The sequence below is a fragment of the Pseudomonas abyssi genome (assembly GCF_003444685.1).
GTDB lineage: Bacteria > Pseudomonadota > Gammaproteobacteria > Pseudomonadales > Pseudomonadaceae > Halopseudomonas > Halopseudomonas abyssi.
Window position 1 is genome coordinate 346,795 of the sequence record NZ_LMAZ01000001.1, and the last position, 57,671, is coordinate 404,465.

50 protein-coding genes, 1 other RNA gene and 1 pseudogene (2 of these 52 only partly in view) are annotated in these 57,671 nt (G+C 62.5%); 34 read left to right on the forward strand and 18 right to left on the reverse strand.

Annotation, left to right across the window (positions count from 1 at the left end; all coding sequences use genetic code 11):
- A protein-coding gene (locus tag ASB58_RS01680; RefSeq protein WP_118129132.1) for a sigma-70 family RNA polymerase sigma factor crosses the window boundary here: on the reverse strand, nt 1–347 show its 5' portion. The gene continues 151 nt to the left of window position 1, outside the view; only the first 347 of its 498 coding nucleotides appear in the window; its start codon is at nt 345–347; its stop codon lies beyond the left edge, outside the window.
- A gap of 134 nt (nt 348–481) precedes the next feature.
- On the opposite strand from ASB58_RS01680, the gene ASB58_RS01685 reads away from it, so the two are divergent.
- From ASB58_RS01685 to ASB58_RS01735, 10 genes are all read left to right on the forward strand, one after another.
- Nucleotides 482–1,003, forward strand: coding sequence for an RNA polymerase sigma factor (locus ASB58_RS01685; RefSeq protein WP_096004044.1), 522 nt, complete (start codon nt 482–484; stop codon nt 1,001–1,003).
- Nucleotides 1,004–1,035: 32 nt separating this feature from the next.
- Entirely contained in the window at nt 1,036–2,010 is a 975-nt protein-coding gene (locus tag ASB58_RS01690) for a FecR family protein (protein WP_328587537.1), read from the forward strand.
- A gap of 186 nt (nt 2,011–2,196) precedes the next feature.
- On the forward strand, nt 2,197–4,797 hold the full coding sequence (locus ASB58_RS01695; protein WP_118129133.1) for a TonB-dependent receptor: 2,601 nt from the start codon (nt 2,197–2,199) through the stop codon (nt 4,795–4,797).
- Nucleotides 4,798–5,063: 266 nt separating this feature from the next.
- Nucleotides 5,064–5,360, forward strand: a complete 297-nt coding sequence (locus ASB58_RS01705; protein WP_202974577.1) for a hypothetical protein — start codon at nt 5,064–5,066, stop codon at nt 5,358–5,360.
- A gap of 10 nt (nt 5,361–5,370) precedes the next feature.
- On the forward strand, nt 5,371–7,053 hold the full coding sequence (locus ASB58_RS01710) for a PepSY-associated TM helix domain-containing protein (RefSeq protein WP_118129135.1): 1,683 nt from the start codon (nt 5,371–5,373) through the stop codon (nt 7,051–7,053).
- The gene (locus tag ASB58_RS01715; protein ID WP_096003974.1) at nt 7,046–7,363 is read left to right on the forward strand and encodes a DUF3325 family protein; all 318 of its coding nucleotides are present in this window, start codon (nt 7,046–7,048) and stop codon (nt 7,361–7,363) included. Before ASB58_RS01710 ends, ASB58_RS01715 begins: the two co-directional genes overlap by 8 nt.
- A gap of 170 nt (nt 7,364–7,533) precedes the next feature.
- On the forward strand, nt 7,534–8,772 hold the full coding sequence (locus ASB58_RS01720) for an efflux RND transporter periplasmic adaptor subunit (protein WP_118129136.1): 1,239 nt from the start codon (nt 7,534–7,536) through the stop codon (nt 8,770–8,772).
- Nucleotides 8,773–8,782: 10 nt separating this feature from the next.
- A complete protein-coding gene (locus ASB58_RS01725) occupies nt 8,783–11,863 on the forward strand; it encodes a multidrug efflux RND transporter permease subunit (protein WP_118129137.1) in 3,081 nt (1,026 codons plus the stop codon).
- Entirely contained in the window at nt 11,860–14,940 is a 3,081-nt protein-coding gene (locus ASB58_RS01730) for an efflux RND transporter permease subunit (protein ID WP_407920647.1), read from the forward strand. Before ASB58_RS01725 ends, ASB58_RS01730 begins: the two co-directional genes overlap by 4 nt.
- Nucleotides 14,941–14,956: 16 nt before the next feature.
- On the forward strand, nt 14,957–16,378 hold the full coding sequence (locus ASB58_RS01735; RefSeq protein WP_118129139.1) for an efflux transporter outer membrane subunit: 1,422 nt from the start codon (nt 14,957–14,959) through the stop codon (nt 16,376–16,378).
- Between the two features lie 48 nt (nt 16,379–16,426).
- Here ASB58_RS01735 and ASB58_RS20410 read toward each other — a convergent pair whose 3' ends face one another.
- From ASB58_RS20410 to ASB58_RS01785, 11 genes and pseudogenes are all read right to left on the reverse strand, one after another.
- Nucleotides 16,427–16,825, reverse strand: coding sequence for a CZB domain-containing protein (locus tag ASB58_RS20410; protein ID WP_407920665.1), 399 nt, complete (start codon nt 16,823–16,825; stop codon nt 16,427–16,429).
- Nucleotides 16,826–16,906: 81 nt separating this feature from the next.
- A pseudogene (locus tag ASB58_RS01740) lies at nt 16,907–17,926 on the reverse strand (methyl-accepting chemotaxis protein); the annotation flags it as partial.
- Entirely contained in the window at nt 17,926–18,462 is a 537-nt protein-coding gene (locus ASB58_RS01745; protein ID WP_118129141.1) for a PAS domain-containing protein, read from the reverse strand. The pseudogene ASB58_RS01740 and the gene ASB58_RS01745, both read right to left, overlap by 1 nt.
- A gap of 270 nt (nt 18,463–18,732) precedes the next feature.
- Entirely contained in the window at nt 18,733–20,112 is a 1,380-nt protein-coding gene (locus ASB58_RS01750) for a class II fumarate hydratase (protein ID WP_118129142.1), read from the reverse strand.
- Nucleotides 20,113–20,262: 150 nt separating this feature from the next.
- Nucleotides 20,263–22,554 (reverse strand): 5-methyltetrahydropteroyltriglutamate--homocysteine S-methyltransferase, encoded by a 2,292-nt coding sequence (gene metE / locus ASB58_RS01755; RefSeq protein WP_118129143.1) that lies wholly within the window; start codon nt 22,552–22,554, stop codon nt 20,263–20,265.
- A 151-nt stretch (nt 22,555–22,705) separates the two neighbouring features.
- Entirely contained in the window at nt 22,706–24,940 is a 2,235-nt protein-coding gene (locus ASB58_RS01760) for a TonB-dependent siderophore receptor (RefSeq protein WP_118129144.1), read from the reverse strand.
- A 221-nt stretch (nt 24,941–25,161) separates the two neighbouring features.
- Nucleotides 25,162–25,785 carry an ABC-type transport auxiliary lipoprotein family protein gene (locus ASB58_RS01765; protein WP_118129145.1) on the reverse strand — a complete coding sequence of 208 codons (624 nt, stop codon included), beginning with the start codon at nt 25,783–25,785 and terminating at the stop codon, nt 25,162–25,164.
- Nucleotides 25,782–26,720 (reverse strand): MlaD family protein, encoded by a 939-nt coding sequence (locus ASB58_RS01770; RefSeq protein WP_118129146.1) that lies wholly within the window; start codon nt 26,718–26,720, stop codon nt 25,782–25,784. Before ASB58_RS01770 ends, ASB58_RS01765 begins: the two co-directional genes overlap by 4 nt.
- A gap of 8 nt (nt 26,721–26,728) precedes the next feature.
- Nucleotides 26,729–27,526, reverse strand: coding sequence for an ABC transporter ATP-binding protein (locus ASB58_RS01775; RefSeq protein ID WP_118129147.1), 798 nt, complete (start codon nt 27,524–27,526; stop codon nt 26,729–26,731).
- Nucleotides 27,523–28,659, reverse strand: coding sequence for an ABC transporter permease (locus ASB58_RS01780; RefSeq protein ID WP_118129148.1), 1,137 nt, complete (start codon nt 28,657–28,659; stop codon nt 27,523–27,525). Before ASB58_RS01780 ends, ASB58_RS01775 begins: the two co-directional genes overlap by 4 nt.
- A 39-nt stretch (nt 28,660–28,698) precedes the next feature.
- Nucleotides 28,699–29,157: a Z-ring associated ZapG family protein gene (locus ASB58_RS01785; RefSeq protein WP_096003988.1), complete on the reverse strand. Its 459-nt coding sequence runs from the start codon at nt 29,155–29,157 to the stop codon at nt 28,699–28,701.
- A 310-nt stretch (nt 29,158–29,467) separates the two neighbouring features.
- Here ASB58_RS01785 and ASB58_RS01790 point away from each other — a divergent pair, with 310 nt between their 5' ends.
- Nucleotides 29,468–30,100, forward strand: coding sequence for an alpha/beta hydrolase (locus ASB58_RS01790; RefSeq protein ID WP_118129149.1), 633 nt, complete (start codon nt 29,468–29,470; stop codon nt 30,098–30,100).
- A 64-nt stretch (nt 30,101–30,164) separates the two neighbouring features.
- Complete coding sequence (gene zapE / locus ASB58_RS01795; RefSeq protein ID WP_096003990.1) at nt 30,165–31,256, forward strand: cell division protein ZapE; 1,092 nt, start codon at nt 30,165–30,167, stop codon at nt 31,254–31,256.
- 9 nt (nt 31,257–31,265) lie between these two features.
- Here the strand turns inward: zapE and ASB58_RS01800 are convergent, their stop codons facing one another.
- Both ASB58_RS01800 and ASB58_RS01805 read right to left on the reverse strand, forming a co-directional pair.
- On the reverse strand, nt 31,266–32,273 hold the full coding sequence (locus ASB58_RS01800) for a GlxA family transcriptional regulator (RefSeq protein WP_118129150.1): 1,008 nt from the start codon (nt 32,271–32,273) through the stop codon (nt 31,266–31,268).
- A 127-nt stretch (nt 32,274–32,400) separates the two neighbouring features.
- Complete coding sequence (locus ASB58_RS01805; protein WP_118129151.1) at nt 32,401–33,441, reverse strand: NADP(H)-dependent aldo-keto reductase; 1,041 nt, start codon at nt 33,439–33,441, stop codon at nt 32,401–32,403.
- 378 nt (nt 33,442–33,819) lie between these two features.
- On the opposite strand from ASB58_RS01805, the gene rplM reads away from it, so the two are divergent.
- From rplM to ASB58_RS01840, 7 genes are all read left to right on the forward strand, one after another.
- On the forward strand, nt 33,820–34,248 hold the full coding sequence (rplM, locus tag ASB58_RS01810) for a 50S ribosomal protein L13 (protein WP_083729423.1): 429 nt from the start codon (nt 33,820–33,822) through the stop codon (nt 34,246–34,248).
- Nucleotides 34,249–34,258: 10 nt separating this feature from the next.
- Nucleotides 34,259–34,651: a 30S ribosomal protein S9 gene (gene rpsI, locus ASB58_RS01815; protein ID WP_083729421.1), complete on the forward strand. Its 393-nt coding sequence runs from the start codon at nt 34,259–34,261 to the stop codon at nt 34,649–34,651.
- A 264-nt stretch (nt 34,652–34,915) separates the two neighbouring features.
- Nucleotides 34,916–35,509 carry a ubiquinol-cytochrome c reductase iron-sulfur subunit gene (gene petA, locus ASB58_RS01820; protein ID WP_096003993.1) on the forward strand — a complete coding sequence of 198 codons (594 nt, stop codon included), beginning with the start codon at nt 34,916–34,918 and terminating at the stop codon, nt 35,507–35,509.
- Entirely contained in the window at nt 35,509–36,732 is a 1,224-nt protein-coding gene (locus ASB58_RS01825) for a cytochrome b (RefSeq protein ID WP_096003994.1), read from the forward strand. The genes petA and ASB58_RS01825 overlap by 1 nt, the downstream gene beginning before the upstream one ends.
- Nucleotides 36,732–37,520, forward strand: a complete 789-nt coding sequence (locus ASB58_RS01830) for a cytochrome c1 (protein ID WP_096003995.1) — start codon at nt 36,732–36,734, stop codon at nt 37,518–37,520. Before ASB58_RS01825 ends, ASB58_RS01830 begins: the two co-directional genes overlap by 1 nt.
- Before the next feature lie 159 nt (nt 37,521–37,679).
- On the forward strand, nt 37,680–38,309 hold the full coding sequence (locus ASB58_RS01835; protein ID WP_118129152.1) for a glutathione S-transferase N-terminal domain-containing protein: 630 nt from the start codon (nt 37,680–37,682) through the stop codon (nt 38,307–38,309).
- Between the two features lie 38 nt (nt 38,310–38,347).
- Nucleotides 38,348–38,749 carry a ClpXP protease specificity-enhancing factor gene (locus tag ASB58_RS01840; RefSeq protein WP_096004047.1) on the forward strand — a complete coding sequence of 134 codons (402 nt, stop codon included), beginning with the start codon at nt 38,348–38,350 and terminating at the stop codon, nt 38,747–38,749.
- Nucleotides 38,750–38,825: 76 nt separating this feature from the next.
- Here ASB58_RS01840 and ASB58_RS01845 read toward each other — a convergent pair whose 3' ends face one another.
- The 4 genes from ASB58_RS01845 to ASB58_RS01860 are packed head-to-tail and all read right to left on the reverse strand — an operon-like array spanning nt 38,826 to nt 42,191.
- Complete coding sequence (locus ASB58_RS01845; RefSeq protein WP_118129153.1) at nt 38,826–39,392, reverse strand: BON domain-containing protein; 567 nt, start codon at nt 39,390–39,392, stop codon at nt 38,826–38,828.
- The gene (locus ASB58_RS01850; protein ID WP_083728279.1) at nt 39,389–39,982 is read right to left on the reverse strand and encodes a phosphoheptose isomerase; all 594 of its coding nucleotides are present in this window, start codon (nt 39,980–39,982) and stop codon (nt 39,389–39,391) included. The genes ASB58_RS01845 and ASB58_RS01850 overlap by 4 nt, the downstream gene beginning before the upstream one ends.
- 11 nt (nt 39,983–39,993) lie before the next feature.
- Nucleotides 39,994–40,359, reverse strand: coding sequence for a YraN family protein (locus ASB58_RS01855; RefSeq protein ID WP_174704246.1), 366 nt, complete (start codon nt 40,357–40,359; stop codon nt 39,994–39,996).
- A gap of 8 nt (nt 40,360–40,367) precedes the next feature.
- Nucleotides 40,368–42,191: a penicillin-binding protein activator gene (locus ASB58_RS01860; RefSeq protein WP_118129154.1), complete on the reverse strand. Its 1,824-nt coding sequence runs from the start codon at nt 42,189–42,191 to the stop codon at nt 40,368–40,370.
- A gap of 141 nt (nt 42,192–42,332) precedes the next feature.
- On the opposite strand from ASB58_RS01860, the gene rsmI reads away from it, so the two are divergent.
- The 15 genes from rsmI to ASB58_RS01935 form a co-directional block, all read left to right on the forward strand.
- Nucleotides 42,333–43,190, forward strand: coding sequence for a 16S rRNA (cytidine(1402)-2'-O)-methyltransferase (gene rsmI, locus ASB58_RS01865; RefSeq protein WP_118129155.1), 858 nt, complete (start codon nt 42,333–42,335; stop codon nt 43,188–43,190).
- Nucleotides 43,191–43,223: 33 nt separating this feature from the next.
- Nucleotides 43,224–43,580, forward strand: an RNA gene (gene rnpB / locus ASB58_RS01870) — RNase P RNA component class A.
- 299 nt (nt 43,581–43,879) lie between these two features.
- Complete coding sequence (gene mraZ, locus ASB58_RS01875) at nt 43,880–44,335, forward strand: division/cell wall cluster transcriptional repressor MraZ (protein WP_096004001.1); 456 nt, start codon at nt 43,880–43,882, stop codon at nt 44,333–44,335.
- Entirely contained in the window at nt 44,332–45,270 is a 939-nt protein-coding gene (gene rsmH / locus ASB58_RS01880) for a 16S rRNA (cytosine(1402)-N(4))-methyltransferase RsmH (protein WP_096004002.1), read from the forward strand. The genes mraZ and rsmH overlap by 4 nt, the downstream gene beginning before the upstream one ends.
- Nucleotides 45,270–45,575: a cell division protein FtsL gene (gene ftsL / locus ASB58_RS01885; RefSeq protein WP_096004003.1), complete on the forward strand. Its 306-nt coding sequence runs from the start codon at nt 45,270–45,272 to the stop codon at nt 45,573–45,575. The genes rsmH and ftsL overlap by 1 nt, the downstream gene beginning before the upstream one ends.
- Nucleotides 45,572–47,317 carry a peptidoglycan D,D-transpeptidase FtsI family protein gene (locus tag ASB58_RS01890; protein ID WP_096004004.1) on the forward strand — a complete coding sequence of 582 codons (1,746 nt, stop codon included), beginning with the start codon at nt 45,572–45,574 and terminating at the stop codon, nt 47,315–47,317. The genes ftsL and ASB58_RS01890 overlap by 4 nt, the downstream gene beginning before the upstream one ends.
- The gene (locus ASB58_RS01895) at nt 47,314–48,765 is read left to right on the forward strand and encodes a UDP-N-acetylmuramoyl-L-alanyl-D-glutamate--2,6-diaminopimelate ligase (protein ID WP_118129156.1); all 1,452 of its coding nucleotides are present in this window, start codon (nt 47,314–47,316) and stop codon (nt 48,763–48,765) included. Before ASB58_RS01890 ends, ASB58_RS01895 begins: the two co-directional genes overlap by 4 nt.
- Nucleotides 48,758–50,146 (forward strand): UDP-N-acetylmuramoyl-tripeptide--D-alanyl-D-alanine ligase, encoded by a 1,389-nt coding sequence (locus tag ASB58_RS01900; RefSeq protein ID WP_118129157.1) that lies wholly within the window; start codon nt 48,758–48,760, stop codon nt 50,144–50,146. The genes ASB58_RS01895 and ASB58_RS01900 overlap by 8 nt, the downstream gene beginning before the upstream one ends.
- Nucleotide 50,147: 1 nt before the next feature.
- Entirely contained in the window at nt 50,148–51,230 is a 1,083-nt protein-coding gene (gene mraY, locus ASB58_RS01905; RefSeq protein WP_096004007.1) for a phospho-N-acetylmuramoyl-pentapeptide-transferase, read from the forward strand.
- Nucleotides 51,231–51,240: 10 nt separating this feature from the next.
- Nucleotides 51,241–52,590: a UDP-N-acetylmuramoyl-L-alanine--D-glutamate ligase gene (murD, locus tag ASB58_RS01910; RefSeq protein WP_118129158.1), complete on the forward strand. Its 1,350-nt coding sequence runs from the start codon at nt 51,241–51,243 to the stop codon at nt 52,588–52,590.
- Complete coding sequence (gene ftsW / locus ASB58_RS01915; RefSeq protein WP_096004009.1) at nt 52,587–53,765, forward strand: putative lipid II flippase FtsW; 1,179 nt, start codon at nt 52,587–52,589, stop codon at nt 53,763–53,765. Before murD ends, ftsW begins: the two co-directional genes overlap by 4 nt.
- Nucleotides 53,755–54,828 (forward strand): undecaprenyldiphospho-muramoylpentapeptide beta-N-acetylglucosaminyltransferase, encoded by a 1,074-nt coding sequence (gene murG, locus ASB58_RS01920; RefSeq protein WP_118129159.1) that lies wholly within the window; start codon nt 53,755–53,757, stop codon nt 54,826–54,828. The genes ftsW and murG overlap by 11 nt, the downstream gene beginning before the upstream one ends.
- Before the next feature lie 34 nt (nt 54,829–54,862).
- Entirely contained in the window at nt 54,863–56,269 is a 1,407-nt protein-coding gene (gene murC, locus ASB58_RS01925) for a UDP-N-acetylmuramate--L-alanine ligase (protein ID WP_235827247.1), read from the forward strand.
- Complete coding sequence (locus ASB58_RS01930) at nt 56,269–57,186, forward strand: D-alanine--D-alanine ligase (RefSeq protein ID WP_118129160.1); 918 nt, start codon at nt 56,269–56,271, stop codon at nt 57,184–57,186. Before murC ends, ASB58_RS01930 begins: the two co-directional genes overlap by 1 nt.
- Before the next feature lie 11 nt (nt 57,187–57,197).
- Nucleotides 57,198–57,671 carry the 5' portion of a cell division protein FtsQ/DivIB gene (locus tag ASB58_RS01935; protein ID WP_118129161.1) on the forward strand. It continues 387 nt past the right edge of the window, so the window shows 474 of its 861 coding nt (coding positions 1–474); the start codon lies at nt 57,198–57,200; the stop codon falls past the right edge of the window.

Here is a 57,671-nt window from a genome sequence, read left to right on the forward strand (position 1 = left end):
TGCAGCGCTGCATCGACGCGCTGCAGGGCGTCGAGAATAAGCCAGCGGGTTTCCGGGGAGGGCGCCAGCGCCTCTGGCAGGGTGGCCAGGGTCTCCAGGTAGGCCCGTTCGATCTGTTGGCGCCGCCAGTGATCGATCATCAGGCAGCGCGCAATGTGCGTCAGCAGCGCGCGCACATCGGAGCCGGCGCGTTGTGGCTGGCGCGGCTTCGTCAGCAGGCGCACGAAGGTATCCTGGGCAAGGTCGGCAGCGGTCTCACGGCAGCCGGTCTGGCGCTGCAGCCAGGCGCGCAACCAGCTGTGATGGCCGCGATAGACGCTGGAAAGGGGTTCGCTGGAATGGCTCATGCGCAGGGTACGGTGATTTCTTTTTGAGAATGAGTCGCAGTTTACGTATGTGCCGGTCAATCCTGCAAGCCTCTGGCTGTTCGTATTAAAAGCAATTATCATTTGCAAGTGAAGTCGGCAAATCGGGCTTGCCAGTGAACAGTTCCAATCTAGACAGCGTCTTTATCAGCCAGCGCACCTCGCTGCTGCGCACCTTGCTGAAAATCGTCAAGAACACCAGCATCGCCGAGGAGCTGGTGCAGGAGACGTATCTGCGGGTGGCGCGCACGGTGCGTGACAAGCCGATTGATCACCTTGAACCCTTTCTTTTTCAGACTGGCCGCAATCTGGCGTTGGACCACCTGCGCCGTGAACGCATGCAGTCGCGCACCATGCTCGACGACGTGCCCCATGAGGTGGTCGAGGCAGTGGCCGCGCCGGCTTCCTCCAGCGAAGATAGCCTGCACGCTGCGCGCCTGCTGCAGCATCTGGGCAGCGCGCTGGATCAACTGAGTGCCCGTCAGCAGCGGATATTTGTGCTCAGCCGCCTGCATGGCATGAGCGCAGGCGATATTGCCGCCGAGTTGGGGGTATCGCCCAGCACGGTGCAAAAGGAGCTGAAATTGATCATGGCGCTGTGCGTGACGCTGATCGAGCGACTCACGCCCACGCCATGAGCCGCTTTCGCTCGTTCACCGCATAAGTCAGAATGAACACCCGTGATGACGAGAGCCGGCCGATGACCGAGCCCACTACCCACCCTGCCGACGGCGAGTCGCTGCAGAGCCAGGCGCTGGACTGGCTGCTGGCGCTGGAAGACGCCGACGCCGAGTGTCTGGCGCGCTTTGATGCCTGGCTGGCCGAGTCGGCTGCGCACCGGGCGGCCTTTGAGCACGCCCGCGCCTGTTGGCAGTCGTCAGCCCTGGTGGATGCGGCGGCGCAGCTGGAGGCCCGCACCACGCCCGCGCCACGGCGACGCTGGGCTGGCGCGCTGGCGCTGGCCGCCTCGGTGCTGCTGGCGCTGGGTGTGCTGATGCAGAGCAACCTGCTGCTCGACTGGCGCGCCGATCACGTGACGGCAGTCGGTCAGCGGCAAAGCCTTGATCTGGCCGACGGCTCGCAGGTGGTGCTCAATACCGACAGCGCGTTTTCCAGCGCTATCGACGGGCGCAAGCGCACCGCGAACCTGCTGCGCGGCGAGGCCTATTTTGACGTAGCACGCGACAGCGCGCGGCCCTTTGAGGTCAACGCCGGGCCGGTGCAGATTTCAGTGCTGGGCACCGCCTTTGCCGTGCGCTACCTGGATGACGCCACCGAGGTCAGTGTTGCTCACGGGCAGGTCGAGGTGCATGCGCGCAACAGCGGTGCGCGTATTCATTTGAGCGCCGGCGACAGCATTCGCATTGATCAGCAGGGTGCCGGCAATCGTGTACGCGGCAACGCCGCCAGCCAGCTGGCCTGGGTGCAAGGCCGCCTGGTGTTTGATGACCAGCCGCTCGGCGAGGTGCTGGCCGAGCTGCGGCGCTACTATCCGGGCTGGATCATCAACGCCAGTGGTCCGTTGGACAGCATGCGGGTAACCGGTAACTATCGGCTCAGTGATCCGGTCAGCGTCATGCGTTCGCTGGCGCAGGTGACCTCGGCCAACCTGCATGAATACCCGGCGCTGCTGATTCTCAACTGATCCTGGCTGACCCCGAGGCGGCCGGGCGGAGCCCGAGATCGGTGGCTGCTGGCCGGCTGCGCGCCCCCTCTCGCCAGACACGCCAAATTATTTTTACGCAATCTCGGCAGGTCGTTCGTCTCGTCAGGAAGTAATGCAAACCATTCGCATTGTTTGCCGTTCCACGACCCTGCAAAGAGATTCTCGATGACCGCTCAACCTCGCCGCGTCCTGTCCCGAACCCGCTCGACCACCAGTCTGTCGCTCCTGGCCCTGGCCATCTCCTGCGCCGCTGTGCCGCAGGCGTTCGCCGCCGACGCGCCCGCCGCTAACCTGCAGCAAAGCCAGGCGCGCTACAGCTTTGAGATTCCGGCGCAGCCGCTGGTGGCAGCGCTCAATGCCTTCAGCGATATCAGTGGCTGGCAGGTTGGACTGCAGGCTGATCTGGCGGCAGACCTGCAGTCCGCACCGGTCAGTGGCCGGCTGTCTCCCGAACAGGCGCTGACCGAGCTGCTGCGTGGCACCGGCGTGGGCTACCGCAGTGCGGGCCAGCGTAGTGTCGTGCTGGTGTCTGGCGAGCGGGCGGTCAACCTGCAGGCCATTACCGTGACCGCGACGCGTAGCCAGCGCATGGTTGACGAGGTGCCGAGCACGGTCAGTTCACTGGGCCGCGAGCAACTGGACCGTGACCTGGTCAATACCACGCGCCAACTGGTGCGTGGCGAACCGGGCGTCTCGGTGGGCGGCACCGGGCAGCGCTCGGGCATCACCGGCTACAACATTCGTGGCATCGATGGTGATCGGGTGCTGACCCAGGTAGATGGCGTCGAGATTCCCAACAGCTTTTTCAACGGCCCCTACGCCAACACCCAGCGTAACTATGTTGATCCGGAAATCGTCAAGCGGGTGGAAATTCTGCGCGGCCCGGCCTCGGCTCTGTACGGTAGCAGCGCCATTGGTGGCGCGGTCAGCTACTTCACCCTAGACGCCGACGATATCATCAAGCCCGGCCGCGACACCGGCGCGCGCCTCAAGGCCGGCTACAGCTCGGCAGATGAAAGCTGGCTGACCTCGGGCACCGTGGCCGGTCGTACCGGCAATCTTGATGCCTTGCTGCACCTGTCCCAGCGCAACGGCCATGAGACCGAGTCTTATGGCACTACCGGCGGCATCGGCCTGGATCGCACGGCCGCCAACCCGGAAGACGTACAGACCACCAACGTGCTGGCCAAAGTGGGCTGGGACTACAGCGACAACGGCCGCCTGCAGCTGACCTACGAGAACTACGAAGACGACCGCGATACCAATCAGCTCAGCGCTGTGGGCGGGCCATACAACGCCGGCAGCGGCTTTGGTTACTACGAGTCGCGTGAGGGTAACGACACCATTACCCGCGAGCGCTACAGCCTGGCGCACATGCTGGCGCTCGACAGTCTGCTGGCTGACAACCTGAACTGGAGTCTGAATTACCAGCTGGCCAAAACCGACCAGAGCACGGTAGAGCACTACGTCCCCAAGAACTTTTTCACTGGTGCAGTCAGCCGTGACGTACAGCGCTACCGCGATACCACCTACAAGGATCGGCAGTGGATGCTGGATCTGCAGCTGGACAAGGCGTTCAGCCTGGGTAGCAGCGATCACTTGCTGACTTACGGCGCGACGCTGAAGCGTCAGCAGGTGACCGGACTGCGTACCGGTTATGGCGTCTGCCTGCAGGCGATCAGCGCCAGTTGTCCGACCGCCGGCGCGATCAGCAGTAACGCCTCTGACACCCTGACCCCGCAGAGTGATTTCCCCGATCCGACCATCAAGGTCTACAGCCTGTTTGTACAGGACGAGATTCGCTGGAATCAATGGTCCTTCCTGCCGGGCCTGCGTTATGACCACACCCGTCTGTCGCCCGAGCTGACCGATGAGTTTCTGGCGACTGTCAGCAGCAGTGACGTGACCGACTACAACGATGATGACCGCACCTGGCACCGGGTATCGCCCAAGCTCGGCGTGACCTACCAGTTTGATGACCGCTACACCTGGTTCGGGCAATATGCCGAAGGGTTCCGCACGCCAACCGCCAAGGCCCTGTACGGCCGCTTTGAGAACCTGGCCGGCGGCTACACGGTGGAACCCAACCCGGACCTGGAGCCGGAGAAGAGCCGCGGCCTGGAAACCGGCCTGCGTGGCTACTTTGAGGCCGGCAACTTTGATCTGGCGCTGTTCTACAACGAGTACCGCGACTTTATCGACGAGAACGCCATTACCCCCGGCTACACCAGTGATACCTTCCAGACCCGCAACATTGCTCACGCCAGCATCCGTGGCGTGGAAGCCAAGGGCCGTCTGAACCTGGAGCACTTCGGCATGGCTCCTGGGCTGTATGCGCAGGGCTCGATTGCCTACGCCCGTGGCCGCAACGATGACAATGGCGCACCGCTGAACAGCGTAAACCCGCTGACCGGTGTGTTCAGCCTGGGGTATGAACAGGCCCTCTACGGCGGCGAGCTGGCCTGGACGCTGGTCAAACGCAAGACCCGCATCGACGAATCCAGCCTGAACATTCCCGATGGCACCACCAGCCAGTTCGCCAGCTCCGGCTTTGGCCTGCTGGACCTGACCGCCTACTACCAGGTGACGGACGATCTGGTGGTCAACGCCGGGCTGTTTAACCTGACCGATAAAAAGTACTGGCTCTGGGACGATGTACGCGGCTACGACAGCGTCGGCGAAGCGACCGTCACCAGCCCCGCCAACCTCGACCGCCTGACCCAGCCTGGCCGCAACGTTGCAGTCAATCTGGTGTGGGATATCTGATAGACCGGGCTGCACAGGCGGACAGAGCGACGCAGGTGCAGCCCATCGAACCGCTTCGGTTGTTGGCCTTGGCCGCCGCCCAGGAGCTGCCGTCGAGCCGCTTCTGCTTGCAAGCTGAAATGATAATTTCTATCATTCTCTGCTACGCACTCGACTCCGTCCGCTGGCGGGGCTGGTTGGTGCGTCTTTTCTTTCCATGACCGCCCCGGCTCGAGGGGCGGCCTGCAGGTGGGTGGCATGAAGGGTCCTTGGCTGGAGCAAAATCCATGATGGTCAGTGCGTCACGTGGCGCCATCATCTCGCGTATTCTGGCAGCGATTTTTGGTTGCTATGCCTTTGTCTGGGGTGTGGTTGCCCTGGGCGTCGCGGCGCTGCATGGCGCTGGGCTGGAGTACCACGCGGCCGAGCAGGCCATGATGATGCTGGCCTTTTTGCTTTACCTGGGGCTGTTTCTGTGGACCTTTGCCGCTGCCAGTGTGCGGCGAGTCTGGCTGGTGCTGGCTGTTGGCAGCGCGGTCATGCTGGCTGCCGCCTGGCAGCTGCAGCGCATGATCATCGGATAGGAGCACCGCCATGCTGAACAGTTTCCGCCAATCCATGGCCTGGGTGCATACCTGGTTCGGGCTGGTACTGGGGTTTGTGCTGATGGTCGCCTTCTTCTTTGGCGCGCTGTCCGTCTTCGACCGCGAGATCGACCGTTGGGCGATCCCGGAGACGCGTTTTGAGCCGCAGCCGATGCCGTCCTACGACAACCTGCTCAAACAGGTCTTTGCTGATCTCAAGCCTCACCCGCTGGATATGGCCGCGACCGCGGAACGGGTAATTGGCGATCTGCCGGCACCCGAAACCATGCCCATGGTCGGGCTATTTGCCTACACCACCCACCGTGACCCAGTGCTGCGTATTGGCGCCGAGTTCGCCATCCCCAACAAACCGATCGACCCCAAAGACGACCACCTGCACGTGCACGGTTGGGCCACCATCGACCCGCGTACCGGTGCGGCGCTGCCGGATGACCAGCTGAAAATCGGCAGCAACTGGTTCTATCCGATGCATTACAGCCTGCAGGTGCACTGGAAGAACATCGGCGTCTTTGTGGTGGGGCTGGCGGCGCTGGTCATGCTGGTAGCGCTGGTCACCGGCGTGATCATGCACCGCAAGCTGTTCAAGGAGTTCTTTACCTTTCGGCCGAAGAAGCGCACCCAGCGCAGCACCCTGGATCTGCACAATATGACCGGTGTGGTGGCGTTGCCCTTTCACTTCTTCTTCGCCTTCACCGGACTGGTGATCTTTGCCTCTTTCTACTATTTCCCGGTGTCCGGGACCCTGCTCAAACCGCTGCATGACCGGCACGAGGTCATTGAGGCCGAGCATACCGGGCTGCCGCATGACGAGGCGGGCGTGCCGGCCGAGCTGGCCTCGGTCGATGCCATGCTTGCCGAGGCCAAGCGTATCTGGGCCGAGCGTGACATGGCCGGTGAGGTGGGCCTGCTGATGATCGAGCATCTGGGCGACGCCAACGGTTATGTCAGCATCTATCGTGCCGGCAGTGACCGGGTGGCGCTGGTGGGTGAGGGTATCCACTTCAAGGCCAGCACCGGCGAGCTGCTGCGCGAAGAGCCACCGAGCGATCCGGTGGGCGCGGTCAATGAATTCCTGACCGGCCTGCATTTGCAGCATTTCGAACACTGGACCTTGCGCTGGCTTTACGTCGCTGGTGGCTTGCTGGGCTGTATCTGTATCGCCACCGGCTTTGTGTTTTTTGTCGAAAAGCGTAAGCAGGAACACGCCAAGCGCGGTCTGCAGGGCTGTCGACTGGTCGATGCCATGGCGGTGACCACGGTGACCGGCATGGTACTGGCGGCCGTGGCCATGCTGGTGGCCAACCGCTTGCTGCCCGACGCCATGCCCGGTCGTGGCGACTGGGAAAAGTGGACCTTCTGGGGCGTCTGGATGCTGAGTCTGCTGCACGCCCTCTGGCGCAGCGCTCCGGTGGCCCAGGCGCGCAGTAATCCGGCTTGGCGCGAGCAGTGCTGGGCGCTGGCGCTGGCCTGCGTGGCGGCGGTGCTGCTCAACTGGATCACCACCGGCGATCATCTGCTGAAAACCATGCTGCTGGAGCCCTACTGGGCGGTTGCCGGCGTTGACTTGAGTCTGCTGGCCTGCGCGTTGGTGTCGGTATTCACGGCGCGGCGCCTGGCACGCACCGTAGAGGTGAAGCAGGCCAGCCGGATTGGCGGGGTGGCGTATGAGTAACGCTGGACTATGGTTGCTGGCTGCGGCGGCCAGCATGTGGCTGGCCACCGGTTGGCTGGCCCTGTCGCTACCGGCACACTGGCGTCAGGTGTTCGTGGCCAATGAGGTGGCGCCGGGTTATCTGCGGCCCCTTGGCTGGCTGGCGTTAGGGGTGTCAGTGCTCTGTTGTTTCAAGGCAGACCACCCGTCAATGGCGGTGCTGGTCTGGTTTACCCTGTTGCCGGTTGCCGCTGTGGCCACGGCGATGACGCTAAGCTATCGACCGGCGCTGTTGCGTGTGGTTTGCCCAGTGTTTCTGCGCGCTCGCTAACGGCGCGCTTCCAGCGCCCGGAGAGGGCGTTCTGTCCGGGATGGAACCTTGGAAGGCGGCTTTGTCAGGTCGTCTTCGCATTAGGTAAAAGTGTGTAAATTCGCTAGGGCTGGCAAGGCTTATTGCCTAGAGTCCCTAGTGCTTAAAGCTATTCCCGGACTCTGACCTTTATGCCTTCTTCTGCTCTGTTCTCCCGTACGCGGGTCAAGTGGCTGCTGCTGCTTGCTGCCATCGTTGCTGCGCTGGTTTTCGCCTGGTATCAGTTTTCTGGTTCTGCCGCTCCGGCGCCCATGTCGCATCGCATGGCCTTTGGCGCGCCAGCGGTGGTGCGAGTGGAGCCTGCCCAGCGCAGCGAGCTGGACGTTCAGATCAAGTCTATTGGGACGGTAACGCCGCTCAATACCGTCATTGTCCAGAGCCGGGTCAATGGCGTGCTCGAGCGGGTGGTGTTCGAAGAAGGCGCCGCCGTTGAGCAGGGCGATCTGCTGGCCGAGGTGGACCCCTTGCCCTACAAGGCGCAGCTGGAGCAGGCTGAAGGCCAACTGCAGCAGAGCCGCGCCACGCTGGAAAACGCCCGTGCGGACCTGGCCCTGTATGAAACCCTGTGGGAGCAGGACTCCATCGCCCGTCAGCAATTGAGTGACCAGCGCGCCATGGTCAACGAACTGCTGGGCACCGTGCGAGCCAATCAGGCTGCCGTTGACGATGCCCGCCTGCAACTGTCCTGGACACGTATTACCGCACCGCTGGCCGGCCGCCTGGGGCTGCGCAAGATCGATCAGGGCAACCTGGTGACCGGCAGCGAGGCCGAGGGCATTGTCAGCATTACCCAAATGCAGCCGATTGCCGTCAACTTCACCGTACCAGAAGTAGACGTGCCGGCCTTGCGCAGCTCGTTCCGGGGTGAAGAGCCGCTCAAGGTCGAGGTACTGGACCGTAATGATCAACAGGTGATCGCCAGCGGCAACCTCACCACCCTGGACAACCAGATTGATACCGCGACGGGCACGCTGCGTGTCCGCGGCCAGTTTGCCAACGAGGATGAAGCGCTGTTCCCCAACCAGTTCGTCAATGTGCGTTTGCGCCTGAGTACCCTGCGCGATGTGGTCACCATTGCGTCGGATGCGGTGCAGTTCGGCAACAGCCGCACCTATGTCTACGTGGTAGAGGACAGCAAGGCCTATGTGCGTGAGGTCACGCTGGGCGCCAGCGCCGACGGCAGAATTGCCGTGACCAGCGGGTTGCAGGCCGGTGAGCTGGTGGTGCTGGAAGGGCTGGATCGCCTGCGCGACGGCAAGGAAGTCGTGATTCCTGACGTCGAGAATGAGGTCGCCACCGCCTCGCGGGCAACCGCGCCCGCGCAGCGTCCGGGCAACGGTGAGCGTCGCGGTCCGCGACCAGCCAATTGAGTACGCTGGCATGAAGAGCCTGTCTACGCCCTTTATTCTGCGCCCGGTAGCCACCTCGCTGCTGATGCTGGCCTTTATGGCCGCCGGCCTGCTGGCCTGGCGCCTGCTGCCGGTCGCTGCGTTGCCGCAGGTCGATTACCCGATTATTCAGGTCTTTACCTTCCAGCCGGGTGCCAGCCCGGAAATCACCGCGCGGACCATTACCGCGCCGCTGGAGCGTCACCTGGGGCAGATCCCGGGGCTTAAACAGATGTCATCGACCAGTTCCGGTGGCGCCTCGGTCATCACCCTGCAGTTTGATCTGGACGAAGACCTGGGCGTGGCCGAACAGGAAGTGCAGGCAGCGATGAACACCGCAGACAGCCTGCTGCCCAGCGACCTGCCGACACCGCCGATCTACCGCAAGGTCAACCCGGCGGACGCGCCCATTCTGACCTTGGCGATCACCTCTGACAGTCTGCCGCTGCCGGAGGTGCACGATCTGGTCGACACCCGCATGGCGCAGAAGCTGGCGCAGCTGTCCGGCGTCGGCATGGTGAGTCTGGCCGGTGGGCAGCGTCCGGCGCTGCGGGTGCTGATCAACCCGAATGCGCTCACGGCTTATGGCCTGAGTCTGGACAGCGTGCGCCAGAGCATCGCGGCGACCAACGTCAATCAGCCCAAGGGCAGCTTTGATGGCCCGACCCGTTCAACCATGCTCGATGCCAACGACCAGATTCGTTCGGTAGAGGACTACCGCAAGCTGATCATCACCTGGCAAGACGGCGCGCCGCTGCGGCTCGGCGATGTGGCGACCATTGTCGACGGCGCCGAGGATCGTTTTCTGGCCGCCTGGGCCAATAGCCAGCCGGCAGTGCTGCTGAACGTGCAGCGCCAGCCCGGGGCCAATGTGATCGATGTCACCGACAGTGTGCGTGCGTTGCTGCCGCAGCTGACCTCGACCCTGCCGGCGGCGGTCGATGTCGCGGTGCTGACCGACCGCACCCACAGCATTCGTGCCTCGGTCAGCGATACCCAGAAAGAACTGCTGTTTGCCATTGGCCTGGTGGTGCTGGTGACCTTCGCGTTTCTGCGCAGCCCCTCGGCCACCATTATCCCCAGCGTGGCGGTGCCGCTGTCACTGGTGGGCACCTTCGCCTTCATGTACCTGATGGACTTCTCGGTCAACAACCTGACCCTGATGGCGCTGACCATCGCCACCGGGTTTGTGGTGGATGATGCCATTGTCATGCTGGAGAACGTGGCCCGGCACCGGGAGATGGGCAAGTCGCCGATGCAGGCCGCGCTGGCGGGCGCTGGCGAGATCGGCTTTACCCTGATGTCGCTGACCTTCTCGCTGGTCGCGGTATTGATTCCGCTGCTGTTCATGCCGGATGTGGTGGGGCGGCTGTTCCACGAGTTCGCCATTACGCTGGCGGTGGCCATTGTCATCTCGCTGGTGGTCTCGCTGACGCTGACGCCCATGATGTGCGCGCGCATGCTGCATACCCCGCCGCAGGAGCACGCCGGTGGCTTTCTGCATGGCCTGATCGAACGCTATGGCCGCGCACTCGACTGGGTGCTGGAGCGCCAGCGCGCCACGTTGCTGGTGATGCTGGGCACCATCGCGTTGACCGGGCTGCTGTACCTGGCGGTGGACAAGGATTTCTTCCCGGTACAGGACAGCAACGTCATCCAGGTGATTACCGAGGCGCCGCAGGATATCTCGTTCAGCGCCATGGCCGAGCGTCAGCGCAATCTGGCCGTCGCCCTGCTGGAAGACCCGGCGATCGAGAACCTGTCGTCCTTCATCGGGGTCGATGGCAGTAACGTCACGCTCAATAGCGGTCGTTTGCTGATCAACCTGCCGCCGCACAGTGAACGCGACGAAAGTCTGTTTACCGTGATGGACCGGCTGCGCGAGCGCGCCGCCGAGGTGCCGGGCATTACTGCCTGGTTCCAGCCGGTGCAGGAGCTGACCATTGAAGACCGGGTCAGCCGCACCCAGTACCAGTTCAGTCTGACCAGCCTGGACAGTGACGAGCTGCGCGAGTGGGTGCCGCTGATGGTCGACGCGCTGAACGCGCGCCCGGAGCTGCAGGACGTTGCCTCTGACTTGCAGCAGCAGGGCCTGGAAGCCTATGTGGAGATTGACCGCGACGCCGCTGCGCGCCTGGGGCTGAGTGTCACCGACGTGGCCAACACGCTGTATAACGCCTTTGGTCAGCGCCAGATCGCGACCCTGTTTACCCAGGCCAACCAGTACCGCGTGATCATGGAAGTGGATCCGCAGTTTGCCGGCACGCCGGATAGCCTGCGCAACCTGCACGTTACCAGCGCCGCCGGCAGCTCCGTTCCGCTGGCCAGTGTCGCGCAGGTGCATCAGCGCAGCGCGGCGTTGCTGATCAACCACCAGGGGCAGTTCCCGGCGACGACCGTGTCCTTCAATCTGGCACCCGACGCTTCGCTCGGTGAGGCGGTCGAAGCGATTGAAAGCGTACAGCAGGAGCTGCAGCTGCCGGTCAGTGTGGAGTTGCGCTTCCAGGGCGCCGCCGAGGCCTTCCGCGCCTCCTTGAGCAATACCCTGTGGCTGATCCTGGCTGCAGTGTTGACCATGTATATCGTGCTCGGCGTGCTCTACGAGAGCACCATTCACCCGGTGACCATTCTCTCGACGCTGCCCTCGGCCACGGTCGGCGCCTTGCTGGCGCTGCTCTTGACCGGGCGCGCGCTGGACATGATCTCGGTAGTCGGCATCGTGCTGCTGATTGGTCTGGTGAAAAAGAACGGCATCATGATGGTCGACTTTGCCCTGGAGGCGCAGCGCAATCAGGGCATGAGCCCGCGCGAGGCGATTCACCGGGCAGCCCTGCTGCGTTTCCGACCGATTCTGATGACCACGCTGGCGGCGTTGTTTGGCGCGCTGCCGCTGATGCTGGCCAGCGGCTCGGGTGCCGAACTGCGCCAGCCGCTGGGGGTGGTGATGGTCGGCGGGCTGCTGGTTAGCCAGGTGCTGACGCTGTTCACCACGCCGGTGGTGTATCTGTTCTTTGATCGTCTGACCCGTCAGCGCACACCCGAGCCTGCGTCGACGCCCGAGCGCGCATTGTGAGCACCGAGACAGGCATGCTGCAGCGCCCGGTTGGCCTGTCGCTGCTGGCGCTGGCGCTGGTACTGGTCGGTCTGCTGTGCTGGCGTCTGCTGCCGGTGGCGCCCTTGCCTCAGGTCGAGGTGCCGATGATCGTGGTCACCGCCAGTCTGCCGGGCGCCAGTCCCGAGAGCATGGCAACGACTGTGGCGACGCCGCTGGAACGCGCGCTGGGGGCCATTTCCGGGGTCACCGAGATTTCCTCATCGTCCAGCCAGGGCTCGACCCAGGTGGCGCTCGCCTTTGAGCTGGACCGCGACCTTAACGAGGCGGCACGCGAGGTGCAGGCGGCAATCAACGCGGTACGCGGCGATCTGCCAGCGGGTATGCCCGGCAACCCCGAGTACCACAAGATCGACCCGTCGCAGGCGCCGATCATGGGGCTGGCGCTGAGTTCTCCCAACCTCTCACCCAGCGAACTGTACGACATTGGCTCGACCATTCTGGCGCAGAAGATCGCGCAGATTTCCGGCGTTGGTGAGGTGAGCGTGGGCGGTGCATCCCTGCCGGCGGTGCGGGTGCAACTGGATGCGGCTGCGCTGATGCATTACGGCATCTCGCTGGACGAGGTGCGCAGCGTGATCTCCAGCACTAACGCGCTGCGCCCGATGGGCGTGATCGAGCAGGGCAGTCACCGCTGGCAGGTGCAGACCAGCGAGGCGCTGCGCACGGCGGCAGCCTACCGCGAGCTGATCGTGCGCTATCAGGACGGCGCCGCCGTACGTCTTGGCGACGTGGCGCAGGTCACCGATTCGGTGGAAAACCGTTACAGCGCGGGCTTCCATAACGACCGCTCAGCGGTGATTCTCGATATCAGCCGCCAGAGCGGTGCCAACATTGTGGAAACCGTGGCCAATATCCACGAGCGCCTGCCGCAGCTGTACAACCTGATTCCGGCCGACGCCGAGCTGACGATCATCAGTGATCGCTCGCCGGTGATCCGCGCGACTCTGCGCGAGGCGCAAATATCGCTGCTGCTCGCTGCGTTGTTGGTGGTGATTGTGGTCTGGCTGTTCCTCGGTAACCTGCGAGCTGCGTTGATTCCTTCCACCGCCATTCCGGTATCGCTGATCGGCAGTTTTGTGGTCATGTACCTCTGTGGCTTCTCGCTCAACAACCTGTCGCTGATGGCGTTGATCGTTGGCGCCGGTCTGGTGGTGGATGACGCCATCGTGGTGCTGGAGAACGTCCAGCGGCATATGGCCAACGGGCTGTCTCCCCTGCAGGCGGCTGCCCGCAGCGCCCGCGAGCTGCGTTTTACCCTGATCGCCATGACCCTGGCGCTGGCGGTGGTGTTTGCTTCTATCCTGCTGCTCGGAGGTCTTATCCAGCAGCTGTTTCAGGAGTTCTCGATCACGCTGGTGGCGGCCATGCTGATTTCCCTGCTGGTGTCCCTGACCCTGACACCGGCACTCTGCGCGTTATGGCTCAAGCCTGGGCAGCACGCCGCGCCACAGGAGCAGGACAAGGAGTCGCTGTTTGCCAGTTTGCAGGACGGTTACGCACGCTCTCTGCGCTGGTTGCTACGCTTTCGTCCGGTTGCCATTGTGCTGCTGTTGGGCGCGATTGGCGCTAGCGCCTACTTGATGATCACTCTGCCGGAAGAGTCGCTGCCCCAGCAGGACAGCGGTCAGATCAACGGTTTTCTGCGCGGTGATGACGGCCTGTCCTTTCAGGTCATGCAGCCAAAGATTGAAGCCTACCGGCAGTACATCCTGCAGGACCCGGCGGTGGCGGACCTGACCGGCACCTCTGGTGGCGATCGGGGACTGACCAACACCCAGCTGTCGATCAAGCTCAAGCCACTGTCCGAGCGCGATGCGTCGGCGCAGGAAGTGGTCGACCGACTCCGGGCCAATGCGCCCAAGATTCCCGGCATCATGATGTTCCTGATGGTGCAGCAGGACCTGTTCTTCCGCCCGCCGTTTCGTAGCAGCGAGTACGAGGTGCTGCTGCGGTCGGACTCGCTGGAGGCCCTGAAACAGTGGTCGCGCACGGTGGCGCAGGCAATGGAACAGAGCCCGTTGCTGACCGACGTGGACTCCATGGACGGCGACGAGACTCGTCAGGTCGTGCTGGATATCGACCGTGAAGCGGCGCGGCGCCTGGGCGTGGATATGCAGACCATCGCCTCGGTGCTGAACAACTCCTTCTCCCAGCGCCAGGTCGCCACCCTGTACGACGAGCTCAACCAGTACCGGGTGGTGATGGAGCTGGCGCCACGCTATACCGAAAGTCCCGCCGTGCTGTCCCAGCTGGAGGCACTGACCAGCGATGGCCAGCGGGTGCCGTTCTCCACCTTTGCCACCTGGGATTACGGCATGGCCGAGGACCGGATCCGTCACGAAGGTCAGTTTGCCTCCCTCGGCATTGGCTATGCGCTGGCTGAGGGGGTGACGGACATTCAGGCGCGTGAAGCCATCGAGCAGATCCTCAACGACGTGATGCTGCCCAGCTCGGTGCACCAGGCGCCGCCCTCGGCCAATGACTTCGGCACCGCGCTGGACCCCTGGGTTTTTGTGGTGGTGCTGCTGGCTGTGTATCTGGTGTTGGGGGTGCTGTACGAGAGTACCCTGCACCCGCTGACCATTCTCTCTACGCTGCCGCCGGCCGGGCTGGGCGCGTTGCTGGCGCTGAAGTTTGGTGGCCAGAACCTCAGCCTGATTGCCATGCTGGGGCTGTTCCTGCTGATTGGCATTGTGATGAAAAACGCCATCATGATGATCGATTTTGCGCTGGAGCTGCAGCGTCGAGACGGCATGGCGCCGCGCCAGGCCATCGAACGTGCGGCGCTGGTGCGCCTGCGTCCGATTCTGATGACCAACCTGGCCGGTATGCTTGGCGCGGTGCCGCTGATTCTCGGTTTTGGTGAGGGCGCCGAGATGCGTCGTCCGCTGGGCATGACTATCTTTGGTGGTCTGGCCCTGAGTCAGTTGCTGACGCTGTACACCACACCTGCGGTGTACCTGTACCTGGAAAACCTCCGCCAGCGCGTGCTGCGTCGCCGCGCTGCGCCTGAACCCTCCGAATCCTCTGTCTGAACTCCGGTTGCTGCCCATGAAGCCTTCGCTGTTAACCTCCACTGTCCTGCTCGCCGCCGCCCTTGTCGGTGGCTGCACCATGGGGCCGGATTATCGCCAACCGCCCATCGCCCAGCCGCTGGTACTCAAATACGATCAGGGCTGGCAGCCGATGCCGGCTCAGCCCTGGGCACAGAGCGGCGCCTGGTGGGAGGCCTTTGCCGATGACGACCTCAGCGCGCTGGTGGTCGAAGCCAACGCCAACAACCTGACCCTGGCGCAGGCCGCCGCCCGCTATCGTGCCGCGTTGGCCCAGCGCCGGCTGAGCAGTGCAGACTATCTGCCTACCCTGAGTGCGGCGCTGGATGCCAGCCGCAGCGGTGGTAGCGACAGCGCCAATACCGACAGCAGCCGCGCCCAGCTGGGCATCAGCTGGGAGCTGGATCTGTGGGGGCGGGTGCGGCGGCAGGTGGAGTCTGATACCGCGGCACTGGATGCCAGCGCCGCGGATCTGGCGGCTGCGCGGCTGTCGATCCAGCTGGCGGTGGTCAACAGTTACGTCAATCTGCGCGCGCTGGATGTACAGCAGCGCATTCTGCAGCAGACCCTGGCGTCGTCGGTGCGCTCGACCCAGCTGACGCGCAACCAGTATGACGCCGGCATCGTTTCGCGCGCTGATGTCATTCAGGCCGAAACCCAGCTGCAGTCCCTGCGCAGCGACCTGTATGACCTGCAGGCCGAGCGCGCGGTTGAGGAGAACACGCTGGCCGCACTATTGGGGCGAGCGCCGTCTGCATTCGAGCAGGAGGTGGTCGATGCGCTGCCGGCGGTGCCGCCGATCCCCTCGCAATTGCCCAGCGAGCTGATCGCCCGCCGCCCGGATGTGGTGGCGGCCGAGCGCGCTGTGGCCGCCGCCAACGCCGACATTGGCGTTGCCATTACCGCCTGGCTGCCGACCATCAGTCTGGGCGCCAGTGGCGGCGTCAGCGGTGAGTCGATCAGTGACCTGTGGAATGCGCCGGTACGTTTCTGGTCGGTCGGCCCAAGCCTGGCGCAGACCCTGTTTGACGGCGGCGCTCGCGATGCTGCGCGTGACGCGGCCTACGCCCGCTACGACGAGCAGGTCGCCGGCTACCGGCAAACCGTGCTGGAGGGCCTGACTGAGGTGGAAAATGCCCTGGCCACCACCGCCATCCTGCGTGAGAAGGCGGTGCAGCAGGACAAGCTGGTCAGCCTGGCGGAAGAGAACGAGCGGGTGATCACCAACCGCTATCAGTCCGGTCTGGTGTCCTATCTGGAGGTGGCTATCGCCCAGAACACTACCCTTAACGCCAAGCGCGGCCAGGTCAGCGTGACCAGCGCGCAGCTGGCGGCTGCCGCGCAGCTGGCCGCCAGCATTGGCGGTGGCTGGGAGGTGGGTGATGATGTGGGCGATGCGGCGCAACGGCCGGCGCAGTAGCCCGATAGTGATCGCCGGGCCGCCCATTGGCGGCCCGACCGGCACGGCTCAGAGGCTGGCGTCGCGATGCTTCTCGCGTACCATCTGATCAAGATGCTGCTGGACACGGTTGCTTTCCTGCTCAGCATTGGCCATGGCCTGGTAGATCTGCTGCTTCAGCTTGGGGTTGTGATGCCAGGGCTGACTCGCCAGCGCCAGCGCCTGTTGTACGGAGGTATGCACCTTCGCGTGTGAGGCATCCAGCGCGCGAAAGGCAGCTGTATGGCCGAAGCTGTCCGGACCCTCGCCCTCGTGATACCAGCGGCCAAGCCGACACTGATGATGGGTGACGCTGACCGCCGCTCTTGCCGCGTCGTTCTTCTCATCATTCAGCGCGATGTAGCCATTTTGCTTGAAGATGATGTGATCAACCTTGATTAACGCACTGAGCGAGATGTCGCGCGCCACACCCAACTTGTTGAGAGTCTCCCGCGCGCCTTCGGAGAAGGTGTCGAACTGTCCCTTGAAATTGACGATCTGCGTGTTGATCTGCTGCGCCAGCGTATTGGATTGCTCGGTCTTGGCGATGGTGCTTTCAACGGCGCGCGAGAAGGAGGCAATGGTCTCCGATACTTCGATGGCAGCTTCCAGGGTTCGCCTCGACAGCGCTTTTACCTCGTCCGCCACCACGGCAAAGCCGCGGCCCTGCTCACCGGCGCGAGCGGCCTCAATGGCAGCGTTGAGTGCCAGCAGGTTGGTCTGATCGGCAATGTCGGTGATGATCGACAGGGACTTGGATACCTTCACACTGTCGGCGCCCAGTGCCGAGACGACCGCGCTGACATCCTGCATGGTGTGATTGATGTGCGAGAGCGAGTCGACCATCTGCGTTACCGCTACCTGACCTTCGCTGGCGGCCGAATCGGTGGCGCGGGCGATGTTCTCCACGTGCTGCATGCGATCGCCAATACCGGCGATATCACCCTGAGCATCCTTCAGGTTGATGATCAGGTTGTTGATGTTGGTTGAGTGCAGCGAGGAGTGCAGCTCGTTTATGGCGATCAGCCTTGCCGACCTTTTCATCGCTTCGATCGATTCGTTGATGTGGGTCAGCGAGGTTTTCAGAACGCCCGGCATGCCGCGATGCAGAGCTTTGCGCTGATAGTTGTTGTTGGCCACATTGCGAAAGCAGGAGTCCACCTCCTTGAAGTAGGATTCCACGATATCCAGCAGATCGTTTACCTCCCAGCCGATCTTGCCGATCTCGCCCATGGTTTTCAGGTTGGTAATGCGGCCGCTGAAGTTGCCCCGGGTTGCATCGCGCAGGGCGCGGTAGATGCGCCCGCAGGCCTGCAGGACCTTGAGAAAGACGCGGCCAATAAAGATGCTGTTGACGATGACCAGCAAGGGGGCGAGCAACAGCCAGTACCCGGTATAGCCGGTAGCGATAACCAGCCCCACAACCGCCAGGTTCATCAGCACCATGAGCAGCAGAAACCCAAACAGCAGTCGGTTCAAGAACAGAAAGCCGGAACTGGCTCCCGTGACCTGCCTTGCCAGAAGACTCATCAGCCCAGCTCCCCATTCTCGATTTTCATCATCATGTCCAGATAATCGGTGTCGTTGCGCGCCAGTTCATCGCGGAAGAACTGTAACGACGCTTCCACGGCGTTCTTGCCGCTGCTGCCCGCTTCTATAGCCAGCATCTCGCGGTAGATGGGAATGATGTGGTCCAGCGCCCTTGGGGTGGGCTTGCGGCGTACGGAGTAGTAACCAAGTGGCTTGTTATCGAGGCCATAGTCGATGGTGATGTTGGCAAACACCCAGTAGTGGCCGCCATCTTTGCAGCGATTTTTGACGTAGCCAAAGAACTCGTTGCCATCGCGCAGGGTGTCCCACATCAGCTTGAAAACGCCGCGGGGCATGTCCGGGTGACGGATGACGTTGTGTGGAAAACCCAGCAGCTCGGCCTCGGGGAAGCCGGAAATACGCATGAAAGTGCGATTGATATAGGTCAGTTTGCCCTTCAGGTCGGTCTTGCTGACGATGAATTCGTCGTCGCTCAGCGAGACTTCCTTCTGGGTGACCGATACGCGCTCAACCATAACTCAGCCTTTTTGTTGTTTGTGCAAACGGAAACGTGGTTGTGCCCTGAGCCCAGCGGCGATGCATCCGTGCAGCAAACTCCAAAGCGGCTGCCAAACTGGTATTGCGAAGGGGCTGACCTAGGGGGAAGCAGCCAGGCGCTCGCCAGCATCCCGAAACGCAGCCGCGAGTCGGTATGCTGACAAGGCTAAGAGAGGCGCGCAGTGGGCGTATTGACGCAGGTCAGGCTTGCTGCGCGGACAGCTCCGTTGCAGCGATCGGCTGGCTGTTTATTCGATACCGCCGTGGGTGAGTTTGGCGGGGTTGAGCAGGCGTTCCAGCTCGTCACGGCTGAGGTCAGTGTGCTCGGCGGCCACGTCGACAATCGGGCGGCCTTCCTTGTAGGCTAACTTGGCAATCTCGGCGGCTTTCAGGTAGCCGATCACCGGGTTCAGCGCCGTCACCAGAATCGGGTTGCGGGCCAATGCCTGGGTCAGTTGGTCCTCGCGGACGGTGAAGCTGGCGATGGCCTTGTCGGCCAGCAGGCGGCTGACGTTGCTCAGCAGGCTGATGCTTTCCAGTAGATTGCGCGCGATCAGCGGCAGCATGACGTTCAGCTCAAAGTTGCCTGACTGGCCGGCGATGGTAATGGTGGCATCGTTGCCGATCACCTGAGCGGCGACCATCGCGGCGGCTTCCGGAATCACCGGGTTGACCTTGCCGGGCATGATCGAGGAGCCCGGTTGCAGCGCCTGCAGCTCGATCTCGCCCAGGCCGGCCAGCGGGCCGGAGTTCATCCAGCGCAGGTCATTGGCGATCTTGGTCAGGCTGACCGCCGTGGTCTTCAGCTGGCCGGACAGCGCCACCGCGATATCTTGCGAACCGATATGCGTGAAGAAGTTCTTGGCGGGCGTAAAGGTCAGGCCGGTGTGGGTGCTCAGTGCCTGATTGAAGCGTTCTGCAAACTCGGGGTGGGCGTTGATACCGGTCCCCACTGCTGTGCCGCCCTGGGCCAGGCTCTGCAGGCTGGGTTGCAACTGACGCAGGTTGTGAATGTTCTGCTCGATCTGGTCTGCCCAGGTGTTCAGGCTTTGGCTCAGGCGCACGGGCATGGCGTCCATCAGATGCGTGCGGCCGGTCTTGACGTACTGGTCGACGCTGGCGGCCTTGCTGCGGGTGACACTGACCAGATGCTCCAGCGCCGGCAGCAGTTGCTCGGCCAGTTCCATGGCGGCGCTGATGTGGATGCTGGAAGGGATGATGTCGTTGCTGCTCTGGCCACAGTTGATGTGGTCATTGGCGCTGACCGGCTGGCCGTAACGGCGTGCGGCCAGGGTGGCGAGCACTTCGTTGGCATTCATGTTGGAGCTGGTGCCGGAGCCGGTCTGGAACACATCGACCGGAAAATGCGGCATGAAATCCTCGGTCAGCAGCTCATCTACGGCGCCGCAGATGGCCTCGGCCAGCTCTGTGGGGATCTGCTCCAGCTCGTTGTTGGCGGTGGCGGCGGCGCGCTTGGCCAGCAGCAGGGCGCGGATGAAGGGAGCCGGCATGGGCTGCCCGCTGACCGGAAAGTTGTCGACGGCACGCTGGGTCTGCGCGGCATAGAGCGCCTCTGCCGGTACCGCCAGTTCGCCCATGCTGTCTTTTTCTATTCGGGTATTGCTCATGATGCTGCGCTCCTGGGTCTGGGGGCTGCGTGGTGCAGAGAGTAGCAAGGTCGCCGCCCGGTCTGTGGTACCTGTGCGCCTTGACGTTAATGCAAGTCGTTATCATTATCAAGACTGGCCGGGACATTGCTGTCCCGACCCTGCTTGGACTCACAGTGTGGCGCGTAGTGCCCGAGCGGCAGCTACCATGTTTGCCAGCGCCGGCGTTACTTCAGCCCACTGGCGGGTTTTCAGGCCACAGTCCGGGTTCACCCAGAGGCGCTCCGCCGGCACGCGCTCGGCAGCCAGCTTCATGAGTTGGACCATGTACTCCTGCGTCGGAATGTTGGGCGAATGAATGTCGTATACGCCGGGGCCGATCTCGTTCGGGTACTCGAAGTGCTTGAAGGCATCCAGCAGCTCCATGTCCGAACGTGAGGTTTCGATGGTGATGACATCGGCATCCATGGCGGCGATCGACTGAATGATGTCGTTGAACTCCGAATAGCACATGTGGGTGTGAATCTGGGTGTCATCGGCGACGCCGTTGGCGCTGATACGGAATGACTCCACCGCCCAGTCCAGGTACGCCTGCCATTGTGCACGGCGCAGCGGCAGGCCTTCACGCAGGGCGGCTTCGTCGATCTGAATGATGCGCACGCCGGCCTTTTCCAGGTCCAGCACTTCCTGCCGAATCGCCAGCGCCAGTTGCAGGCAGCTGGCCGAACGCGGCTGATCGTCACGTACGAAGGACCAGTTCAGGATGGTCACCGGGCCAGTGAGCATGCCCTTCATCGGCTTGTCGGTCAGCGACTGGGCGTAGGTGGACCAGGCAACGGTCATCGGTCGCGGGCGGCTGATGTCACCAAACAGGATCGGCGGCTTGACGCAGCGCGAGCCGTAGGACTGTACCCAGCCGTACTGGCTGAAGGCATAACCATCGAGCTGTTCACCAAAGTACTCGACCATGTCGTTGCGCTCGGGTTCGCCGTGCACCAGTACGTCCAGCCCCAACGCCTCCTGCTCGCGCACGCAGTGGGCAATTTCGGCCTGCATGGCCTGGGTGTAGCTGGCCTCATCCAGTTCGCCGGACTTGAACTGTCGGCGTGCCTGGCGGATATCGGCGGTCTGCGGGAAGGAGCCAATGGTGGTGGTCGGAAACAGCGGCAGCTTGAGCAGCGCAGACTGCCTGGCCGCGCGCTCGGCGTAGGGGCTGTGGCGCTGGCCCAGGCTGCTATCGATGGCGGCAACAGCAGCCTGTACGGCCGGGTTGGTGACGCGCGGCGACTGACGCCGACTGTCGATGGCAGCCTGGTTGTCGGCCAGCTCGCTGGCCACGCTGTTGCGACCCTGATTCAGCGCGCTGCCGAGGATGCGCAGCTCATCCAGCTTTTGCAGGGCGAAGGCCAGCCAGCTGGCGATCTCGGTATCCAGTGCCTGCTCGCTGGCCAGGTCTACCGGCACATGCAGCAACGAGCAGGAGGGAGCGACCCACAGGCGCTCTCCCAGCGCGGTGGCGATGGGCGCAAGCCACTGCAGCGCGGCGTTCAGGTCGGTCTTCCAGATATTGCGGCCGTTGATCACGCCAAGTGACAGCACGCTGTGCTGCGGCAGTTGGGCGATCAGCGCGTCAATCTCATCGGCCGCGTTCACTGCGTCCAGATGCAGACCGGCGACCGGCAAGCGGGCGACGAGGGCCAGATTGTCCTGCAGGCGACCGAAATAGGTGGCCAGCAGCAGCTTGACCGGCGCAGCAGCCAGGGCGTGGTAGGCCTGTTCGAAAGCAGCATCCAGGCCGCTGGGCAATTCAGTGACCAGAATGGGCTCGTCGATTTGCACCCACTCCACGCCCTCGGCGGCCAGCGTGGTGAGCAGCTCAAGGTAAACCGGCAGCAGACGCTCCAGCAGATCAAAGCGATTGGAGTCGTCCTTTTCTTTGCCAATTGCCAGATAGGTGAGTGGGCCGATGATGACCGGTTTGGCAGCCACGTTCTGGGCCCTGGCCTCGCGTAGTTGCTCAATCAGCCGAGTGGCATTCAGGGTGAACGCGCTGTCGGTTGTGAACTCCGGGACGATGTAGTGGTAGTTGGTGTCGAACCACTTGGTCATCTCGCCGGCGGCAACGCCGCCGCAGCACCCGGCGTGCTCTTCGGCCGTTTGCGCAGAGCGGCCACGGGCGATGCGGAAGTAGTTATCCAGCTCATCACCGTGGAAGTCGCGTACCCGCTCGGGCAGGTTGCCCAGGGTGAAGCTCATGTCCAGCACCTGGTCATAGAAGGAAAAGTCGCCCACCGGCACCAGGTCCAGTTCGGCCTGCTGGGCCCAATGACGCTGACGTAGGGCGGCTGCAGTGGTCTTCAGCTCCTCGCGGGAAGACTGATCCTTCCAATAGGATTCAAGGGCGAACTTCAGTTCTCGGCGAGCGCCGATGCGGGGGAACCCCAGGTTGTGGATGCGTGCCATGTGCTGCCTCTGTCGGTGAGTGGGTACAGGGGCATGCTAGGGTGGTGGTTGGATTATTAAAATTGATGTTTATTCAGATGTTTATTAGTTCCGCTCATGTTTGGTGTGACCCCTGCCGCCCGTGATGGGCAGGCGACAGGGCCCAAAGGGCTCAGAAACGGTACTTGGCCGTTGCTGTCACGCTGCGCGGTGCGCCGTAAGTGAGGGCGCCGTACGCGTCGAAGATGTCGAAGTACTTTTCATCCGTGACGTTATTGGCGTTGATCTGCGCCGACAGGTTGTCGGTGATGTCGTAACGGGCCATCAGGTTGACCAGCGCGTAGGCGTCCTGCTCGATCTTCTCCTGCTCGTCGGACGGGTTGGTTGCGTAGGTGTAGATGCTGTCCTGCCAGTTCACACCGCCGCCAATAGTCAGGCGGCTCCAGTCGCCGGCAAAACGGTAGGTGGTAAAGGTGCGCAGCAGTTTGGTCGGGTACAGGGTGTTGGTGTCGTCGCCGTTGCCGTCTTCCACCTCAAACTGGGTGTAGCCGGCGCTCAGATTCCAGCCGGGCATGATCTCGCCGGATACTTCCAGCTCGAAGCCCTTGCTGACGGCCTCACTCTCGACGTAGGCAAAGCCCAGTGCCGGTTCCGCCGGGTCAATGCGAACGCCTGTGTTGGAGCCCAGATTGTCCTGCTTGATCTGGAAGATGGCGGCAGAGGCATTCAGCGCGCCGTCGTAGAACTCGCCCTTGAGACCCATTTCATAGCTTTCGCCAACGATCGGCTGCAACTGCTGATTGCTGGCATTCTTCTCTGACTGGGGCTGGAATACATCGGTATAGCTGGCATAGGCCGACAGGGTGTTGGTCAGGTCATAGATGATGCCGGCATAGGGGGTGACTTCGTCGTGTACGTCGAGCGTCGAGCGGGTGTTTCGGGTGTAATCGTACTCGGTCTTTTCATAGTCGCTGACCCGGGCACCGAGAATGACCTTGAGGTCATCGGTGAGGTTCAGGCGGGTGACCCCGTAGTAGCCCTTCTGTATGGTCTCGCCGGAGCCGTAAGGCGTCAGACCGGACCAGGTAGGTGCCGGGTGATGCCCGTCGTAGGCATCAAAGTTGGGTACGGTGGCCGAGCCGGCCAGCGCGGTGCGTGAGTCTGCGTCGAAGTCCTGCTTGCTGTAGATGTAGCCGAAAGCCACTTCATGGTCGCGGTTGAATAGGGAGACGGGACCGCTAAAGCGCCCGCTGTAATCGTCCTGAACGGTGTTTACGTTGTAGGACCCGGCCATGGCGTTCATTGGCGAGCTGCCGTTGCGGCCGGGGTTACCGTATAGATAGAGCAGGTAGGAGTCAGCCTCGCGCTCACCGCGGTTGTAGCTCAGGTTGAGCTGCCAGCCGCTGCCCAGTTCGTGATCCAGATTGACGAAGTAGGTGTCATAGCTGGTGTCCCACTTGCTCCAGTCGGCGGACGTGGTCTTGGAACGACTCCAGTCGGTGCGCGAGCCGTCGGCATACCAGATTGGCAGCGCGCCCCACATAGGCGAGTCGGAGGTGTTGTCCTGTCGGCTCAGGCCAAACCAGAACGTAGTGTTTTCGCTCAGATCGACATCCATGGTGCCGTACAGGGTCTCGGTCTGGTTGGCATGCATATCGATCCAGCTGTCGCCATCCTGATATTCCCCAACCAGGCGGCCACGTACCGTGCCGGCTTCGTTCAGAGCAAAGGAGACGTCGCCGAGGGTACTGTAGGTATCCCAGATGCCCGCACTCAATTCCACTGATCCGGTCAGATCACGATTGCTGGCGCGCTTGCGGGCCAGGTTGAGTGAGGCGGACGGGTCGCCTGACCCGGTCATCAGGCCGTTGGCCCCGCGCACGACTTCTATCCGATCGTACATCGCCAGACTGCTGAAGATTTCGCCGGAGCTCCAGGGTTGCTCCCAGATGGTGGGCACGCCGTCGATCATCAGTGCGTTGATGGCAAAGCCGCGGGCGTTGAACTGGGCGCGAGTGGTCTCGTAGCGGTTGACAGATACACCGGTGGCGTTGTTGACCACATCGAGAATGTTTTGCAGGTCCTGATCTTCAATGCGCTGCCGGGTGACCACGCTGACCGATTGCGGGGTTTCGCGCAGTGACAGACTCAGCGGCGTTGCGGTGCGGGCCGCTTCGGCGGTGTAGGACTCGCTGCCTTCGGTTGTGATGCGACGTTCACCCTGGCCGGTCACGGTCAGTGGTGCGAGCTCGGTAGCTTGGGTCGGGCTGGCCTGCTGTGCAAGCGTCGGCAGGCTGGTCAGCGCCGTGCCGGCGGCAAGCAGGTGGACGGTAATGGCAAGCGGGCGCAGGGCTTTGGATGGCCTGGCTTTGGGCGAGGCAGTACGAGCGAGGGGAAGTGCAGACATGGAGGAGGGTCCTGAATGTCGGGGGTTGGCAAAAACGAGTTAGTCTTAATGATAAGGATTTGCAATTCTATTTGTGTGAAAACAGTAAAGCAAACTGTCTCGCAAGCCGTTGCTTGCCAGAGGGTATAAGGCGGGTTGGCGGTGCGGCCTGCTCAGTGCTCAGGCCACAGGGAAGGGTGGGATAACCTGGATAGTCAGGCGCCGGTCTGGCGCCGTAGGGGTTACTGAATACGCAGCGGCTCGAAGTCGCCCAGCGCGCTGCGGCTCCAGGCAAGCAGCTCGCTGGCCAGTTGTTCGCTGGCCGTGCCGAAGTTGTTCACCACCGATTCAATGGCAGTGTCCTGCAGCGGCTGCCGGATGCTGAAGCGCTTGGCGGCGAGAACCTCGCGGGTGCTCGGGTCGATCAGCTTGGCGTCCAGTTCGATGATCACGCTGGCCTGCTCGCCCTGATAGCGGGTCTGGAATTGGCGCAGGTCGCTCATCAGATGCACGTCGGCCTGCAGCGATTGAGTCTCGGTGGTAACGGCGCTGAAACTGCCGTCCTGCTCAAACGCCTGGACCAGTTGCTCACGCAGCAGATTGGGGTTGGGGTCGGCCCAGCGCGCGCCCTGGTAGCTGCTCAGGGTGTTGCCGTCGGGCGATACCAGAATGCGGATGGTCTGCAGCGCGTTGCTGCTGGACGGCGTGATGATGCGCAGGGACAGCGGCAGGGGCTCGCCACTGTGCTGTGCCAGGTCAGGTGGCGGCAGTTGGTAGAAGGTCAGCGGCTCGCGGTCGGGCAGCACGGTGCAGGCTGATAGTGCGCTGGCTAGCAGCAGGCCGGCGGTCAGGTGGCGAATGATCATGGCTGGAACTCCTGTCGCTGGTCACGCCCCAGCAAGAAGCGCGCAGGGTCGTCCTGCAGGCGGCGAGTAAGGCTGCGCAGCTCGGCCAGGGTGTCGCGCAGCTCGTTGATTGCCGGGTCAAGCTGGCCGAGTCCCTGCATGCCGCTTTTCAGGGCGTAGCGGTTCTCGCTGAGTATCTGCTCCAGCTGAGCGCTGGTGTCGGCCACCGAGGCCATGGTCTCGCGGGCGCTCTGCAGGGTCTGAGCGCCTTCCTGATTGAGCAGCTGATCGGCATCGTCAATCAGCCGGCTGCTGTTCTCCAGCGTCTGGGTAGCGGCCTCGCTGGTGCTGCGCAGCTCGGCGATCAGCTGCTGCAGGTTGCCGTTGGGGTCAGCGATGCTCTGGGTGGCCTGGTTCAGACCTTCGAGGGTTTCGCTGAGGTGTCTGACGTTGTTCTCCGACAGCACGTCGCCGGCATTGACCACCAGTTTGTTGATGTTGGTCATCAGGTCTTCGCCGTTGCTCAGCAGGCTGGCCAGCGGCGAGGGCGTGGCGTAGATGACCGGGTCCTCGCCGCGCTTGGCGGTGAGCGGTGGGCTGTTCGGGTCGTTGTGAGTCAGCTCGATCACCGAGTTGCCGGTGATGCCGGTGAAGGACAGGCGCGCCTTGGTGTCCTGCTTGATCGGTACATCGGCGTCGATCAGGATGCGCGCGCGAACGATGCGCGGATCATCGTGGTCCAGGCTCAGTTCGGTGATCTCGCCAATGCGGATGCCGCTGAACTGCACTGCGCTGCCGCGCGACAGCCCGGTAACCGCCTGTTTGAATACCACGGTGTAGTAGTTCTGCTCGCTGCTGGTGCTGGCGCTGCTGAGCCAGATGGCGAAGACGATAGAGGCCAGCGCCGCGAGGACGGTGAACAGGCCGATCAGCACATGATTGGCTCGGGTTTCCATGGGCAGGCTTACTCCTTGGCCGGGGTGGGTTGCTGATAGGCGGCGGCGCGACCGCGCGGCCCGTGAAAATAGTCCTGAATCCAGGCGTCATCAGTCTCGGCGACGCGCTCCAGGGTATCGGCGATCAGCACACGCTTTTGTGACAGCACCGCTACGCGGTCGCAGATCGCATACAGGGTATCGAGATCGTGGGTCACCAGAAAGACGCTTAAGCCCAGTGCATCGCAGAGGGTGCGGATCAACTGGTCAAAGGCGGCGGCGCCAATCGGATCGAGGCCGGCGGTCGGCTCATCAAGAAACAGAATGTCCGGGTCCAACGCCAGGGCGCGGGCCAGGGCGGCGCGCTTGACCATGCCGCCGGAGAGCATCGCCGGGTATTTGTCCCCGGCGCCCGGGGGCAGCCCGGTCAGCGCGATTTTCATGCGCGCCAGGTGTTCGGCGTCTTCGCGGCTGAGGCCGGCATGCTCGATCAGCGGCAGGGCGATGTTCTCGACCACCGTCAGTGAGGAGAACAGCGCGCCGGACTGGAACAGCACGCCGAAGCGGCGCTCCTGTTCCGAGCGCGCCTGGGGCGGCAGCGTCTGCAGGTCTTTGCCGAACACCTTGACCGACCCTGCGTTGGGTCGACGCAGGCCGACGATCGAGCGCAGCAATACCGACTTGCCGGTACCCGAGCCGCCAACCACGCCCAGTACCTCGCGCGGCAGAATATCCAGATCCAGGTTGTCGTGTACGGTCTGGCTGCCAAAGCGGTTGACCAGCCCGCGCACCTCAACCACCGGGGCTAGGCCCGTGTCTTTGCTCACCAGCCCATCTCCATATAGAACAGGGCGGCCAGGGCATCGACCAGAATGACCACAAAAATGCACTGCACCACGCTGGAGGTGGTGTGTTCACCGACCGATTCGGCGCTGCCGGATACCTTGAAGCCTTCCATGCAGCCGATCACCGCGATCAGAAAGGCGAACACCGGCGCCTTGGCCAGACCCAGCAGGAAGTGCTGCACCTCCACGTTTTCCTGCAGCATGCTGATGAACATGGTCGGTGAAATATGCAGGCTGAAAGCGCAGACCATGGCGCCGCCCAGCAAGCCGGAAAGCATGGCGATAAACGTCAGGGCGGGCAGGGTGATCAGCAGCGCGATGACGCGCGGCAATACCAGCAGCTCCAGCGGGCTAAGACCCAGCGCGCGGATGGCGTCGATCTCTTCGTTGGCTTTCATGGAGCCGATCTGTGCGGTAAAGGCGCTGGCGGTGCGGCCGGCCATCAGGATCGCGGTCAGCAGTACGCCGAACTCGCGCAAAAACGAAAAGGCGACCAGGTCGACGGTGAAAATCGCCGCGCCAAAGGTCTGCAGCACGGTGGCGCCAAGAAAGGCGATCACGGCGCCGACCATGAAGGTCAGCAGGGCCACGATGGGGATAGCATCGATCCCGGTCTGTTCTATCTGCGCGGCGACCGCGGTCACACGCCAGCGCGACGGGCGCAGCAGGTTGCCGAGCAGGCCGCTGAGGGTCAGGCCGATAAAGCCGAATAGCTCGCGCAGGTCAGCGGCCAGTACTTGCATTTTGGCGCCGATACGCTCGAGCAGAATCAGCACCGGGTTAAGCTCGGGGCTAGCTGCCGGGTCGGGCTCGGGCTGAATGTCCGCCAGGCGCTGCAGCAGGGCGCGGCGCTCGCTGGAGAGCGATTGGTCCTGCTCGACCAGTTGTTGCAGGCGGCTGTGTCCGAGCAGGTCTGCCAGTAGCTGACCTCCGGCCGTGTCCATGCTGCTTATCGCGCTGATGTCGACACTGGCGGTGCGCTCAGGGGCGTGGGGCAGCTCTGTCAGTTGCGCACGCAGGGCGCTGTAGTTGGCCAACGTCCAATCGCCGGCAAGGCGTAGAGCGTTGCCGTTGTCGGTTGTCTGGATAAAAGAGGAGGTATCGGAGTGGGGCATGGTGTTGGCCCGCGTCGGATCAGGACACGGGCCGTTGCATCAGGATTTGCGCTTGATGCCGAAGTCCTCGGACAAGGTGCCCGGGCCGTTGGCTTCTTTGGGGGCGTAGTCGCGCGGCGGCTCCAGCGAGTCGAACGCAGGGTCCTTGCGGTTGCGATTCTCGCTGACGGTGCCGGCTTCCTGATCCAGGGCGGCCAGCAGGCGTTGCCGGGTCATATCGTCCGGGGCCAGCTCCATTGCACCGTGGGTCAGGTGCTCCTGAATATCCTGGTAGCTGCGGTTCAGGCGACTGGCTAGGGTGGCAGTCGTCTTGAAGTGCGTGGCCACTTCCTGTTGATACTCTTCAAAGCGCAGCTGCAGGCTCTCGAGCTGGGCCTGGGTGCTGCCGCTGGTGCCGCCGCTGACGCGACGTGACACCTGGGCCAGTACGATGCCGATAACAATTCCGACTGCCAGCGCGACGGCTGTTGCAATCCACAGGTTTTCGCTTGCTTCCACCTTGGGTCCCTCATCTATCGGTTGGTGCGTTCAGGTCAGTGCACCTTGCCTTGGCTTACGGTAAACAGTTTTAGCTGGCAAGGCCAGCAGGCCGTTGAAATTCTGCCTGGGTTGGTGCGTTGCAAAACCGGTCGGTAACGCTGGTTTGGCCCGGCAGGCGTGCCGCCTCGCTCAGCCTGAACAGCGGTATCACTGCCAGCTTGTCAGGGCAAAGACGCAAAGGCCAGAATACGGGTTTGGAGTGTTGCGCCTTCGGCAGGTTCCGCTGGTGCGACGCCCGGTCACGCACTGTAGTCACGGAGTATCCCGAATGAGTCGAGCTGGCGAGCAAAACCTGATGATCGATGGCCCGGCGGGGCCGTTGGAGGCTGTGCTGACCGAGGGTGAGCGTGAAGGCGTACTGGCGGTCATCTGTCACCCCAATCCGATCCAGGGTGGCACCATGCAGAACAAGGTGGTGCACACGCTGATGCGCGCGGCTCGCGACCTGGGCGCCAGTACCTTGCGTTTCAACTTCCGTGGAGTCGGGGCCAGCGCCGGGGAGCATGATTACGGCAATGGTGAAGTAGATGACTGCCTGGCGGTACTTGATTGGACGCAGAACACCCTCGCCGTCCGCGAGCTCTGGCTGCTGGGTTTCTCTTTTGGCGGCTACGTTGCAGCCGCTGCAGCCTCGCGCCTGGATCAGTGGCCGCAGCGTCTGGTGCTGGTGGCGCCTTCGGTGGAAAAGCAGGCTTTTCATTTACTCAAACCGCTGGCCGGCCCGGTCAGCGTGATGATGGGCGAGGCCGACGATGTGGTTGCGCCGCAGGCCGTTTACGCGGCCTTTGCCGACGAACAGGGCGCCGAGGTGGTTCGCTTTGCCGACACCGGCCACTTCTTCCACGGCAAGCTGGTGCCGCTGAAGGCCGAGGTGGAGCGGGTTCTGGCTGCAGAGGCTTGATTGCCAAGGGGCGGTGCTGGCGTTAGAGTATCGCCCCCCGTTTGCCCCTATTGGTGTCTCGCGCATGTCTCCCCTGGAACGATACAAGGCGGACCTCCAGCGTCCCGATTTCTTTCATGATCCTGCCCAGGAACGGGCGGTCAGGCACCTGCAGCGTCTGTACGACGAGCTGATTGCCAGCGACCAGACCCGGCCAGGCCTGCTTGATCGTCTGCGCAAGCGCAAGCCGGAGCCGATCAAGGGGCTGTATTTCTGGGGTGGCGTGGGCCGCGGCAAGACCTACCTGGTCGACACTTTCTATGACGCCTTGCCGTTTGACCGCAAGATGCGTACGCACTTCCACCGCTTCATGCAGCGCGTGCACCACGAGCTGAAAGGGCTCAAGGGGCAGAAGAACCCACTCAAGCTGATTGCCGAGCGCTTTGCCGGCGAGGCGCGGGTGATCTGTTTCGACGAATTTTTCGTTTCTGATATTACCGATGCGATGATTCTGGGCAGCCTGATGGAAGAGCTGTTTGCCCAGGGCGTGACCCTGGTGGCGACCTCCAACATCGTGCCCGACGGGCTCTACAAGGACGGCCTGCAACGCGCGCGTTTCCTGCCGGCGATTGCGCTGCTGAACAGCTGTACCGAAGTGGTCAATGTGGATAATGGCGTGGATTACCGCCTGCGCGCCCTGGAGCAGGCCGAGCTGTACCACTACCCGCTCGACTGTGAAGCAGATGCCAGCCTGCGGCGCAGCTTTGAAAGTCTGGTGCCTGACCTGGCCAGCGTCAGTGAAAACGAAGCCTTGATTGTCGAGAACCGTCCCATCCAGTCGCTGCGCGTCTGTGAGGATGTGGCCTGGTTCGAGTTTCGGGCCCTGTGCGATGGTCCGCGTAGCCAGAACGACTATATCGAGCTGGGGCGCGTGTTCCATGCGGTGCTGATCGCCAATGTCGAGCAGATGAACGTAGCCAAGGATGATATGGCGCGGCGCTTTATCAACCTGGTGGACGAATTTTACGACCGCAACGTCAAGTTGATCATCTCGGCGGAGGTGCCGCTCAAGGATCTCTACGCCGGCGGGCGACTGGAGTTTGAATTCCAGCGCACCCTGAGCCGTCTGCTGGAAATGCAGTCCCACGAGTTTCTGGCGCGGCCGCACAAACCCTGAGCGGGGCGCTCAGTCTGCCGATGCGCGGCCGCTTTGCAGATGCGAGCGGCGAAAGGCGTTGGGCGACAGCCCGGTGTGCTGGCGAAACAGGCGCGCGAAGAAGCTGGCATCGTCATAGCCGATGTCGTAGCTGATGGTCTTGATGCTCTGGTTGCCGGTCACCAGCAGGGTCTTGGCCATCTCGATCCGCAGTCGCTGCAGGTAGTGCAGGGGCTTGTCTCCGGTGGCCTGATGGAAGCGGCGCATGAAGTTACGAATACTCATGCCGTGACGGCTGGCCACATCCTCAAAGCGAAACTTCTCCGCAAAATGCTGCTCCAGCCACTGCTGGATCTGCAGTATCGCCATGTCCTGATGCATCTTCTGGCCGCCAAATCCGATGACGCCGGGGGTATAGCTGCGCTGTACCTCGTAGAACACGTCCCGTGCCAGGGTGCGTGACACCTCCGGACTGCACAGACGCTCTGCCAGATGCACGAACAGATCTCGTCCCGAGCTGATGCCGGCGGCGCAGAGTGACTGGCCGGCATCGGTCAGGTGCTTGTCGCGGCGCAGGTCCACGGCGGGAAAGCGCCGGGCAAACTCGTCGTGGAAGCGCCAGTAGGTTGTGGCCTCCTTGCCGTCCAGCAGGCCGGCGGCAGCCAGCCAGAACGCGCCGGTTGCCACGGCGCCGATCAGCACGCCGCGCTGATATTGCTGCTGGAGCCACGGAATCAGGTGCGGGTAGCTTTGCTGCAGGCTGTCAAAGTCCGCCCAGAACGACGGCAGGATAATCAGCTGTGGCTCAACCTCATCGATGCTGGCCTGAGCGATGATCGGGTCACCACTGAAACTGGTTACCGGCTTGCCGTCGGTTGAAACGATCAAGGTGTCGAAACCGGGTGCCAGCCCCAGCCCCTGCTGCCGCCCGGTATTCAGGCTGGCCATATAAAAGAAGTCCTTGGCCTGGGTCAGGGTGGAGGAGATGGTGTGGTCGGTGGCGAGAATTGCGACCTGGCGCAGGGAGCTGTTGGACATGTTGTTATCTTTATGGGGTAGAACGGACAAAACTGGCCGAAATGGCGTGTTGCAGTGTCTATCGCTCGCCACGGCGGGTCAAGTGTTGTGGCGCAGGGCGCCCGTGAGGGGCGCCCGGAGGGATGACTCAGGGGGCAGGGTTGGGCTGGCTCTGGTGGATTTCGGCGATGGTCTTGAGCACGCTGTCGGTCAGGCCCATGTTGATGCTGCTCAGGTTGCGATTGAGCTGATCCATGTTGGTCGCACCGATGATATTGCTGGTGACAAAGGGCTGGCGGGTGACAAAGGCCAGCGCCATCTGTGCCGGGTCCATGCCGTGATCGCGGGCCAGTTGCACGTAGCGCGCGCAGGCCTTCTGGGCCTGCGGGTTGCTGTAGCGAACGAAGCGCTCGAACAGCGTCAGGCGCGCCTTTTCCGGGCGCAGGCCGTTAAGGTACTTGCCGGTCAGGGCGCCAAACGCCAGGGGCGAATAGGCCAGTAGGCCAATGTTCTCGCGCATCGACATCTCTGCCAGGCCTACCTCGTAGGTGCGGTTGAGCAGGTTGTAGGGGTTCTGAATCGACGCCATGCGCGGCCAGCCGCGGCTGTCGGCCAGGTGCAGAAAGCGGCTGACTCCCCACGGCGTCTCGTTGGATAGCCCGATGTGCCGCACCTTGCCCGCCTTGACCAGTCCGTCCAGCGCCTCCAGGGTATCTTCGAAAGAGGTCAGTTCATCGTCCGGGTTGTGGCGGTAGCCCAGTTGCCCGAAGAAGTTGGTCTCACGGTCAGGCCAGTGCAACTGATACAAGTCGATGTAGTCGGTTTGCAGGCGTTTGAGGCTGCCCTCGATGGCGTCGTTGATGTGCGTCTTGGTGAAGCGGGTACGACCGCCGCGCAGATAGCTCAAGCCGTTACCCGGGCCCGCTATCTTGCTGGCCAGGATCCACTTGTCGCGCTCGCCGCGCTGAGCAAAGAAGTTGCCGATGATGGTTTCGGTGGCCCCGTAGGTGTCGCCCTTGGGCGGCACCGGATACATTTCGGCCGTGTCGATGAAGTTGACCCCGGCATCGCGGGCGCGGTCAATCTGGGCGAAGGCTTCCTGCTGCGTGTTCTGTTCACCCCAGGTCATGGTGCCGAGGCAGAGGGCGCTGACCTTGAGGTTGCTGCGGCCGAGAGGGCGGTATTGCATTGGGTGCTCCTTGGGTTGCCTTGGGATGCTTGCTTATCTGGACTGGTGTTTTGCGCGATTGTTCTGTTGTTGGAGGTGGAACGCCGACATGCAACCGATTTTGCGCCCTGCGCTGGCGTATTGGAATAGTGTCTGGCTGGGCAGGCAGGATCGCGGCGCAAGGTGAAATAAAGGTTGAATTTTTTCAGCCGATTGGCATAATGCCGCGCACTCTCGACAGGATGCCTAGCCTGTCGTTGTTGTTACAGCACAGATGCCACCCAGACCCACGCAGCCCCCACTGAGTGTCTGTTCTAGGCTTTGTTGTCTTGTAAAAACACATTTCGTTCTGTAAGATTCGCCGTCTTCTATAAAAGGCGGCCTCTGAGGCTAGGATTGATGAAAACTTTCAGCGCAAAACCTGAAACCGTAAAACGCGACTGGTACGTCGTGGATGCCGAAGGCCTGACCCTGGGTCGCCTGGCTACCGAAGTTGCCTCGCGTCTGCGCGGTAAGCACAAGCCCGAATACACCCCGCACGTTGACACCGGTGACTACATCGTCATTATCAATGCCGAGAAAGTTCATGTAACCGGTAACAAGGTTCAGGACAAGATCTACTACAGCCACTCCGGTTTCCCGGGCGGCATCAAGTCGATCAACTTTGAAAAGCTGATCCAGCGCGCTCCTGAGCGTGTGATCGAATCTGCCGTCAAAGGCATGTTGCCGAAGAACCCCCTGGGTCGTGCAATGTATCGCAAGATGAAGGTGTATAAAGGCACCGCTCATCCGCATGCTGCGCAACAGCCCCAAGAACTGAAGATCTAAGGAGTTCACCATGTCGGCGACACAAAACTACGGCACTGGCCGTCGTAAAACTGCCACCGCTCGCGTATTCCTGCGTCCGGGTTCTGGCAACATCTCCATCAACAATCGCAGCCTGGAGAACTTCTTCGGTCGCGAGACAGCTCGCATGGTTGTCCGTCAGCCGCTTGAGCTGACCGAGAGCACCGAGAAGTTTGACGTGTACGTCACTGTCAGCGGTGGTGGTATCTCCGGTCAGGCCGGCGCCATCCGTCACGGTATCACCCGTGCCCTGATGGAGTACGACGAGACTCTGCGCAGCGAACTGCGTAAAGCGGGCTATGTTACCCGTGACGCTCGTGAAGTCGAGCGTAAGAAAGTGGGTCTGCGTAAAGCGCGTAAGCGTCCGCAATACTCCAAGCGTTAATCTTAGATTGCGCTGCAAAACGCCCGGGCTCCGGAAGGAGTGCCGGGCGTTTTCGTGTCTGCGGCAAGATGTCGCGTCGACTATTCTTGTTTGCAAGTCCCTGAGTGGCGGGGAATTCGGTATAGTGTCGGCCTTCTTGGGAATGGGATATCACCTTGTCAAAAAAGGGGTTTTTCATTACCATCTGATTCATTTTGTGCAGGCTGTTCAACTTTGAAAAGGCCTTGTAAAAAGGTCAGAAATTAGCTGATGGGAGACGACTGGATGAGTAATGACGGCGTGAATAATGGCCGGCGTCGCTTCCTGGTGGCAGCCACGAGTGTGGTCGGTGCCGCCGGAGCAGTGGGGGCAGCAACCCCCTTTGTGGGGGCTTGGTTCCCCAGCGCCCGAGCCAAGGCGGCTGGTGCGCCGGTGAAGGTAAATATCAGCAAGATCGAGCTGGGGCAGCAGATCGTAGTGGAATGGCGCGGACAGCCCGTGTTCGTCTCCCACCGCTCGCCCGAAGCTATCGCTCTGCTGGATGAGACCGACTCTATCGTGGCGGACCCGCAATCTGCTGCTTCCAACCAGCCGGAGTACGTGGACGGCAAAACCCGCGCCATCAAGCCGGAGTTTCTGGTTGTCATGGGCGTGTGCACCCACCTGGGCTGCTCTCCGCTGTTCAAGCCGGAAGTGGCTGCTGCCGACATGGGCGCTGACTGGAAAGGTGGCTACTTCTGCCCTTGCCACGGCTCCCACTACGACATGTCCGGTCGCGTCCACAAGGGGCAGCCTGCGCCTCTGAACCTGCCGGTACCGCCTTATTCTTACGAGACTGATGACGTGATCGTGATCGGCGTGGATCAGGAGAGCGCCTGATGAACAAACTGATGCAGTGGGTGAATGAGCGGATGTCCGTCACTCAGGTGATGGAAGATCACCTGACCAAATACTACGCCCCCAAGAACTTCAACTTCTTCTACTTCTTCGGCTCGCTGGCCATGCTGGTGCTGGTTAACCAGCTGGTAACCGGTATCTGGCTGACCATGAGCTACGAGCCGTCTGCCGATGGCGCGTTTGCCTCTGTCGAGTACATCATGCGTGATGTCGAGTACGGCTGGCTGCTGCGTTATCTGCACTCCACCGGTGCCTCGGCGTTCTTCGTCGTCATCTACCTGCACATGCTGCGTGGCCTGATGTACGGCTCTTACCAGAAGCCGCGTGAGCTGATCTGGCTGTTCGGTATGCTGATCTACCTGGTGCTGATGGGTGAGGCCTTCATGGGCTACCTGCTGCCCTGGGGTCAGATGTCCTACTGGGGTGCCCAGGTGATCATCTCGCTGTTCGGTGCGATTCCGTTCATTGGTCCGGATCTGGCCCAGTGGGTGCGTGGTGACTTCCTGATCTCCGGTATCACGCTGAACCGCTTCTTTGCTCTGCACGTGATTGCACTGCCGATCGTGCTGCTGGGCCTGGTTGTGCTGCACATCATTGCGCTGCACGAAGTCGGCTCCAACAACCCGGATGGCATCGATATCAAGAAGTACAAGGACGAGAATGGCAAGCCGCTGGATGGTATCGCCTTCCACCCTTACTACACCGTCAAGGATATCGTCGGCGTTGTGGTCTTCCTGTTCGTGTTCTGCTCGATCGTGTTCTTCTTCCCGGAGATGGGTGGTTATTTCCTCGAGAAGCCGAACTTTGAAATCGCCAACCAGTTGAAAACGCCTGACCACATTGCCCCGGTCTGGTACTTCACGCCGTTCTACGCGATTCTGCGTGCGGTTCCGTCCATTGCAGGCTCTGCTTTCCCGGGCGTGCTGGCGATGGGTGCGGCGATCGCGATTCTGTTTGTGTTGCCCTGGCTGGACCGTAGCCCGGTTCGTTCCATCCGCTACAAAGGCTGGATGAGCAAACTGTGGCTGGTGATCTTCTGCGTTAGCTTCGTGATTCTGGGTGTGCTGGGTGCTATCCCGTCCACACCGGTTCGCACACTGGTATCGCAGATTTGCACCGTTCTGTATTTCGCCTTCTTCATCCTGATGCCGTTCTACACCCGGATGGAGAAGACCAAACCGGTTCCGGAGAGGGTTACTGGCTAATGAAAAAACAACTGATTGCCCTGATGTTTGCGCTGGTACCGGCCTTGGCCTCGGCTGCCGGTGGCAGCGGCTACCACCTGGATGAAGCCAACATCGATCTGACCGACAAGGCAGCCCTACAGGATGGTGCGCGCACCTTCGTCAACTACTGCATGGGTTGTCACTCTGCTCAGTACCAGCGCTATGAGCGCGTGGCGACTGATCTGGGTATCCCGGAGCAACTGATGCTCGACAACCTGGTCTTCACCGAGGGCACCCTGATCGGTGACCACATGAAGAACGGTATGCGTGCCGAGGATGCCAAAACCTGGTTTGGCGCGGCGCCACCGGATCTGACGCTGGTAGCACGTGTACGTGGTACTGACTGGCTGTACACCTATCTGCGTACCTTCTATGAGGATCCGTCTCGCCCGTTGGGTGCCAACAACAAGGTATTCCCCAACGTGGGTATGCCTAACGTGTTGGCTGAGCTGCAGGGCCGCCAGGTGATTGGCTGCAAGGCCATGCCGGTGAAGGATGAAAGCGGCAACATCATGCGCGACACGCTGAGCGGTGAAGTGGTCAAGGACGAGCAGTGCGATGTGCTGACCGTGGTGCCAGATACCGGCACTCAGACCGAGGAAGAGTTTGATACCACCGTGCGTAATCTGGTGACCTTCCTGGCCTACTCGGCTGACCCGATCAAGCTGGAGCGTCATCGTATCGGTGTCTACGTGCTGCTGTACCTGGCCTTCCTGTTCGTGTTCGCGTACTTGCTCAAGCGCGAATACTGGCGTGATGTGCATTGATCGCCGGCATGCCTGAGTGATCGCTGCGCGCCCCTTGCGGGCGCGCAGTCGTTTCTGGGGTATAATGGCCGTTCGTGTGCGCGGGCTAGCCCGCGCTTGTTTATTTAGGGTGCCATGCAGGGCGCCTGCCGCAGTCCTTTAAAGGATGAGGGTTGAAATATGGGCGTTACCGCCAACAAGCGTTCCTCCATGGCGTTTTTCTCTGACCCGCTTGATCACTACTGCCATCGGGTCCGCATCGTACTGGCGGAGAAGGGGGTCACTGTCGACGTGGTCGACGTAGAGTCTGGTGATTACCCTCAGGAACTGGCCGAGAATAATCCTTACAACAGTGTGCCGACACTGCTTGATCGTGATCTGGTGCTCTACGAGCCCAACATCATGATGGAATACCTGGATGAGCGTTTCCCGCATCCGCCGTTGCTGCCGGTCTACCCGGTAGCGCGGGCCAACAGCCGATTGCTGATGTATCGCGTACAGCGCGACTGGTGCCGTCTGGTCGATATTATTGTCGATCCCAAGAGCGCTAGCGCCGAGGTGACGCGTGCTCGCAAGGAGCTGCGCGAAAGTCTGACCGGTGTTGCGCCGGTGTTCGCTGAAATGCCGTTTTTCATGAGTGATGAGTTCAGTCTGGTGGACTGCTGTATCGCACCCATCTTGTGGCGTTTGCCGAAGCTCGGTGTCGAGCTGCCCAAGCAGGCCAAGCCTCTGCAGGACTATATGGAGCGGATTTTCCAGCGCGAGGGCTTTATTGCCAGCCTGTCGCCGGCTGAGCGGGACATGCAATAGTCAATCTGAACCTTTGAGGAGAGACAGGCATGACCGAGATGAACTCTAGCCGGCCCTATCTGGTGCGCGCGCTGTACGAGTGGATTCTGGATAACCAGTGCACGCCCTACCTGCTGGTCAACGCCGAATATCCCGATACCGCGGTGCCAACGGGGTTTGTCGAAGATGGGCAGATCGTGCTTAATCTGTCGCCCAGCGCGGTGCGTCAACTGGACATGGACAACGATCGAATCTGCTTTGATGGTCGCTTTGGCGGCGTTGCTCAGCAGGTCTGGATTCCAGTCGGTGCGGTAATGGCCATTTATGCGCGAGAGAATGGACAGGGTATGGTCTTTGAATTGGAGCCCAGTGCGCCGCCGCCAGACGATGGTCCTGGTGATGACGATGCTGCGCCGCCCCGTCCGGAGTCAGGGCGTCCTGCATTGAAAGTGGTGAAGTGAGGCCTGCTTTGCCAACGGTAATAACACAAGAAGCCCCGCATATGCGGGGCTTCTTGTTATGGCGGGGTGCATGCTATCAGTCGAGGTATTCGAATAGCTTGACGATACGTTGTACGCCGCCGATCTGCTGGGCTTGCTGTACGGCAAGATCAGCCTCTTGATGGGTGACCAGGCCCATCAGGTAGACGACGCCGGCTTCGGTAACGACCTTGATACGGCTGCCCGGAATGGTGCCATCGGTGAGCAGGCGGGTTTTCAGGTTGGCGGTAATCAGGCCGTCCTGGTTGCGCGCCAGCAGTGACAGGCGCGGGCCGGCGGTCAGCTCGTTATGTACCACCTTGACGCGCTGGACCTGTTTGGCCGCTTCGCCTGCGCGGGCGATCAGGTCGCCACGGGGCACCTGGCCGGCAAGCAGGACGACGCCGTTGTAGCTGGTCGCGACGATGCGCCCGTCGGACTCAATGGCGGTATCGGCCTTGTTGACGTTGACCGCTACTTTGGTTTCGATCAGCTGATCGTCGATGGTGCTGCCAAAGGTGCGAGTGCCGTGGTTGTCTTCGATAGGCGTGTCACGTGTGGCAGTGAGCACGCTGCTGCAACTGGCGAGCAGTAGCGACAGGGCGATAACAGACGCTCTGATCATTCTTCGCTCCCGAACAGTTGCCGGTCGATCAGGTCGCACAGGCAGTGGATAGCCAGCAGGTGGACTTCTTGGATGCGTGCGGTAGATCGCGCCGGTACGCGGATTTCGACATCTTCAGGCAGCAGCAGCGACGCCATGGCGCCGCCGTCACGCCCGGTCAGGGCGACCACCTGCATCTCGCGGTCGTGCGCGGCCTGTATGGCCTGCATCACGTTGCCGGAGTTGCCGCTGGTCGAAATGGCCAGCAAGACGTCGCCCGGCTGTCCCAGGGCGCGGATCTGCTTGGAGAACACTTCCTGGTAGCTGTAGTCGTTGGCAATCGAGGTGATGGTGGAGCTGTCGGTAGTCAGGGCGATAGCCGGCAGGCTGGGGCGCTCCCGTTCAAAGCGATTGAGCAGTTCGGAGGAGAAGTGCTGGGCGTCGCCAGCAGAGCCGCCGTTGCCGCAACTAAGAATCTTGCCCTCGCTGAGCAGGGCGTTGACCATAAGTTGGCTGGCCTGCTCGATGCTGGGGCAGAGCACCTCCATTGCGCGGGTTTTGGTTTCGATGCTGTCGGTGAACAGCTGTCTGATGCGGTGTTGCATATCCATAGGGAAACTCGCTAGCAAGTGAAAGCTTCTCGGATCCAGGTGTAGGAAGAGGGATCCGCGGGGTTGCCTTCGGCGGCAATGACGTCAAAGCGACACGGGCGGTTGGCCAGGCGGGGGTGGCTCAGCAGAAAGTGTTCGGCGGCGCGGATAACGCGCTGCTGCTTGCTGCGCCCGACGCTCTCTGCTGCACTGCCCCAGCGGCTTTGCTGCCGGTAGCGCACTTCGACAAATACTACTGTATCGCCGTCACGCATGACCAGATCAAGCTCGCCCTGACGACAGCGGTGATTGCGCGCCAGACAGCTTAGACCGGCCTGGCGCATGATTTGTTCAGCCATGCGCTCGGCCTGATTACCGGTTTTCTGCCTGCTGGTCAGGCGCAGCATCAGAGGGCGTTGGCGCTGCTGTCCGGGGCTGGCTGCAGTACGCCATTGTGGATTTCACCCCAGGACAGCTGCCGTTGGATGCGCCCATCCTGGTCGAGGGAAAGGGTGCCGGTGGCGCCTTCTATGCGGGTGTCAGGGTACTGGCGCATCTGTGGCAGTCGGGCAAAGACGCGCTGGGTGTCCACGCCCATCGCATACAGTCGTCCGAGCGCGCCACCAGCCTGCGGCCAGTTGCCTGTGACAGCTCCGTAGAGTGGATCGCTGTGATCGAGTAGCCACGGGATTTCGGCAATCAGCAGGCCTTCCAGGTCGGCGTTCTGTAGTCCGCTGGGGTCAATTTGGTAAGAGTGGGAGGTCGCATATACCGGCAGGTCGGCAGCGTACTGGAACGCCAGTGTCGGCTTGATCTGGCGTGCCTGCAGCGGTGTCGCGGCCAGGAACAGCGCATCCAGATCCTGGCGCGGGGTCGGCTGGGTCATGACGCTGCCGAGAATGCCCTTGACGCGGTTGGCACGCCGCTCGCTTTGCTGGATCTTCAGCAGTTCGCCCATCTGGTTGGCGACGGCGGCGGGCTGATCGACCAGCTCCTGACCAATGATACTGCCACCCATGCCTTCCCATTCGGCAATGAAGGCGCGGTTGGCGCGCCGGCTCCAATCGTCATGGGTGCTCAGGGTGGCGACGCGACGGTGGCCGTCGGCCCAGGCGCGCTGGGCGGCAGAACGGGCTTCATCTTCCGGGGCCAGGCCGAATTGATAGAAAGTGCTACCGGCGGCCGGTTGCTCGGCGTAATTCAGTGCCAGCGTGGGTAGAGGCAGTTCTGAAGCGCTTGCCAGCTGGGCTACCTTGTCTTTCTCCAGCGGCCCGATCATCCACTGAACGCCTTCGCGCTGCGCCTGATTGAGTGCATCGACGACCTGGGTGTACTGGGTGCTGTCGTACAGGGTGACCTGCGGTTGCTCCAGGCCTTCGCTCTGAGCCTGGTACTGCGCGGCCAGAAAACCGTCGCGCAGTGCCTGAGCGGCGCCGGCCAGGGGGCCGTTGAACGGCAGCAGCAGGCCGATATGGGTTGGCCGGCTCGCATGGAGGGCCTCGATCTGTTGCACTGGCTGCGGCAGTTGGCCCGCTGCGGGGTGATTGGGGTGCTCGTCCTTCCAGGTTTGCAGTGCGCGCATCTGTAGGTCGAGGTTGCGCTCGGTACGGGTGATTAGTGCCAGTTCAAGCCAGCCTGCATAGTCACCGCTGGCGTTCTTGCTGGCTTGTTGCAGCGCGGCTGTGTCCGCAGCGCTCAGACTTTCCCAGATGGCTTGCCGGTTGCTGGCCTGGCGTCCGGCCGGCAGCAGGCCGTCGATGTATACGCGCTCTTGGGCTGCCTCGACCGGCTGGTTGTTGGCTTCCAGAATGTCGGCGCGCAGTTGTTGAATGCGTAGCTGCTCCTCAACGGGGCGCAAATCCAGCTGCTGCAGGGAATTGTGCTGAATGGCGCGCAGTGCGCGCGGGTTGTCGCCCAGTGCCAGGGCGCTGGTTGCTTGCAGTTCGCTGAAGCGAATCTGCTGGTCAGTCGGCAGATCGCTCTGCGGGACGCGCTGCAGGATTTGCTGGGTTCGCTCGGGGTTGCCGGCATTGAGCGCTGTCTGGGCTGCGTGCAGGCGCAGCAGGTTGGCCTCGGCACCTTCGCGGCGGTCAGCGTTCTTGAGGATGTCATCGACCGAAGCCTGTGGCGTGCGTGGCAGCTCGTCGAGACTCTGCGGGGTAGAGGCGCAGCCGGCCAGGAGCGCAGACAGGGTCAGGGCGAGGGCAGACAGGCGAAGCGTGCGAGGCATGCGGAGGGTATCCTTACGTGCGGGCAAAGCAGACGGTTGGTTGGCGCTATTGTAGCCGTCGGGTTGGCCAATCTCCAAGGCGGGCGGCGACTGTCTGGCCCCTGCTGTACAATGCGTCACAAATCAGCCTCAGGAATCGCCATGACCATCGCTGCCGGCACCTTGTTTGTGGTTGCCACGCCCATCGGTAATCTGCAAGACCTGACACCCCGCGCGCTGCAGGTGCTGCGGGATGTCAGCCTGATCGCTGCGGAGGATACCCGCCACAGTGCGCGCCTCATGCAGCACTTTGGTATTGCTACCCCCATGACGGCCTGTCATGACCACAATGAACGTGAAAAGGGGTTGCGGCTGGTCGAGCGGCTGCTGGCGGGAGATGACATCGCCCTGATATCCGATGCCGGCACGCCGTTGATTTCCGATCCGGGGTTTCATCTGGTGCGTCAGGCGCGCGAGGCGGGAGTGAAGGTGGCGCCGGTGCCGGGCGCCTGTGCCCTGATCGCCGCGCTGAGTGCTGCCGGCATGCCGTCTGACCGCTTTGCCTTTGAGGGCTTTCTGCCGGCCAAGGCGCATGGTCGCCAGCAGCGCCTGCAGGCTTTGCTGGCAGAGCCGCGTACCTGGCTGGTGTATGAGGCGCCGCATAGGCTGCTTGAGTGCCTTAGAGACATGCAGCAGGTGCTGGGGTCGCAGCGGCGGGTGCTGCTGGCCCGCGAGCTGACCAAGACCTTTGAAACCCTGCACGCGGCGCCGCTGGACGAGCTGGTCGCTTGGGTGGCGGCGGATGCAGACCAGCAGCGCGGCGAGTGCGTGCTGGTGGTGGAGGGTGCGCCGGAGCCGGAGGCTGACGAGGTGAGTGCCCAGGCCCTGCGTGTGCTGGATCTCCTGCTGGCCGAGCTGCCAGTCAAGCGTGCCGCCAGGCTGGCTGCAGACATCACTGGGGTGCGCAAGAACCTGTTGTATCAGGTGGCGCTTGAGCGTGGTGATGGCACGGCGCGTTGACGGGCGCGGCGCCTGCCGCTACTCTTGCCGCCGAGAGTTGGCCGGGCAGTCGCTGTGGTGGTGCGCAAGCACTGTCATGGAGGAAAGTCCGGGCTCCAAAGGGTAGAGTGCCAGGTAACGCCTGGGAGGCGTGAGCCTACGGAAAGTGCAGCAGAAAGCAAACCGCCTAAGCGCGCAAGCGCCGGTAAGGGTGAAAAGGTGCGGTAAGAGCGCACCGCGCAGCTGGCAACAGTCTGTGGCGTGGTAAACCCCACTCGGAGCAAGACCAAATAGGAATCCGTTGGTGTGACCCGCACTGGATTCGGGTAGGTTGCTAGAGGTCGTCAGTGATGGCGATCCCAGAGGAATGACTGTCCTCGACAGAACCCGGCTTACAGGCCAACTCTTAATTTCTTTCCTGTGTGACATCCTTCGCTTTTAGAGCAAAAAAATCTTATTCCTCACAATTCACTTTAAGTTGTGGGGCGATCTTTTTGCTTTGGCTGTTTTTTGTCCTCTTCCATATACCTACTTTGCATCCCGATTCCCGGTAAATAGCGCTAAACCACTGCTACGCAAGGTTTTTTTCCTCTGCGCGGCTATTGACGCTGTTTGGGCGCATTTCTATAGTGTCGCAAAGTGGTGTTAAGTGGGTCGAAGTGGGAAATTTTGGCGCTTTCGGCCGCCAACCAAGGAAAAAGGACTGCAGCGTGTTTCGCGGAGCCAATGCCATCAATCTCGACGCCAAAGGGCGACTCGCGGTGCCAGCGCGCTACCGCGACCGTCTGTTGGAGTCGTGTGGCGGGCAGTTGGTCGCGACCATCGCGCTGGAAGAGCGCTGTCTCTGGATCTACCCGCTGCATGAGTGGGAAGTGGTCGAAGAGCAACTGCGCAAGGCGCCGAACATGAACCCGGCAGTCAAGCGCCTGCAGCGCCTGCTGATTGGTAATGCCAACGATCTGGAGCTGGACAGCAACGGTCGCTTTGTTATTCCGCCGCTGCTGCGTGAACACGCCGGGCTGGACAAGAAAGTCATGCTGGTCGGGCAAATCAATAAATTCGAGCTCTGGAGTGAAGAAGCCTGGACGGCTACCACCAGTGCCTATCTGGACGAATCGCAGGAAGCCGGCGAACTGCCGGAACAACTGCATTCGCTGAGTCTATGAGCGCCGCAACCGGCTATTCACATATCAGCGTGCTGCTGAACGAGGCGCTTGACGGTCTGGCTATTCAGGCTGACGGCCTTTATATCGACGGTACCTTTGGGCGCGGCGGACATAGCCGCGCGCTCCTCGCGCAGCTTGGGCCGGAGGGCAGGCTGATCGCCTTCGATAAAGATCCGGAGGCCATCCGGGTTGGCGACCAGCTAGCGGCCGAAGACGGCCGCTTTGTCGTTGTACAGCGCTCCTTTGCCGAGATGGCTGACGAATTGCGCGCGCGCGGTCTGGCCGGGCAGGTACAGGGCGTTTTACTGGATCTGGGCGTGTCTTCGCCGCAGCTGGACGACCCGACCCGCGGTTTCAGTTTTCTCAACGACGGTCCGCTGGACATGCGCATGAATCCGTCCGCAGGCCAGAGCGCTGCCGACTGGATCAACAGCGCCAGCGAGGCGGATATTGCGACGGTACTCAAGGAGTACGGTGAAGAGCGCTTTGCCAAACGCATGGCCCGCGCCGTGGTGGCCCGTCGTGCCGAGCAGCCGTTCACCCGCACTGCCGACCTGGCTGCCGTGATTAAGGAAGCCAACCCCGCCTGGGAAAAGGGCAAGCACCCGGCGACCCGCGCTTTTCAGGGTATTCGCATCTTTATCAATCGTGAGCTGGACGATCTTGCCGACGGCCTGCGTGCGGCACTGGCAGTGCTGGCCCCCGGCGGACGTATGGCGGTGATCAGCTTTCACTCGCTGGAAGACCGCATGGTCAAGCAGTACATGCGCCGTGAGGCCAAGGGCGCGCCCATTCCGCGTGACCTGCCCATTCGCGATATCGATATTCCGGTGTCCATCAACCTGGTGGGTAAGGCGATCAAACCGAGCGCAGCCGAAGTGGATGCCAATCCCCGTGCTCGTAGCGCCGTACTGCGCGTAGCGGAGAAACGTTGATGAGCGCCCCTGCGCCTCAATCCCGCCGCGCAGGCCTGCCCGCCGGCAGCGGCTGGCTGCTGCTGGTCGCCGTGCTGGTGATTGTCAGTGCGCTGGCGGTTTCCTTCAGCGCGCACTGGAGCCGCCAGTTGCTGAATGAGCTGGCTGGTGAAATGGACGTGCGTGAAAAAGCGCAGGCCGAATGGGGGCGTCTGGTGCTGGAGCAGAGCACCTGGACGGCCTACAGCCGCATCGAGCGCATTGCCACCGAGCAGCTCGGCATGAAAGTGCCGGAGCCTAGCGACGTGATTCTGGTGCAGCCATGAAAAAGTTCGCACTCAAGTCCAATGGCAGCCTCTACCCCTGGCGGTTCCGCCTGGTAGTGGGCGTGCTGGGCTTGTGCTGTGTGGCCGTGGGCTGGCGCATTGCCGAGCTGCACGTGCTGGATGAAGGTTTCCTGAAAAGCCAGGGTGACAAGCGCAGTGTGCGTCATGTGCCGATCCCGGCTCATCGCGGGCAAATTACCGACCGTAACGGCGAGCCGCTGGCGGTCAGCACCCCGGTTCTCACCATCTGGGCCAACCCTTCGCAACTGATCGATCAGCAGTCGCACTGGCCGGCGCTGGCCGCTGCGCTGGGCACTGACCTGGTTACCTTCAGTGAACGCCTGAAAGCCAACGCCGACAAGGAGTTCATTTACCTGCGTCGCCGCATGACGCCCGCAGACGGTGAGGCGGTGATGGCGCTGGATGTACACGGCGTATACAGCATTGAAGAGTACCGCCGTTTCTACCCCGCGGGCGAAGTGGCGGCGCATCTGGTCGGCTTTACCAACGTAGACGAGCAGGGGCAGGAAGGGCTGGAGCTGGCGTATGACCAGTGGCTTCAGGGTGTCCCGGGGCGGCGGCAGGTGCTGCAGGACCGGCGCGGCCGGCTGATCAAGGATGTGCAGGTGGTCGCCAACGCTCGGCCCGGCAACGATCTGCGCCTGTCCATCGATCTGCGTCTGCAATATCTGGCGCATCGTGAGCTGCGCGAGGGCATGCAGGAGTTTGGCGCCAAGGCCGGCTCGGTGGTGATCCTTGATGTGAAGACCGGCGAAGTGCTGGCCATGGTCAACCACCCCTCCTACAACCCGAACAACCGCTCCAATCTGCAGCCAAGCATGATGCGCAACCGCGCCATGATCGACGTGTTCGAGCCAGGCTCGACGATGAAGCCATTCTCCATGACGGCAGCGTTGGCGACCGGGCGCTGGAAGCCTAGCGATCAGGTGAATGTGTACCCCGGCACCCTGCGCATCGGTCGCTACACCATTCGTGACGTATCGCGCGCTCCGGGCGGGGTACTGGATCTGGGTGGCATTCTGCTCAAGTCCAGTAACGTGGGCATGAGCAAGGTGGCGCTGGATATCGGTGGCGAAGCCGTGCACGACGCCATGCAGGCGGTCGGCCTGGGCGAGTACACCGGTGTTGGCTTCCCGGGTGAGGGTGTCGGCAAACTGCCAACCTACCGTACCTGGCGTTCGGCGGAGACCGCTGCACTGTCCTACGGCTACGGCCTGTCTGTCACCGCTGTGCAGCTGGCGCAGGCCTACGCGGTTCTGGCCAACGACGGTCGCAAGGTGCCGATGTCGCTGTTGCAGGTAGCGGAGCGACCCGCAGGAGAACAGGTGTTGCCCGAAGAGGCGACACGCATGGTGCAAACCATGCTGCAAAATGTGATTGAGGCCGATGGCGGCACCTACCGGGCACGTGTGCCCGGTTACCACGTGTCCGGCAAAAGCGGCACTGCGCGCAAGGCCAGCACCTCGGAAAAAGGCTATCGCGAGGATTCCTATCGTTCCCTGTTTGCCGGCTTTGGGCCTAGCACCGATCCGCGCATCGCGATTGCCGTGGTGATCGATGAGCCGAGCGAAGGCGGTTATTACGGCGGCCTGGTCGCGGCACCGGTGTTTGGCGGGTTGATGTCCAACGTGCTGCGTTTGATGAACATTGCGCCGGACAACCTGGCCGGGTTGCAGCAGGTAGAGCTGCCCGCACCGCCTGCGGAAGGGGGGCGCGGATGAAGCTGTCTCAATTGCTCCCTGATCTGACCCAGGCCGATATCGAGATTCAGGGCCTGACCCTGGACAGCCGTCAAGTGAAGGCGGGTGACCTGTTTCTTGCCTGTGCCGGTCGCCAGCACGACGGCCGCCGTTACATCGAGCAGGCTGTTGCTGCGGGTGCGGTCGCGGTTGCCTATGAGCCGGACGGCTTCAGTGCCTCGGCGCTGGCTGTGCCCATGCTGGCGGTCAGTGGCCTGCACCAGCAGCTGTCGGCGCTGGCCGACCGTTTTTACGGCCAGCCCAGCGCTGCGCTGCAGGTGGTTGGCATTACCGGTACCAACGGCAAAACCAGTGTCAGCCAGATGCTCGCCCAGGCGCTGAATCAGCTGGGTTCGCGCTGCGGCGTGATTGGTACCCTGGGCAGTGGTTTCCCTGAGGCGCTGGTCGATCATGGCATGACCACCCCTGATGCCCTTGCCGTGCAGCGCCAGTTGGCCGGCCTGCTGGCAGAGGGCGCCCGTCAGGTGGCCATGGAGGTGTCGTCCCACGCGCTGGATCAGCAGCGGGTCGCGGCCGTGCGCTTTGCGGTCGGCGTGTTTACCAATCTGAGCAGAGATCATCTGGATTATCACGGCAGCATGCAGGCCTACGGTGAGGCCAAGGCCGAGCTGTTCAAGCGCCCGCTCAGTGCCGCGGTGATCAACCTGGATGACCGCTTTGGCCGGGAGTTGGCCGCCGGCTGCGCCTGTCCGGTCATTGGCTTCAGCCTGCAGGACAGCAGCGCTGCGCTGTATTGTGCCGACGTGCAGTCCGACAGCCTGGGGCTGGGTGCCCGCCTGTTCATTCAGGGTAAAGAATTCAACCTGCGCAGCCCGCTGCTTGGCCGCTTCAACCTCAGCAACCTGCTCGCGGTGCTCGGCAGCCTCTTGGCGCTTGGCATCGATGCAGACGCCGCGCTGGCGCAGGTGGCGTCACTGCTGCCACCGGCAGGGCGCATGCAGCGCCTGGGTGGCGGCACGCTGCCGTTGGTGGTGGTGGATTACGCTCACACCCCGGACGCGCTGGAAAAGGCGCTAGTCGCCTTGAGTGAACACGCTGCCGGTCGAGTGGTTTGCGTCTTCGGTTGCGGAGGCGACCGCGACAACGGCAAGCGGCCGCTGATGGCGCGCATTGCCGAGCAGCATGCAGCGAAAGTGGTAGTGACCGACGACAACCCTCGTACCGAGGCGTCGGCACAGATCATTGAACAAGTTTGTCAGGGCGCGGAACACCCGCAGGCGTTGACCGTCATACCCAACCGTGCACAGGCAATCGCCCAGACGATTGCAGCGGCACAGGCCGGCGATGTCATTCTGCTTGCCGGCAAGGGTCACGAGAATTACCAGGAGATCGACGGCGTGCGTCACCCCTTCAGCGATATTGAACAAGCCGGACTGGCTCTGCAGCAGTGGGAGGTCAGCCATGCTTGAAGCGCTGCGCCTGAGCGACCTGCTGAAACCTCTGATGGCGACCCTCAATGGGGTCGATACTCATTTTGACAGCGTCAGCATTGATGCGCGTACCGTCGAGCGTGGCGGCCTGTTTGTTGCCTTGGCTGGCAGCCGCAGCAACGGCCATGACTTTGTCGCCCAGGCCCGTGAGAACGGCGCGGCGGCGGCCATGGTCGAGTATCTGGTGGATGACCCGCTGCCGCAGCTGCTGGTGCATGACTGCCAGCTTGCGCTGGGCAACCTGGCCGCTCTGGTACGCAAGCAGTTCAGCGGCACGGTCATCGGCATTACCGGCTCCAGCGGCAAAACCACCGTCAAGGAAATGCTGGCCGCCATCCTGCGCGAATGCGGACCGGTGCTGGCCACCCGCGGCAACCTGAACAACGAATTGGGTGTGCCGCTGACGTTGCTGCAACTGACCAGCGAACACCGCTTTGCGGTCATCGAGATGGGCGCCGCTCAGGTGGGCGACATCCATTACAGCATGGGCCTGGTCAAGCCGCAGATCAGCGTGCTGACCAATGCCGAGATGGCGCACGTCGGCCGCTTTGGCAGTCCGGAGAGTATCGCCAAGGCCAAAGGCGAAATTGTTTCTGCGTTGCCCGCCGGTGGTCATGCGGTGCTGAACCTGGATAGTCCCTGGTTCGAGCAGTGGTATCAGTTGCTCGGCAGTCGGCGCACCGCCAGCTCCTTCAGTCTCAAGAACCCGACCGCGCAGTTGCGTGCCGAAGCGCTTGAGCTGGATGAGCAGGGGCGTCCGCGCTTCAACCTGATCACGCCGGCAGGTGGCGTGTCCGTGCAACTGCAGCTGCGCGGCATGCACAACGTAGCCAACGCGCTGGCCGCTGCCGGCGCCGCGCTGCAGGCCGGCGCCGATCTGAGCGCCATTGCCACTGGCCTTGCTGCGCTGGCACCCGTTGATGGTCGTGGTAACTGGGCTGTCGGTATGGGCGGCGCGCAGATCATCGACGATGCCTACAACGCCAACCCCGCCTCGGTTATCGCTGCCATCGACCTGCTGGCCAGCCTGGACGGGCGCCGCGTGCTGGCGCTGGGTGACATGGGCGAGCTGGGCGAGTGGGCTGAGCAAAGCCACCGTGAGGTTGGTGAGCACGCCCGCGAGGCCGGTCTGGACGCCCTTTACGCCACCGGTCGGCTGTCCGCGCTGGCGGTGGATGCCTTTGGTGAGCAGGGCTGCCTGTTCGATAGCCGCGAGGCGCTGGTTGCCGCGCTGGCCCCCACTTTGGACGCCAACACCCGAGTGCTGGTGAAAGGCTCGCGCAGTGCGGGCATGGATACTGTCGTCGCCGGCCTTCTGGCCCCGGCTGACGCGCTCAACAACGACAACGGGGCCAGCTGACATGTTGCTTTTCCTTGCCGAGTTTCTCCAGCAGTACTACTCCGGCTTTTCGGTGTTCCAGTACCTGACCCTGCGCGGCATTCTGGGCGTGCTGACCGCGCTGGCCATCGCGCTGTTTCTGGGGCCCTGGATGATCCGCACCCTGCAGGTGCGTCAGATTGGCCAGTCGGTGCGTACCGACGGCCCGCAGTCGCACCTGTCCAAAAAGGGTACCCCCACCATGGGCGGCGCGCTGATTCTGGTCGCGATCGGCATCGCCACCCTGCTGTGGGCTGACCTGCGCAACCTCTACGTCTGGGTAGTGCTGGGCGTGACCATCAGCTTTGGCGCGGTGGGCTGGGTCGATGACTACCGCAAGGTCATCGAGAAAAACTCCCGCGGTCTGCCGTCGCGCTGGAAGTACTTCTGGCAGTCGGTGTTCGGCCTCGCGGCCGCCATTGTGCTGTATATGGCGGCGAAGACGCCGGTAGAAACCACACTGATCGTGCCGTTCTTCAAGCAGGTCGAGTTTCAGCTCGGCATTCTGTTTGTCGTGCTGACCTATTTCGTCATCGTCGGTTCCAGCAATGCGGTCAACCTGACCGATGGACTGGATGGTCTGGCCATCATGCCAACGGTCATGGTTGGTGGCGCGTTGGGCATCTTTGCCTACCTGTCCGGTAATGCCAGGTTTGCGGAATACCTGCTGATCCCCTACGTCCCGGGCGCCGGCGAACTGATCATTTTTTGCGGTGCGCTGCTGGGCGCCGGTCTTGGCTTTCTCTGGTTCAACACCTATCCCGCCCAAGTTTTCATGGGCGACGTGGGCGCGCTGGCGCTGGGCGCCGCGCTGGGCGTGATCGCGGTGATCGTGCGACAGGAAATTGTGCTGTTCATCATGGGCGGCATTTTCGTGGTGGAAACGCTGTCGGTCATCGTGCAGGTGGCGTCGTTCAAGCTGACCGGGCGTCGGGTGTTCCGTATGGCGCCGATCCATCACCATTTTGAACTCAAAGGCTGGCCGGAGCCGCGCGTGATCGTGCGCTTCTGGATCATCACCGTCGTACTGGTGCTGATCGGCCTGGCCACATTGAAGCTGCGTTGAGGAGCAGGGCGTGTCACTGATTACCACGGACAAGCAACGGATCATCGTCGGGCTCGGCAGCAGCGGGCTCTCGGTCGCCCGTTATCTGGCGGGCCAGGGCCTGTCCTTTGCCGTGGCCGACACCCGTGAAAATCCGCCCGGCTTGGAAAAGCTGAAGCGTTTTGCGCCCATGGCTGATCTGTACCTCGGTGAGCTGGATGAGGCGCTGCTGTGCGCCGCTGACGAGCTGATCGTCAGCCCAGGCGTCGCCTTGGCAGTGCCTGCGCTGCAGGCCGCCGCCAAGGCGGGTGTCAGCATCGTGGGTGATATCGAACTCTTTGCCCGCGTGGCCAAGGCGCCGATCGTGGCGATCACCGGCTCGAATGCCAAAAGCACGGTCACTACGCTGGTCGGCGAAATGGCTGCTGCGGCTGGCGTCAAGGTGGCGGTTGGCGGCAACCTGGGCACGCCCGCACTGGACCTGCTGGATGAGCAGCCCGAGCTGTATGTGCTGGAGCTGTCGAGCTTTCAGTTGGAGACCACCGCGAACCTCAACGCGATGGTCGCTACTGTGCTGAACATCAGTGAAGACCACATGGACCGCTACGCCAGCCTGGCGACCTACCACCTGGCCAAGCACCGCATTTTCCGCGGCGCGCAGCAGGTGGTGGTCAACCGCGATGACGCGCTGTCGCGTCCGCTGGTGGCCGATGACTTGCCACGACTGACCTTTGGTCTGTCGCGTCCCGACTTCAAGGGCTTTGGTCTGATCGAGCAGGATGGCGAGAGCTGGCTGGCCTATGAATTCAAGGCCCTGATGCCGACCCGCGAGTTGAAGATGCGTGGCGCTCACAATCAATCCAACGCGCTGGCGGCGCTGGCGCTGGGTCAGGCAGCTGGCCTGCCGATGGCTGCGATGCTTGATACGCTGCGCCGCTTCACCGGCCTGCCGCACCGCTGCCAGTGGGTCGGTAGCCACAACGATGTGGCCTACTTTGATGATTCCAAGGCGACTAACGTGGGCGCTGCACTGGCGGCGATCAACGGCTTTGCTGCGGACATGGACGGCAAGCTGGTGCTGATCGCCGGCGGCGATGGCAAGGGCGCCGACTTTGCGCCGCTGCAGGCGCCGGTGAGCGCGCACTGCCGCGCGGTGGTGCTGCTGGGCCGTGACGCTGATCGGTTGAGCGCCGCGCTGGGCGATGCGGTGGTGCAGCGCCGCGTGACGTCTATCGAAGAAGCCGTCACTGTCGCCTCTGAGCTGGCGCGAGCCGGCGATCTGGTGCTGCTGTCGCCGGCCTGTGCCAGCCTGGATATGTTCCGCAACTTTGAAGAACGTGGCCGGCTGTTTGCCGACGCGGTCGGGAGGCTGGGCGCATGAACCTGTCTCTGAACCTGCGTGAGGTTGCCGCACCGCTGTTCGGTGCGCGCCGCTTTGATATGGATCTGCCGTTGCTGGTAGGCGCCTTTGGCTTGCTGGCACTCGGGCTGGTGATGGTGACCTCGGCGTCGATGGAAGTGGCGGCCGGCCGCCTTGGTAGCCCGCTGTATTATATGAACCGTCAGATCGTTTACCTGCTGATCGGCCTGGGCGCGTTGGCGGTCACGCTATCGGTCCCGGTGGCGGTGTGGGAGCGTTTTCGCTTTTTGCTGCTGTTCCTCGGCTTTGCCCTGCTGGTAGCGGTATTGATTCCCGGCATCGGGCGTGAGGTCAACGGCAGCTGGCGCTGGATTGGTGTGGGCCCGATCAACATCCAGCCGTCCGAGCTGGCCAAACTGTTTGCTGTGGTGTTTCTGGCGGGCTATCTGGTGCATCGTCAGGATGAGGTAAAAGAGGCCTGGTTCGGCTTTATCAAACCCTTCATGGTACTGGGGCCGATGGCTTGCCTGCTGATTGTCGAGCCTGACTTTGGCGCCACCGTGGTGCTGCTGGGTGCCGCAACCGGCATGCTGTTCCTCGGCGGCGTGGGGCTGTTCCGCTTCCTGCTGCTGTTCGGCTCGCTCGGTGCGCTGGCAGCGCTGGCGGTCTGGGCCGAACCCTACCGTTTGCAGCGCCTGACCGGTTTCCTCGACCCTTGGCAGGACCCCTATGGCACCGGCTACCAGCTGACCCAGGCGCTGATCGCCTTTGGGCGCGGCGAGTGGTTTGGCGTTGGTCTGGGCAACAGCATTCAAAAGCAATTCTATCTGCCCGAGGCGCACACCGACTTTGTGTTCGCCGTGCTGGCGGAGGAGCTGGGCATGATCGGCGCGCTCGCCGCCTTTGCCTTGCTGATCTTTGTTGCCGTACGTGGCCTGTACGTGGGGCTGGCTGCCGAGCGCGAGGGCATGCTGTTCCACGCCTATCTGGCCTACGGCCTGGCGATCATGTGGTGTGGGCAGATTCTGATTAACGTGGGGGTCAATATCGGCCTGCTGCCAACCAAGGGGCTGACATTGCCGTTCCTCAGTTACGGCGGTAGCTCGCTGGTGGTCTGCTGTATCTGTCTCGGTCTGTTGCTGCGCATCGACTGGGAGCGCCGTCAACCGCGTCAGGAGGCCAGCAATGAGCAATAAGGTACTGGTCATGGCTGGTGGCACCGGCGGACACGTGTTCCCGGCACTGGCCTGCGCCCGCCTGCTGAAAGAGCAGGGGTACGAGGTGCATTGGCTTGGCACCCGGCGCGGTATCGAAGTGGACCTGGTACCCCAGGCCGGCTTCCCGATTCATTACATCGACATTCAGGGGCTGCGCGGCAAGGGCAAGCTGGATTTGCTGAAGGCGCCGTTCCGTATCCTGCGTGCGCTGGGACAGTCCCTGCGGCTGCTCAAGCAGCTGAAACCGGTCTGTGTGCTGGGTGCGGGTGGCTATGTTACCGGTCCAGGCGGGTTGGCGGCCTGGATGCGTGGTATTCCGGTGATCATCCATGAACAGAACGCGGTTGTTGGTACCGCCAACCGGTTGCTGGCGCGTATCGCCAAGCGTCGCTGTGAAGGCTTTACCGGCAGCTTTGCCGAGGGTAGTGACCGCCGCAGCACCGGCAACCCGGTGCGCGAAGATATCTTTGCCACGCCGGTCCTTAGCTGGGACGGCAGCCGTCCGATGCACCTGCTGGTGCTGGGAGGCAGCCTGGGCGCTATGCCGCTGAATAAACTGCTGCCGGCGGCGCTGGCCAAGATTGACCCCGCCGGGCGGCCGCAAGTGGTGCACCAGTGCGGCAAGCAACATCTGCTACTGGCGCGCGAAGCCTATGAGCAGGCTGGTGTGCGCGCAGAGGTTGAAGCCTTTATCGCCGATATGGCCGGTGCCTACGCCTGGGCTGATCTGGTGATCTGCCGGGCCGGTGCGCTGACGGTGTGCGAGCTGGCGGCGGCTGGCCGGCCTTCGCTGCTGGTGCCGCTGCCGCACGCCATCGACGACCACCAGACCGCCAACGCCCGTTACCTGGCGGATCGCGGCGCCGCTGTGCTGATGCCCCAGAAAGAGCTCGATGCCGAGCTATTGGCCAATACCCTGACGACTTACATGAACAACCCGGAGCAGCTGCAACAGATGGCCCAACGAGCCCGTGAACAAGCCACCCCCAATGCCACCGCCGATGTCGTGCGTGCCTGCCTGGAGGTTGCCCGTGAGCACTAATACAGCTACTCAGGCTACTTTCACGCTGCCGGGCATGCGGCGTATCCGCCATATCCACTTTGTGGGTATTGGCGGTGTGGGCATGTGCGGTATTGCCGAGGTACTGCTGAACCTGGGCTACGAGGTGTCGGGTTCCGACCTCAAGCGCTCGGCCGTGACCGAGCGGCTGGAGTCCTTTGGCGCTCGCATCGATATTGGGCATCGTGCCGAAAATTTGCTCGAAGCGGACGTGCTGGTGGTATCCAGCGCGATCAACCCGCAGAACCCCGAAGTCGCCGCCGCCATCGAGCGTCGCATTCCTGTAGTGCCGCGCGCCGAGATGCTGGCTGAGCTGATGCGCTACCGTCACGGCATCGCCGTGGCCGGCACCCACGGCAAGACCACCACCACCAGTCTGATTGCCTCGGTGCTGGCCGCCGACGGCATGAGCCCGACCTTCGTCATTGGCGGCAAGCTGACCGCTGCCGGCACCAACGCCCAGCTGGGCGAAAGCCGCTATCTGGTGGCCGAGGCCGATGAAAGCGACGCGTCTTTCCTGCATCTGCAGCCGATGGTGGCGATCGTTACCAACATCGATGCCGATCACATGGAGACCTACGAGGGCGACTTCAACAAGCTCAAGCGCACCTTCGTCGAGTTCTTGCACAACCTGCCGTTCTACGGCCTGGCAGTGCTGTGCATCGATGACCCGGTCGTGCGCGAGATTCTGCCGCAGATCAACCGTCAGGTGGTGACCTACGGTCAGTCCGAGGACGCCGATATTCGTGCTGTGAACATCCACCAGCGCGGCATGCAGACCTTCTTCACCGTGCTGCGCGAAGGACGCGAGCCGCTGGATGTATCGGTCAACATGCCGGGCGTGCACAACGTCCTGAACTCGCTGGCAACCATCGCCGTGGCCACCGATGAGGGCGTGTCTGATCGCGCCATCGTTGACGGGCTTGCCGGTTTTCAGGGCGTTGGTCGGCGCTTTCAGGTGCAGGGCAATTTCCGCTGGGGTACAGGCGAAATCATGCTGGTGGACGACTACGGTCACCACCCGCGCGAAGTGGCTGCCGTGATCAAGGCTGTGCGTGCCGGTTGGCCGGAGCGCCGCCTGGTGATGCTCTATCAGCCACACCGCTACAGCCGTACCCGTGATCTCTACGAAGATTTTGTGCAGGTGCTGGGTGAGGCAAACGCCTTGCTGCTGATGGAAGTCTATCCGGCCGGCGAAGAGCCGGTGACCGGCGCAGACAGCAAGCATCTGTGCCGCAGCATCCGTCAGCGCGGCCAGCTGGATCCGATTTACGTCGAGCGTGATGCCGACGTTATGCCGCTGCTCGAAGCGGTGCTGCAACCGGGCGACATCCTGCTGACCCAGGGTGCCGGTGATATTGGCGGGTTGTCGGTGCAGCTGGCCGATGCCCTGGCAACCCACTTCCGGGAGGGTAAAGCCTGATGATCGACGTATCTGTATTCGGGCGCGTAGCGGTGCTGTTTGGCGGTAGCTCGGCCGAGCGTGCGGTGTCCCTCAAATCCGGTGCTGCCGTGCTGGCCGCGCTGCAGGCCGCGGGTGTAGATGCCTACGGCATCGACGCGGGTCCGCAATTGGCGGAGCAGCTGTTGAACGAGCGCCCGGACCGGGTGTTTATCGCGCTGCACGGGCGTGGCGGTGAGGATGGCAGCCTGCAGGGGCTGCTGGAAAGCTTGCAGATTCCCTATACCGGCAGTGGCGTGATGGCCTCGGCGATCGGTATGGACAAGCTGCGCACCAAGCAGATATGGCAAAGCCTGGGCCTGCCGACACCGGCTTACGCCATGCTGCGCGATGGCGGTCAGTGCGCCGAGATTGTCGAGCGTCTGGGTACGCCGCTGATCATCAAGCCGCTGCACGAAGGCTCCAGCATCGGCATGGCCAAGGCTGACAGCCTGCAGCAGCTGCAGGACGCGTGGCAGGGCGCCCAGTCTTACGACAGCGAGGCGCTGGTCGAGCAGTGGATTCAGGGCGCCGAATTTACCGTGGCGGTACTCGACGGTCAGGCGTTGCCACCGATCCGCCTGCGCACGCCGCACATCTTTTACGACTACGAGGCCAAGTATCAGGCCAACGATACCCAATACCTGTGCCCCTGTGGCCTGCCAACCGAACAGGAAGAGCAGCTCAAGGCACTCAGTCTGCGCGCCTTCGAGGCCGTTGGCTGCAAGGGCTGGGGCCGGGTCGATGTGATGCAGGACGAGCAGGGCAACTTTTACCTGCTGGAAGTCAACACCGTGCCGGGTATGACGGACCACAGTCTGGTACCCATGGCGGCCAAGGCCACGGGGTTGAGTTTTGGCGATCTGGTACTGGCCATTCTGGCCGGCACCCTGAACTGATGGATAACTGAATGCAGGCTATTCGCGATACACGCAGTGCACCGCCGCCGGCCCGCCGCAAGGCCGGCAGCCGCGGCGCGGTGCGCGTGCAGCCGGCGCAGCCTCGGCAAATGCCGCGCCTGCGCCTGCCCAGCGCGGACCTGCAGGGTATCGGGCGGCGCCTGCAGCAACTGCTATGGCCGCTGCTGCTGGTGGCCCTTGGTATGGGCCTGTACGAGCTGGGCAGCCGCCTGATGCCGTTGGCTGACCGTCCTATCGCGCTGATCAGCGTCGAGGGCGATCTGCAGTACATCGACGGTGATGCCGTGCAGGCGGTGATCGAGCCCTACCTGAACGACAGTTTTCTGGGAATCGATCTGGATGGCCTGCACGCAGATCTGCAGGACATGCCCTGGGTGGCCCAGGCCTCGGTACGGCGAGTCTGGCCGGACCGGTTGGTGATTCAGCTCGATGAGCAGCTGCCGGTTGCCCGCTGGGGCGACAGT

Coding starts and splice junctions, on each gene's coding strand:
- ASB58_RS01690 (WP_328587537.1), top strand. CDS start 1,036: ATGAACACCCGTGATGACGAGAGCCGGCCGATGACCGAGCCCACTACC.
- ASB58_RS01695 (WP_118129133.1), top strand. CDS start 2,197: ATGACCGCTCAACCTCGCCGCGTCCTGTCCCGAACCCGCTCGACCACC.
- ASB58_RS01705 (WP_202974577.1), top strand. CDS start 5,064: ATGATGGTCAGTGCGTCACGTGGCGCCATCATCTCGCGTATTCTGGCA.
- ASB58_RS01710 (WP_118129135.1), top strand. CDS start 5,371: ATGCTGAACAGTTTCCGCCAATCCATGGCCTGGGTGCATACCTGGTTC.
- ASB58_RS01715 (WP_096003974.1), top strand. CDS start 7,046: ATGAGTAACGCTGGACTATGGTTGCTGGCTGCGGCGGCCAGCATGTGG.
- ASB58_RS01720 (WP_118129136.1), top strand. CDS start 7,534: ATGCCTTCTTCTGCTCTGTTCTCCCGTACGCGGGTCAAGTGGCTGCTG.
- ASB58_RS01725 (WP_118129137.1), top strand. CDS start 8,783: ATGAAGAGCCTGTCTACGCCCTTTATTCTGCGCCCGGTAGCCACCTCG.
- ASB58_RS01735 (WP_118129139.1), top strand. CDS start 14,957: ATGAAGCCTTCGCTGTTAACCTCCACTGTCCTGCTCGCCGCCGCCCTT.
- ASB58_RS01745 (WP_118129141.1), bottom strand. CDS start 18,462: ATGGTTGAGCGCGTATCGGTCACCCAGAAGGAAGTCTCGCTGAGCGAC.
- ASB58_RS01750 (WP_118129142.1), bottom strand. CDS start 20,112: ATGAGCAATACCCGAATAGAAAAAGACAGCATGGGCGAACTGGCGGTA.
- metE (WP_118129143.1), bottom strand. CDS start 22,554: ATGGCACGCATCCACAACCTGGGGTTCCCCCGCATCGGCGCTCGCCGA.
- ASB58_RS01760 (WP_118129144.1), bottom strand. CDS start 24,940: ATGTCTGCACTTCCCCTCGCTCGTACTGCCTCGCCCAAAGCCAGGCCA.
- ASB58_RS01765 (WP_118129145.1), bottom strand. CDS start 25,785: ATGATCATTCGCCACCTGACCGCCGGCCTGCTGCTAGCCAGCGCACTA.
- ASB58_RS01770 (WP_118129146.1), bottom strand. CDS start 26,720: ATGGAAACCCGAGCCAATCATGTGCTGATCGGCCTGTTCACCGTCCTC.
- ASB58_RS01780 (WP_118129148.1), bottom strand. CDS start 28,659: ATGCCCCACTCCGATACCTCCTCTTTTATCCAGACAACCGACAACGGC.
- ASB58_RS01790 (WP_118129149.1), top strand. CDS start 29,468: ATGAGTCGAGCTGGCGAGCAAAACCTGATGATCGATGGCCCGGCGGGG.
- zapE (WP_096003990.1), top strand. CDS start 30,165: ATGTCTCCCCTGGAACGATACAAGGCGGACCTCCAGCGTCCCGATTTC.
- ASB58_RS01800 (WP_118129150.1), bottom strand. CDS start 32,273: ATGTCCAACAGCTCCCTGCGCCAGGTCGCAATTCTCGCCACCGACCAC.
- ASB58_RS01805 (WP_118129151.1), bottom strand. CDS start 33,441: ATGCAATACCGCCCTCTCGGCCGCAGCAACCTCAAGGTCAGCGCCCTC.
- rplM (WP_083729423.1), top strand. CDS start 33,820: ATGAAAACTTTCAGCGCAAAACCTGAAACCGTAAAACGCGACTGGTAC.
- rpsI (WP_083729421.1), top strand. CDS start 34,259: ATGTCGGCGACACAAAACTACGGCACTGGCCGTCGTAAAACTGCCACC.
- petA (WP_096003993.1), top strand. CDS start 34,916: ATGAGTAATGACGGCGTGAATAATGGCCGGCGTCGCTTCCTGGTGGCA.
- ASB58_RS01825 (WP_096003994.1), top strand. CDS start 35,509: ATGAACAAACTGATGCAGTGGGTGAATGAGCGGATGTCCGTCACTCAG.
- ASB58_RS01830 (WP_096003995.1), top strand. CDS start 36,732: ATGAAAAAACAACTGATTGCCCTGATGTTTGCGCTGGTACCGGCCTTG.
- ASB58_RS01835 (WP_118129152.1), top strand. CDS start 37,680: ATGGGCGTTACCGCCAACAAGCGTTCCTCCATGGCGTTTTTCTCTGAC.
- ASB58_RS01840 (WP_096004047.1), top strand. CDS start 38,348: ATGAACTCTAGCCGGCCCTATCTGGTGCGCGCGCTGTACGAGTGGATT.
- ASB58_RS01845 (WP_118129153.1), bottom strand. CDS start 39,392: ATGATCAGAGCGTCTGTTATCGCCCTGTCGCTACTGCTCGCCAGTTGC.
- ASB58_RS01850 (WP_083728279.1), bottom strand. CDS start 39,982: ATGGATATGCAACACCGCATCAGACAGCTGTTCACCGACAGCATCGAA.
- ASB58_RS01860 (WP_118129154.1), bottom strand. CDS start 42,191: ATGCCTCGCACGCTTCGCCTGTCTGCCCTCGCCCTGACCCTGTCTGCG.
- rsmI (WP_118129155.1), top strand. CDS start 42,333: ATGACCATCGCTGCCGGCACCTTGTTTGTGGTTGCCACGCCCATCGGT.
- rsmH (WP_096004002.1), top strand. CDS start 44,332: ATGAGCGCCGCAACCGGCTATTCACATATCAGCGTGCTGCTGAACGAG.
- ftsL (WP_096004003.1), top strand. CDS start 45,270: ATGAGCGCCCCTGCGCCTCAATCCCGCCGCGCAGGCCTGCCCGCCGGC.
- ASB58_RS01890 (WP_096004004.1), top strand. CDS start 45,572: ATGAAAAAGTTCGCACTCAAGTCCAATGGCAGCCTCTACCCCTGGCGG.
- ASB58_RS01895 (WP_118129156.1), top strand. CDS start 47,314: ATGAAGCTGTCTCAATTGCTCCCTGATCTGACCCAGGCCGATATCGAG.
- ASB58_RS01900 (WP_118129157.1), top strand. CDS start 48,758: ATGCTTGAAGCGCTGCGCCTGAGCGACCTGCTGAAACCTCTGATGGCG.
- mraY (WP_096004007.1), top strand. CDS start 50,148: ATGTTGCTTTTCCTTGCCGAGTTTCTCCAGCAGTACTACTCCGGCTTT.
- ftsW (WP_096004009.1), top strand. CDS start 52,587: ATGAACCTGTCTCTGAACCTGCGTGAGGTTGCCGCACCGCTGTTCGGT.
- murG (WP_118129159.1), top strand. CDS start 53,755: ATGAGCAATAAGGTACTGGTCATGGCTGGTGGCACCGGCGGACACGTG.
- murC (WP_235827247.1), top strand. CDS start 54,863: ATGCGGCGTATCCGCCATATCCACTTTGTGGGTATTGGCGGTGTGGGC.
- ASB58_RS01930 (WP_118129160.1), top strand. CDS start 56,269: ATGATCGACGTATCTGTATTCGGGCGCGTAGCGGTGCTGTTTGGCGGT.